Genomic DNA, 54,639 nt, shown 5'->3' on the forward strand with positions numbered 1-54,639 from the left:
AGTGTTTTTAGTTTTTAAGATTTATTAAACACAAAAAGCACCGCCGACTTTCATCCTTATTGGATTATGGCACCTATAGCCCTATATTTAAAAGCGCTTTAAATGAACAGATCAAGCACCATCCACTATTATCTAAACCCTGTAAAAAACAAAACCCACCCTTGACGAATCAAGGATGGGAAAAAATGTTGCGGAAAAGAAGATCAATATTAAATATTCAACATTAATTCTTTTCTGTATTCTTTATTCAATTATTCTATTCAGCACCTTAAGAAAACATATCCTTTACTTTCTCAAAGAAAGATTTATCGGACTTTTCCGGTCTAGGCTCAAAATTATCATTGCCTTTCATGCGCTCAAAGAAATCTTTTTGTTCTTTATTGAGCTCTTTTGGCGTCCAAACATTTACATGAACCAGTAAATCTCCTTGGCCGTACCCGTTAAGATCAGGAATACCTTTACTTCTTAAGCGTAGAATTTTTCCCGACTGGATTCCTGCTTCCAACTTAATTCTCACTTTTCCGCCTATGGCATCGATTTCCTTGGAAGTCCCTAAAACGGCATCTGAAAAACTGATATACAGATCGTAGTGCAAGTTGTTACCTTCACGTTTTAAGGTAGGGTGTTCTTCGGTTTCTATAGCGACCAATAAATCTCCTGGCACTCCGTTTCCTGGGGCATCATTTCCTTTGTTAGGAACTTTAAGCTGCATCCCTTCTTCAACTCCGGCTGGTATTTTAATACTAACGGTTTCTTCAGAAACTTTTAATCCATGGGCATCCGCATCAATAGGTTTTTTATCGATCATCTGTCCACTTCCCCCGCAACTACTACAAGTTGCTGCGGTTTGCATTCTACCTAGTATGGTATTGGTGATTTTTGCCACCTGCCCGCTACCGCCACAGGTATTACAAGTAGAATATGTTACGCCTTCTGCCTGTATTTTTCGTTTTACCTTTACCTTCTTTTCTACACCAAGGGCTATTTCGTCCAAGGTTAATCGCACCCTAATTCTTAGGTTACTTCCTTTTGCACGACGTTGTCCGCCTCCTCCGCCAAATCCGGAAAAACCGCCAAAACCGCCACCGCCAAAGGCACCGCCAAAGATGTCACCAAACTGACTGAAGATATCGTCCATGTTCATAGAACCACCACCGCCATATCCGCCGCCATTTTCAAATGCGGCATGACCGTACTGATCGTAACGAGCCTTTTTATTGGCATCGCTCAATATTTCATAGGCTTCGGCAGCCTTTTTAAACATCTCTTCTGCCTTGGAATCCCCAGGGTTCTTATCTGGGTGAAACTCAATTGCTTTTTTACGATATGCTTTTTTTATTTCAGCTGCTGTGGCATTTTTACTAATGCCCAAGATATCATAATAATCCTCCTTCATAAAACACTTTTAATTTCCAACGACCACTTTTGGATGGCGTATGATTTTATCTCCTAGTTTAAATCCTTTCTCTATGACATCGATTACCTTCCCCTTCAATTTCTTGTTCGGTGCAGGAATCTGGGTAATAGCATCGTGAATCTCGGCATCAAAATCATCGCCTTGCTTAACGACAATATCCTGAAGACCTTTGGCCTTTAAAGTATCCACCAATTTATTTTGGATAAGCGCTACTCCCTTCACCATTTCCTTGTCGTCAGATTTGGCAAGTTCTTTCATAGCCCTTTCAAAATCATCTAGTACCGGCAATAAAGAAACTAGAACCTCTTGTCCCGCCGTTTTAAACAAATCCATCCTTTCTTTGGAAGTACGCTTTTTATAGTTTTCGAACTCAGCAAAAAGACGTAGAAATTTGTCCTTTTCCTTATTCAAATCTTCTTGTAATTGCTCCTCTACACTCAACGCTGGTTCGGTTTCTACGGTTTCTTCCTCCACAGATTGATCCTCCTGATTAAGCTCTTGATTTTCAACATTGTTCAAAACCTCATCTTCCATCGCTTCTGATTTATTCTCGTTGCTCATTTAAATTTCATTTATATACTCTGTTTTTGGAACGGCAAAAGTACTGCCAATTATTCAAAAATGTCATAATGTCATAAACTTTATAACAAAACATCCGCCATTGGCGGATGTTTTGTTATAAAAATGACTGACAAAGTTCTAAGGGACATATTCCCGATTACTACAAGTATCTCCCTTATACTGCTTTGTTTTCTCCTTATAAATAGCCTCCAAGGCGCTACATATATTTTGATAATCAAAGACAAAACCCGATTCTTCAATTTTCTTACTACTCACCCTTTGACTGACAAACAACAGATAGGACATTTCTCCCAGCGCTATGCGCATAAACAGCTTCGGAATTTTGGGTAAAACCAGGGGCTTCTCCAAGACTTTGGCTATTTCCTTTGTCAGCTTTACATTGGTCACCGGATTCGGGGCAACTGCATTATAAACCCCGGTTATATTTTCTTCCAACACATGAAGAAACATTCGAGCCAAATCATGAATATGAATCCAAGACTGCCACTGCTCCCCAGAACCCATGGGTGCCCCCACAAAATACTTGATAGGTTTCGCCATTTCTGTCAAAACTCCGCCTTTACCTGACATCACCAAACCTATTCTTAATATAGCCACATTGATATTGAACTGCTTGAATCGATCTATTTCCTGCTCCCAAGCAAGGACTACTTTCCCTAAAAAACTATCATCGACCTCCGTTTCATCTTCCTCGTAATAGTTCGCTATGGAGTCCGGATAAATCCCGATCGCAGAAGCAGAAACAAACCCCTCTATAGTGTGACTTTCTAATTTTTGTAATCCATCTGCCAAGGTCATTAAGGCATTTATTCTACTGTTAAGAATACGCTTTTTCTGAAGAGGAGTCCAGCGTTTGGCAATGTTGGCACCCGCCAAGTTTATGATTGAGGTAACCCCCTTGAAACACTCTAGGTCTATTTCACCCTTATTGGGGTTCCAATAATACCCTTGGTAATTTTCGCGGGAAACTATTTTTTGTTTTGAAGTGGTCAAGTAACTCACCGCAATATTCCTTTGTTGACATAAGTCCACAATTTCGCTCCCCACCAATCCCGTTGCGCCCGCTATTAAAATTTTCATAATTACACATTCGAGTTCCTTCTAAATAAAGGTATAGAAATTAATGCTCGCAAACATTGACTTTAATGTAGGTTTAACAATAAACGGCTTCCTTATAATCTAGAAGGCACCTTTATTATTTTTTTGTCCTCGCAACATTTCTCTTTTCCCTGGAGGCCCGGGCAAACGTTCTACTATAAAACCAACTGCCTGCATAGCTCTTCTGACACTGCCTTTGGCGGCATAGGTCACTAAAATCCCCTCTGGTTTTAACGCTTGGAACATTTTTGCAAAAATTTCCTCTGTCCAAAGTTCTGGTTGAACCCGGGCACCAAAAGCATCAAAATATATAAGATCGAACGCATTGGCTTCGCCTATATCTTTAAAATCCTTTTGTTGTTTCAATAAGGTAAAATTATCCGTGATATTACAAGGCTCCTCCCAAGGAGAGTTGTGCATCAGCAACAATTCATTTTCAAAATCTTGAGCCTTTAACTGCGCTACATAGTTTAATTCCGTCACCTCTTCTGGCGATACCGGATACCCCTCTACCCCTTGGTACCTTATTTGCAAGCCTTGCTTTTGGCCTTCGAGAAGGGTTATAAAAGCATTCAGCCCAGTTCCAAAGCCTATTTCCAAGATTGCAAGCTCCCTGTTTTGATATAATGACAGCCCATTTTTTATAAACACATGATACGCCTCTTGCACGGCACCGTGTACAGAATGGTACTGCTCGTTCCAATCTTCTATCTGAATGGTTTTAGACCCATCCCCTGTAGTAATAATTTTTCTTTTCACTTTATTTTATTAGCAATACCCCATCCGCTTCAAACCCGTAGTTTTTTTTCACCTCGGTAATCGAAGCAATTTCGGCATTGGATTTACCGGCATCCTTCGCAAAATGCCGTTGATCATCAACACTCATCTCTTCTATAAAGGCCTTTCCATTAACCAATACTTCCTTTCCGATAATATCCTTAGGCATGAAAAAGCCGTAGTCTTTAAATTTCACCATGGCTTCTTCCCCTTGGTCCAAGGCAAGGGTCATCCAACATCCTTTTGTCTGGCATACATCTACAACCGTAGCGGCAAACTGAAGCGCTAAAGTATCCAAAACTTCCAATTCCCGATATTTTTCCAACATTATTGTCGGCGACAAGGCATTTACATCCGATATTTTCGCTCCAAAAACGTCATATTTTCCTTGCTCGAAAGCCGTACCAACCTTTTCGACACTGTTTTTCTGATCCTTACAAGACACAAATAAGCACAAATACACAATCATTATGTTAAAAAACTTCATATTTGTCAATATTTAAATCCTCCTTACAAAACTGGTCAATTTTAAAGAAAAAAAGAAGCCCTAATGAGGTTATTTGTTTAATTTTATTCTTTTAAATATAAATTCATGGATACTATTGCAAATGCTATAACGATTGAGAGGGCCAAAACGTCTAAAATCGATCAAGTAGATTTTAATAATTTAGCTTTTGGAAAGGTTTTAACAGACCATATGTTGGTCTGTGATTATAAAAATGGTGCTTGGGAGACTCCAAAAGTTGTCCCTTATCAGCCAATAACCCTAGATCCTTCTGCAAAAATATTTCATTACGGCCAGTCTGTCTTTGAAGGAATGAAAGCATATAAGGACAGTGAGGAAAACGTTTGGCTGTTCAGACCCTTGGACAATCACAAGCGCATTAACATTTCCTCGAAGCGCCTTGCCATTCCAGAAATTCCAGAAGACTACTTTATGGAAGGCCTAAAAGCGCTTTTAAAAGTGGACGAGCAGTGGATTCCTACCTCAGAAGGAAGCTCCTTGTATATTAGACCTTTTATATTTGCTACCGGGACGGGGTTTCACGCCTCTCCTGCCGATGAGTATAAAATGATCATTGCCTGTGCTCCTTCTGGCTCGTATTTTGCTGGCAAAGTAAAGGTATTGATAGAAGAAACCTATTCTAGATCTGCCAATGGCGGTGTAGGATTTGCCAAGGCCGGAGGAAATTATGCCGGACAATTTTACCCTACTCAATTAGCGGTAGAAAAAGGCTATAACCAAGTAATTTGGACAGATGATAACACGCATGAATATATAGAAGAGGCGGGAGCCATGAATATTTTTATTCGTATTAACGACACCCTTATTACTAGCCCTACAAGCGATAGAATATTGGATGGTATCACTAGAAAGAGTATCATAGAAATCGCCAAGGACGAGAACATCCCTGTAGAAGTCAGAAAAATTACGGTAAGTGAGGTTGTAGAAGCGTCCAAAAACGGAAGTTTAAAAGAAATGTTCGGCGCCGGAACGGCCGCCGTTATTTCACCAATTTCAGGTTTTGGATACAGAAACGAGGAGTACGATTTACCAGAATTAGAAAACAGCTATGCGGCCTTACTCAAAAAACGCATAACAGACATTCAATACAACAAAGTAGAGGATAAATTTGGTTGGAGATATAAATTGTAATCTACCAATACCCTCCGTAAAAAATATTCTGAAGACAGAAAATATAAAAAAGCAATCTGTCTAAACAACAGGTTGCTTTTTTATGCCCTTCTTCCAAGAAAATGGCTACTTTAGCGTAAAACAGACTATAAGCAGCAGCAACCCTATGGCCCTCAACACCTATAATATTGCTGTTATATAAGCAAGCGATCCCCAAAAAATCACCGTCCGGCCTTATTTATCCAAGATTTCGGAAATTTTGGGCTTAAAATAATTTGGCCCCTTTAACACCTTTCCGTCTTCCCTATAGATAGGCCGCCCATCTTTACCCAGTTTACTCATATTACTCCTTTGTATCTCCTCAAAAACCTCCTCTATTTTATATTGCATACCATGCTCTAGAATGGTTCCACACAGAATATAGAGCATATCGCCAAGGGCATCTGCTACTTCTACCAGGTCGTTATTTTCGGCAGCTTCTAAGTATTCCCTATTTTCTTCGTCCATTAAATTATACCGTAGGATGTTTTTTTCCTTTCCTAAATCGGCCTTCATCTCCTTGGACACTCCTAAGCCAAAAGACTTATGAAATAATGCTACCGCTTCTAGTTTACTTTTCATTATTACTTATATTTAAGTTAGCTTTGCGTAAAAATAGAAATATGTTCAGTACAGGTCAATTAATATTCGCCGGCCTTTTTTTTATAGCCTTCGTCATCATCACCTTTTTCGCTTATAACAAGGACAAAAGCCTTCATTTAAAGAACTATAAAGGCATCAAATGGATAGCCTTAACCTTCGTTTCTTTTATCATTATACTTTTTATAATTAAGTTTTTCCTAAAACCATAAGACCATAAATAGGAAGTACCAAACAGCGCCCATATAATTGTTTAAGATTTTTCGTACAGTTTTAGGAATAAAATTGTAAGTTTGCATTTTACACAAATAAGCAATCTTTCATGGTGACTTTTTTAATTATAGTATCGGCTTTAATAAGTATCAATACCCTTCTACTTTTAATCAGTTATAATTCCAATTCTAAATAAGACAGCACCTCAAGGAGCCATACAGCAAATTAGGCACCACTGTTTTACCAACCAAAACTCCTTGCTCCTCTTTCCTTCATCCAATACAACACCAACCACAAGCCCCCTTTTCCTAAGTGCATTTCCTTAATTGAGTGCGTTCAACTACACATCTTTATTCTTTTTAGCATTTTAATTTGGGCGTTCCCTCCTTCGTCGGACGGGCCCTTGGCTATATCCCTTGCGTTGCTACGGGGATGCCGCCGCGGTCCCTAACGCAAAATAAGTTTCCATTAAAACTATTGGAACCACCAAAAAACATTTGTCTGAATTAAAAAGCACCTCCTTTATACTTCTGCATGAGCATTGAAGGCTATTGCTAATACCATCTATTACCCCAACCTTGACCGTCCAACTATTGAATGGATCATACAAACCTAAGAGCGTTTACACAATACTTCTAACAAGATATCCAGAATTCCAAAGCAGTCTCCATACCACCCTCAACAATATCAGCGACTTGTACAGTACAGCAGCCATATTTTCTTTTGTTTTTCATAAAAAACCAAAAATAACCTTCAAAAACTATGTTAACTATATATCAAAATTCCTAATTACAATCATTTAATTTAGTTATACCCGTATTTAATATGGGTTCATATTACATTATATGTATTTTTCAACACCATACCCCTGTTTTTTTTAGGGGTCAACATTATTTATCTATATATTTACAAAAAACAATCCTCAATTATGAAAAAAATAGAAGCAATTATCAGAAAGTCCAAATTTGACGAAGTCAAGGATGCACTACATCAAATTGAAGTTAACTTTTTTAGCTATTGGGACGTCACAGGTGTTGGAAATGAAAAGCAGGGACATGTTTACCGGGGTATTTCATACAGCACCACGGACATACAACGAAGATATTTATCTATTGTAGTATCAGATGATTTCCTAGAAAAAACAATAGACACCATTTTAGAAACCGCTTATTCTGGAAACGTGGGCGACGGGAAGATTTTTGTGTCGGACATCAAAGAAGCCTACCGAATAAGAACAAAGGAAAGCGGACACGCTGGAATCAACTAACCTTTTTATGAATCAATAAACAACTGTACGATATGGACACAGGATTATTTACCGCGAACAACATTTGGATGATGATATGCACAGCACTTGTATTTTTCATGCACTTAGGATTTTCACTTTTAGAAATTGGACTTACCCGTCAAAAAAACACTATAAACATCCTTTTCAAAAATATTTTCATAATATGCCTTGGGATACTTCTTTACTATCTAGGAGGATTTAACCTTATGTATCCCGGCGCTTTCAACGGCTATTTGGGTTTTGCCGGGCTAGGTTTAGAGGCCCCCATGCTTGCCGATGGCAGTTTAGACCTTGCCTATAATGAAGGCTACACCTATTGGACCGATTTTCTTTTTCAAGCTATGTTTGCTGCCACGGCCGCTACCATTGTTTCGGGAGCTGTTGCCGAACGGATAAAATTAGGCGGATTCATGATTTTCACCCTTTTTTACATAGGGCTGGTTTATCCTATTGTAGGGTCTTGGCAATGGGGCGGTGGCTTCTTATCGTCTCTCGGGGGTGAGAATGGCGGATTCCATGATTTCGCCGGCTCTACCCTGGTGCATTCCGTAGGGGGCTGGGCTGCTTTAATCGCCATTTACCTATTAGGCCCACGTATTGGTAAATTTGGTAAGGATGGAAAAGCCAATGCTATTCCAGGACATAACCTTCCATTGGCCACCGCAGGTGTTCTTATTCTTTGGATGGGATGGTTTGGCTTTAACGGTGGGTCGGTACTATCGGCAGATCCGGCAGCTACCTCTATCGTCTTGGTGACCACCTGTCTGGCCGCTGCGGCAGGAGGAGCCGGAGCCTTTATTTTCTCTACCTTAAGACATAAAAACTACGACCTTACCATGATGTTAAACGGTATTTTGGGAGGCCTCGTTGGGATTACGGCAGGAGCCGATCTGATGTCGCCAATAGAAGCTATTGCCATCGGTTTTTTAGCCGGAATAATCATCGTATACGGAGTAGCCCTGTTAGATAAATTAAAACTCGATGATCCGGTAGGGGCCGTTGCCGTACATCTTATTTGCGGAATTTGGGGCACCTTGGCCGTAGGCCTTTTTGGAACAAAGGCAGGAGTAGGCCAATTCATTTATCAATTATCAGGAGTAGCGATTATCGGACTGTTTTGCTCTATTAGCGCTTTTATTATCCTAATGTCGATTAAAAAATTATCGGGCATAAGGGTCAGTAAAGAAGAAGAAGTTGAAGGATTGGACATTCACGAACACGGAATGGATGCCTATGCCGATTTTAGACTTAACCAATACTAGTTCATTACTAAATAAAAAGGAAACGGAGCGTTTTGCAGAACGCTCCGTTAATAATCCTTTTCACTGTTGAACTCAATTTTAAACATTCACTTCCTCAAATGAGGTCCTAAATTCTTGAATTATGAAAATGATTACAGACACAAATTTCGTGAAAATATTTCTGTTTTCCATAGCAATTTGCTCTAGCTTAACCTCCTTTTCTCAAGAAAACGAAACCGAGGATAAGAAAATAAGCTTTAGCGGAAGTATAGACGCCTATTACCAAACCAACCTAAGTGCTTCTGACAAGATTCTACAATCTCCGGGCACGTCCTTTGCCAACGAAACCGGTTTTGCCTTAGGGATGGCCAATGCCATGGTCACTTATAAAACCGAAAAAACCGGTGCCGTAGCCGATTTGGTTTTTGGCCCTAGGGGCGATGAGGCCTCTGGGGGGTATCAAATCAACCAATTGTATGCCTATTGGAATGTAACCGACGATATAAAGCTTACTGCCGGCCGATTTAATACCTTTTTAGGCTATGAAGTAATTTCTCCTACTGCCAACTTTAATTATAGTACCTCCTATTTATTCTCCTATGGTCCTTTTTCCCATGTGGGCTTAAAAGCCGATTTTTATTTAACAGAAAAACTTAGCCTGATGCTTGCATTTATGAACGTTACAGATGTAAATAATAATATTACCGGGGCTTATTCCTTTGGAGCACAACTAGGGTATTCCGGACAATATTTGAATTTTTATTATGACAACAAGGCTAGCCTAGGGGTTGAAATAGATTATACTGGGGGTATAACGGTCACCGAAGATTTTTATCTCGGAATCAATGCGGCTTATCAAGACAATGACGGCATTGGTTTTTATGGCGCTGCCCTTTACCCACAATTAGCCACTACAGAAAACCTGACCATGGGCTTACGAGGAGAATATTTTGTAGAAAACGGTGCTTATGGCGCTATAGGAACCGATGTTGCAGACTCTAGTGTTTTTGCCTTAACACTAACCGCTAGCTATACTATGGAAAACCTGACCATTAAGCCGGAAATAAGATTGGACAGCGCCTCTGACGACGCATTTTTGGATCGGGATTCAACAAGCTCCAAAAGCCTATCTTCCCTTCTAATTGCGGCGGTATACGCTTTTTAATAACTGTTGATTTTTGTTGAATGCCCGGCAATTTGTCGGGCATTTTTTTATTTATCTTTTTTAAAAGCTTTAACACCCGCCAAAATTGCAACATCCAGCCTATTTTGCTTTGGCACCAAAGGACATGAATATTTTGAATTATAAGCACAATACGGATTATAAGCTTTATTAAAATCGATTACCACCGTATCTGTTTTTGGGATCCTCATATCTAGGTACCTGCCACCGGAATAGGTTTCCTCTCCATTAGTAATGTCTGCAAAAGGAAGGAATAAATAGTCTTCAAATCCTTCTTGTCCTTTTAGTTCCTGATTTTGATACACCTCTAATTGATGTTTTCGGCCTTCCAACATAAAGGTTACCGTACCATACACCACTTCTTCAGATTTTCGGCCAGTGCTGGTAGGCATAAAAAACGGTAACGCTTCGGGCGTCCTTGCAAAGACAGCAGTTACCCTAAATAAAGTATCGGGAGCAAAAAAATCAAGACTTTCAAAATTTTTCCGGATTCTATCGGGTAAAGGAGAGGTCTCGGGGTCTTTAAACTCTTCATTCAACTTATTTTGAAACTGCAATACGTCGCTCAAGGCTTCCGTTTGTAGAACTACCGTATTTTTTACTGCTGTATCATGATATTTTTTTTCCTTACAACTCACTGTTATCAGCAAAAACAACAAAATCAAACGCCACATAATTTAGTTTTTTATTCTTGCCCACAACATAGTATTTTTTTACTTAATTTTGCCCTGTTTCTATAAAAATCACCCATTTTTTCTCTACCTGAGCACCGTCCATTAGCAGTGTTATTTCCTATGAAAAAAATTTATCAAAGCTACATTCTATCTTTTCAAGGACTCTCCCAGGAAGTGTGGTGGCTAGCCTTAATAACCCTCATTAATAGAGCGGGGACCATGGTAATCCCTTTTTTATCGCTCTACCTATCCGATAATCTAGGCCTTAGCCTTAGCGAGGTAGGCAGCATTATGACCTCTTTTGGATTAGGGTCTCTTATAGGGAATTGGGCAGGAGGCAAGCTTACCGATAAAATAGGCTATTATAAGGTCATGCTGGGCAGCCTGTTTTTAACAGGCGTATTTTTTATTGGAATACAATTTCTGACCAGTTTTTGGAGCGTATGTGGCGGGATATTTATACTGATGATAATCGCCGATGCTTTTAGGCCTGCTGTATTTGTTGCCCTGTTTGCCTATAGCAAACCAGAGAACAAAACCAGATCGGTTACCCTTATCCGTCTTGCTATTAATTTAGGATTCTCTGCCGGCCCGGCTATAGGCGGTATCATTATCACCACCATGGGCTATAGCGGCCTATTTTGGATCGATGGGTTCAGTTGTATTTTAGCGGCACTTCTTTTGCTATTGGTGTTAAATCCTAAAAAATCGAAAGCCATAGACAACGTCAAAAACGAGATGCCAAAATCGGCCTATACCGATCTACGGTATTTACTTTTTATCCTGGCCATGGTATTTTTTGGTTTTGCTTTTGTGCAATATTTTTCCACGGTTCCGGTATACTACAACAATGTTCACGGCTTAAGCGAATTCCAGATTGGACTGATTTTAGGGATGAATGGATTCATGATTTTTGCACTCGAGATGCCCTTAATAAAATACCTAGAAGGGAGACCGTGGTCCCAGAGTTCCAAAATGATCATTGGCTTGCTATTGGTAGCCCTCAGTTTTATATTCTTTAATCTCCCTCCATTTACCGGAGTGTTGGTTTTTGGGATGATATTAATGACTTGGGGAGAAATGATCGCTTTTCCTTTTTCGAATGCTTTTGCCATGGAACGGGCAAAACGTGGCAATCAAGGCGAATATATGGCCCTTTATACCATGGCCTTTTCCGTTTCCCATATTTTTGCCCATAACTTAGGAATGCGCTCCATAGCAAGTAATGGCTATGAATTCACCTGGTACGGCACCGCCTTTATTTGCACCCTTGGAGCGGTACTGCTTCTTATTTTACGTAAATTACTTAGATCCCAATCCAATTAATTCCGTCCTTAAAAAATCATTGGAACTACCTTGAAAAAGAAGGTTTCCTGTTCGCTACCCCTAGCAAAGACTGCCCTCTATTCCTGTATATTATCGTAACGGGCATCTTTTAAATATTTGGCAACTATTTCATTAAACTCAGGTGTAATACGTAGCAGCGCCGTATTTTCCAAGGCATACAAAGCCTCCTTGTCTGTATATCCTTTTTTAAGCAGTTCTTCCAAATAAAACAACGATGTACCATAGTCTTCTATTTTGGCAGAACTGGAAATAATCCTAAGGTAATACTCGTAGTTTTCGGGATCCGTAATGGTTTTTAACATCCACAATAAACTTAAGGCATCTTGGTCTATTGGTTTTGCTTCTTGTTGTGTTTGGATATTTACTTCGATGAGAAGATTAAGATAGTTTAGTAAACGTTTCCCCATTTCTTGTTCCGCACGAATTCTACTCTTTTGGTACTTCCCAAGCTCCCCCATTTGGTAATTCCACCATCCCAAATTATTGTAATTATAGGTAACAATGTCTTCCTCTAAATAATACACATAGTCTTCTTTTATAAAAGACTCTTTTAAAAAGGCATTTTTCTCATTCCGCTTCATCGCCTTAAATTGTTTGTCCTTCCTTAAAGAACGGTGTTGATCTTTTAATTGATCTACCTCTCTCAGGTTTCGATACACATCTATGAGCTCTCCCATTAAATTTTCGGCTTGTGTTAATTTATTGGAGGCTATTAAAGCTTGTACCTCTTGAATATTTCTGTCATAGGAATCATTAATAAATGTCGTAGATTTTTCAATGGCTCCTTTCTCCATTCCCGAAAGCGTTAATATATCCAAGCTTGTATTTAGGTAATCTACGCTAGGCCATTGATGTCCTCCGTTAAACACCAATAGGTTGTTTGAGTATTTATATTTATCGAACATTTTTACTCCTGCCTTCATTTCGGAATAAGAATAATCTTCCGTACCAACAATACCTATAAAATGAAATGGAATTCTACTATCTAGGAGTTCAAGATTTGGATAGGCCGCTCCTGCCGAAATGACTCCCTTAATTTCCTGTATAAAAATAGGCAACACACTTGCCAATCTGGCCCCGTTATCAAATCCGAAAGCGTAGGTTCTATATTTTTGAATCGGCAATATTTTGATCACCGTATTTAACATCCGGCCCGTAATGGCTATATTCTCGGAAGTAGACAAGGAATCGCTTAAGTTATTGGAAGCTGCTAAAATAACCCCCTGTTTTTCTGCGACCTCTCTATACTTATGAATTGCCCGCCCCCCTTTTCCGTTTAAATCAAATATATAAACTATAGGCCACGTTTTACTTCCCTCAAAAGAGGTTGGCAGATATAAGGAAAAACTTTCTGAACCCGTTGCTCCAACAGGAACTGTGTTCACAACACCACCTTTTTTTAAGGTCAATTCTTGTGCTACACCCACAAAAGCCGCACTTAAAAACAGGAAAATTAATATTTTTTTCATAGCGAAATTATCAACAAAAATCTGGCCAAATTACTTTTAAATGTAATAATTCTAACAGACTAATTTAAAGAATTAACCATAATTAATTGGCATAGGCTTTTGGGCTACCTATTTTATCCATGGGGTACTAGGGCTTTTAAACCTTCAAGATTACACACATTAAACATATATGCTCTCTGAATATTGCCCTACGAACAACAAGTCCAATAAGAATCGGCGAACATTCATCTATTCCTTTTACAAGTTTTCCTTTTTTCTTATCGGGGCATTAGAAACCACATCGGAAAGAATGATATGGGTTCGTGTCTCCCCATATTGAATCAATTTATCGATAAATTTCTCTAAATGAAACTGATCTTTCAACACTACCATCATAATGATATTTTCGTTTCCAGTAATCCGATAACAGTTTACCACTTCTTCATAGGAATTTACCGCCTCCAAAAAGGGCTTTAATTTCCCCATAAAAGCTCGGAGCGTAATGATGGCTTTTAATTGAAATCCAGTATGGGAATGCGACAATACGGCCTTATATCCGGTAATCACTCCGACATCCTCCATTTTTTTAACCCGCTCTGCTACCGCCGGAGCCGTTAGCCCCACTTTTCTGGCAATATTCGCAAAAGATTCCCGGGCATTTTGCTGTAGAAAATGCAGGATTTTCCAATTGAGGGCATCGATCTTTGTATTCAACATATTTTTACCTTAATTACTTTATTATCTAAATCTAATATACAACTTTACTAACGAAAACAAATACAATATTGTTAGATTCATCGTAATTTTAAATAACAAAAGTTGCTGTTTAGAAATGCCATATAAAAACCTTCGTTCGATTCCTATTTACCGTAAATCTCTGGACCTTTGTCTAATGAGTAGGGAAATTGCATCCTATGTATCTTACAACAAGGATTTATTGAAACTTTACCAATCAAACAGTCTTAGGGATATCATTGCAGATTCCTTATTAACTGACGCTATTTTAATACCTCAACAAATTGCTGCTGCGGAACAATCAGAATCCTATGCAGTAAGGATGAAAAGTGCCACTTTTATAGCTATTATGTTAAGAAACATTAATTCTTATTGCACTGGTCTGGAAAAAGATGGGGTAAAAGAAAAAGAATACCTCAATCTTTTAAGGAGTGAAATAAAAAGCTTCCGTAGATTATTTAAAGTATGGCGAAGATCTATTCGTCGTTAAAGACTTGATATTACTCATTTTACATCGCCTTTAAGACTGCTTCGTCCCGTGATTCCTACTGAAAGGTATGGCTTTTCGAACTATCCCTAGATCGAATCATATCGACGGTCCAGTGCGAGCTTTTCACATTTTGCGTCCTCCCGATAGAGACTCTACACCACTGGCACGTGGTCTATTCTCCTAGCTCTTAATCGGGACCTAACGTCTATATTTCTTTTTTCAACTACAGCATTTATACATTGCTACTTGAAATAATGGCGACTTGCTTTTGCGTTAGGGAGCGCGGCGGCATCCTCGCAGCGGAGCAAGGGATATAGCCAAGAGCCCGACCGACGCAAGGAGGGAACGCCCAAAAAACAAGTCTGAAAGCCAAGGAAATATGGATTTTCACCTACATATTCCTTCTGTATTGGCCGCCTACCGTAAATAAGGCTTTGGTAATTTCTCCTAGAGAACAGACTTTACTGACTTCCATTAGTTTTTCAAAAATATTATGGGATGTAACGGCAGCCTCTTGAAGTTCTTTTAGCTCTTTCTTTGCTTTAAGCTGATTTCTTTCCTTTAAATTTTCCAAGGTTTGTATTTGCGCCTGTTTTTCCGCTTCCGTGGCCCGAATAACTTCTACCGGCAAAATGGTAGGGGAGCCTTTAGAGCTCAAAAAGGTATTGACCCCAATTATAGGAAATTCACCATTGTGTTTTAGGGTTTCGTAATACAAGCTCTCTTCTTGAATTTTAGAACGCTGGTACATGGTTTCCATAGCTCCTAGTACGCCGCCCCTTTCGGTGATGCGATCAAACTCCAACAACACGGCCGCTTCTACCAAATCGGTTAATTCTTCGATAATAAAGGCACCTTGAATGGGGTTCTCATTTTTGGCCAGTCCTAGTTCTTTGTTGATAATCAATTGAATTGCCATAGCCCTCCTTACCGATTCTTCGGTAGGGGTCGTAATTGCCTCGTCATAGGCATTGGTATGCAAGGAATTACAATTGTCATAAATGGCATACAAGGCCTGCAAGGTGGTCCTGATATCGTTGAAATCTATTTCTTGTGCATGCAGGCTCCTCCCGGAAGTTTGGATGTGATATTTTAGCATTTGCGCCCTAGGGTCGGCACCGTATTTCTGCTGCATGGCCTTGGCCCATATTTTTCTGGCGACTCTTCCGATCACGGCATACTCCGGGTCGATCCCGTTTGAGAAGAAAAATGAGAGATTGGGACCAAACTTATTAATATCCATCCCCCTGCTCAGGTAGTATTCTACATAGGTAAATCCGTTGGCCAAGGTAAATGCCAATTGGGTAATGGGATTGGCCCCGGCCTCGGCAATATGATAGCCAGAGATAGATACGGAGTAAAAATTACGGACGTCGTTTGCTATAAAATATTCCTGTACATCGCCCATAAGCCGCAGGGCAAATTCTGTCGAAAAGATACAGGTATTTTGGGCTTGGTCTTCTTTTAAAATATCGGCCTGCACGGTACCTCTGACTTGCTTTAAGGTTTTCTTTTTAATGGTCTCATACACTTCTTTGGGCAACACTTCATCTCCGGTAACCCCTAGCAGAAGTAGGCCCAACCCATTATTCCCCTGGGGAAGTTCGCCCATATAAAAAGGTCTTTTATCTTCTTTCCCCTTGTAGAGCATTTTTATTTTCGCTTCAACTTCCTTTTCGAGCCCGTGTTCATGAATATATTTTTCACAGTTCTGATCGATCGCAGCGTTCATAAAAAAGCCTAACAACATAGGTGCCGGACCATTGATGGTCATACTCACCGAAGTCATAGCGTTGCTTAGATCGAAGCCAGAATAGAGTTTTTTAGCATCGTCCAAACAACATACCGACACCCCTGCATTCCCTATTTTCCCATAAATATCTGGGCGTTTGTCAGGATCATTGCCATATAAGGTGACGGAATCAAAGGCCGTAGACAGTCTTTTTGCCGGAATTCCTTGGCTTACGTAATGAAAACGCCTATTGGTACGTTCAGGACCTCCTTCCCCAGCAAACATCCTAGCAGGATCCTCTTCTGTCCTTTTAAAAGGATAGAGTCCGGCGGTATACGGAAATTCACCAGGCACATTTTCCTGTAGACTCCACCGCAACAGATCGCCCCAAGCCGTGTATTTGGGCAGGGCTATTTTAGGGATGTCCGTTTGTGATAAGGATTTTGTGCTTGTCGCTATCTTTATTTCCTTGCCGCGCACCTTAAAGCTATACACGGGTAATTTATACCGTTGTACCTTATCCTGCCAATTTTGAAGAAGTCTCCAATACTGGGGATCCAAGGTAATTTTGAGACTTTCAAATTCTTCCAACAAAAGAGACAGTAGCCCTTTGGCGTTTTCCTTCTTTACCTTTTTCAGAAGGGTTTCTTTTTGAAATTCAGGGGATAAAAAGGTCGATTCAAAATTATCCTTATTATCTATTCCTGCTACGGCTTCTATGGCTTTAAAGATTCCATATAGGCGCTGTGCCACTTCTGACTGTTGGTTCACCTTAGCATCATACAAACGGATACTTTCTGCTATTTCTGAAAGGTAGCGCGTACGGGATGGGGGGATTACAAAAATATTTTCTTCCGACTGCACGCCAACCTTGTATTGGGAATGCAGGGCTGCCTTTGTTTTTTGGACCACCTTCTCCATGACCTCCTTGTAGAGTCGGTTCATTCCCGGATCGTTAAATTGCGAAGCAATGGTGCCAAAAATGGGCAATTCGTCTTGTTTTGCCTCCCAAAGTCCATGATTGCGGACATATTGTTTTTTGACATCCCTTACGGCATCCAAGGCACCGCGTTTATCAAATTTATTGATGGCTACCAGGTCGGCAAAATCCAACATATCAATTTTTTCCAATTGGGTAGCGGCCCCAAATTCTGGTGTCATCACATATAGGGACACATCGCAATGTGCTATTATTTCAGTATCTGACTGCCCTATTCCCGAGGTTTCCAAAATAATGATATCAAATTCGGCCGCTTTTAATACCTGTAGGGCTTCACCGATGTTTTTGGACAGGGCCACATTTGCCTGACGTGTCGCAAGGGAACGCATGTACACCCGACTATTATCGATGGCATTCATTCGGATACGATCGCCCAACAATGCACCGCCTGTTTTTCTTTTTGAAGGGTCTACCGAAAGCACCCCAATGGTCTTTTGTGGAAAATCTACTAAAAACCGACGTATCAACTCATCGACCAAACTAGACTTGCCTGCTCCCCCGGTACCTGTGATGCCAAGTACCGGTATAATTTTATCAGAAGCCTTCAAGACCGAACTATAGGGTAAAAATTTTTCGGCATTATTCTCTGCTAGGGTAATAAGCCGCGCTATAATATGCTCGTTCTTATTTTTAAGCGATTGCCCCAAGGCATTTACCTCTTCTGCCTTTAAGTCTGGCATGGCAAAATCGCTTTGGCGAACCAAATCGTTGATCATTCCTTGCAAGCCCATGGTTCTGCCATCATCAGGGGCATAAATTCGGGTGATACCATACTCCATCAACTCTTTTATTTCTTGTGGAAGAATAACACCTCCCCCACCGCCAAATATTTTAATATGCCCCGCTCCTCTTTCCAACAACAAGTCGCGCATATATTTGAAATACTCATTATGCCCTCCTTGGTAAGAGGTAATGGCAATGGCATTCACATCTTCCTGAATAGCGCAATTAACCACCTCATGTACACTGCGATCGTGCCCAAGATGAATTACTTCGACACCTGTTGCCTGTATGATACGGCGCATAATATTAATTGCAGCATCGTGCCCATCGAAAAGTGAGGCGGCCGTAACGATACGCACTTTGTTCTTTGGCAAGTAAGGAGTTATTTGTTTCATATTCAATAATAGGATATATATTGGTATGCAATTTAATGAATACACAAAAAACTACCGCTTATTTTTAGAATATTATAAAAACATTCCGTTCTTAGGAGACTTCCTTCCTAAAATCCTAAATTTACGGTTATAAATAGTATTCCTTTGAAAACCACTATCCTCATTCACTGTCCCGACCAATCTGGCATTATTAGTACCGTTACTAGCTTTATCTATAGAAATGGCGGCAACATTATTTACATCGATCAACACGTAGATAAAGAAGCCGGTGTCTTTTTTATGCGCTTGGAAAGTGATTTCGAAAACAACATTCCGGACATTAGCACCCTTAAACAGAAATTTGAAGAAGAGCTGGCCCAGCCCTATCAAATGGAATGGAGCTTATACATAGGATCTAAAAGACCTAAAATGGCCTTATGGGTCTCTAAATACAATCATTGTTTATACGATTTGCTTAGCCGATACAACTCTGGGGAATTGGAAGTTGAGATTCCTTTTATTTTAAGCAACCATCCCGACTTGGAATATGTGGCCCAACAATTTGGCATTCCTTTTTTCCATGTTCCTGTTAGCAAGGACACCAAAGAAGATGCCGAGAACGAACAGCTAAGGCTAATGGATCAATACGAAATTGATTTTATAGTTTTAGCCCGTTATATGCAAATAGTAACCCAAAAGATCATAGATCGGTACCCTAACAAAATCATCAATATCCATCATTCTTTTTTACCGGCCTTTGCAGGCGCCAAGCCCTATCATGCGGCTTTTGAACGTGGGGTAAAAATTATTGGGGCTACCAGTCATTATGTGACCGAAGAATTGGATGCCGGACCCATCATAGAACAAGATGTTACCACGGTATCCCATTCCCATAACATTAAAGACTTCATTACCAAGGGGCGGGATTTGGAAAAAATTGTACTTTCTAGGGCGGTGAAGCTACATATTCGACGAAAAACAATGGTATACAACAACAAAACAGTCATATTTACATAAATGATCAATTCCCTAACAATATCATTTGAGTATCTTTAACATAAATCTCACTACATGAAAAAAATTATACTGTGTCTTGTTCTTTTTCAATGCTTCGGATGCGCTGAATTACAACAGGTAGTGAACAACCTTCCCCAAGGAGGTGTTGTTAACAATACGGATATTGCAAACGGCCTAAGACAGGCCTTGGAAATAGGCATTGATAAACAGGTAAGCAGGCTCACCGAAACCGATGGATTTTATAAGAACGACCTGGTTAAGATTGTCCTACCGCAAGAACTACAAAAAGTAGATAAAACCCTCAGAGATATTGGATTATCCAATTTGGCCGATGAAGGACTAAAGATATTGAACCGGGCTGCGGAAGATGCCGTAAAAGAGGCAACACCAATTTTCGTTAGTGCCGTAAAGGGCATTACCTTTAACGATGCCAAGAACATTTTACTAGGTGCAGACAATGCCGCCACTGTCTACCTTACCAACAATACCCAGGCAGAACTATACAACAAGTTTAGTCCCGTGATTAAAAATTCTTTTGAAAAAGTAGGTGCAGACCAAATATGGAACCAACTCATCACCCGGTACAATAACATCCCTTTTATAAGTCCGGTAAATCCGGACCTGACAGATTATGTTACTCAAGAAGCCTTGGCGGGAGTCTATACCATGATAGCTCTAGAAGAAAAAGAAATTAGAACTAAGACTACCTCTAGAACCACCGACATTTTAAGACGTGTTTTTGCGCTACAAGATTAATAATGAGATTTTTATACAAAAAACATTACAATAAATATGATTTAATCGCGTTACTCCTATTATAAGGAAAGTAAATAAGTCGTGATACAGCCTAAAATCAGCCTTATTTGTTTTAAGGATTTAAGTTAGTGTTTTTTTTAAGTTAGTTAGTTTAGAACCGGTGGCAACACCGGTTTTTTTCATCTTGGTTTTATTGTTCTTCATAAGACTTAGGTCATTCGCATAGCTAAATATGTATTTTCGACCAGTTTTCGGACATCCTTATTCCATACCATTAGTACAACATATTTATGTTCTCTACTCTAATAGAGGAAAAAGACTACCTAAAAATTACAAATTCCCTTATCAATGTTAACTAACCCCTATTTTAACACTCCTTTATGAAAAATATCACAAAACTACCCCTTTAAAATAGTATTTTCGCCCTTCCTGAAGTGCTATCCCCCATGAGATTGAAGAATTATTTATTGTATCTTTTCGTATCAATTTTACAAATGGGCTGGTCTAACGATACCGATCTACAAAATATCGATTGCGGGATCCTAGAAAATCATGAACTGCTATCCACGGATATTGAGGCCCTCAGTTCGGAAGAATGCTTTAAAATTGGCGTTTGCGCCTATAAAAACCAGAACTACAGCGAGGCATACGCCTTCTTGTTATCGGCCCATTTAAAAGGCTATGACAAGTCTGCTTCCTTTCAAAAATTTTTTGCGGCCAGCAAACTTGCGGTAGACTCTATTAACGAACTTGCGAGAAAAAACACCTATTTAAAAAATCAAATTCAAGCGACACATCACCTGCTTGGAAGTTCAGCCACTCTTATAGAGAATCAGGCACAGCCGGGAGACTATCAAAGTTCTACACAGCAAGATTTATTAAATTACTTATTTCTTGTGTTTGCTATCAGCGGTATATTCTTGGCTGCCAAACTGCTTAAAAACCATAAAAATGTAAATACGCACAATATTTTTCTCGCGATATTCCTCTTCGGTGTTTCCATAATGTTATTAGAGCTTTCAGTGTATTGGATCCAAGATTTTAATTATACTCCTAAAGAGTTTTTCTATCATATTCATTTCTTTCTTTGGGCACCTTCCCTTTATTTATATATCCGAAAAAAATTAAATATCACCTCCAATGGCAGTACCTTGAAAATCACAAAACACTATGGTGTATTTGTATTTTTTTGTTTACTGCTATTAATTCATATTAACATAACGGATGGTCTTAATTCACCATTGTCTCCGAGCAACAATGTGGCATTTATCATCCAAAACGCATACCTTAAATTCATCCACAGTACCTTATACCTAATAATGTTATTTAGGTTGTATAAAGAACACAGAAACAGCCTTAACTTCTCTAACAAGAAATGGTTTGTCCTTGCTATTTCATTTTTAGCTGCCATAATATTAATTGTACTTAGCCGTGCCCTTTTTGCAGAGATTCCGTCTTTTAACTATATTTCTAAATATATAGGCGCTATTTTACTTTCTCTTTTTATCGGTGTCTGCGCTATCATGTTGTTTATACAACCCGAAATCCTTACCAAAACTGAGGCACTAAAACCCAAACCCAAGGTAAAGTACAAAAATTCTGGATTGACAGAAGATATGATTGAAACCCTTAGGGAACAATTATTAAAACTCATTGAAAATGAAAAGGTTTACTTAGACAATACCATTACCCTAGAAAAACTGGCAAAAAGTCTAAACACCGATCGTTACAGTCTTTCCCAGGTCATCAATCAGGAATTTGGAAAGAACTTTTATGAGTTTATCAATGATTTCAGGGTTCAGGAAGCCATTAACATTATTGAGAAAAATGACTATCAAATAGACTTGATCACCGATCTAATCTACGAATCTGGTTTTAACAACAAAGTATCTTTTTACAAGGCCTTTAAGAAGAGAAAAGGAATGACTCCTTCGCAATATATTAAAGAACAAAAGAGTGAGATTATTGTAAACGGTTAATACTTTTTATTAATTTTATTAAAGGTAATTCGCTATGTACAATTCCGAAAAAATAAAAAAGCTCCCCTACCTTTATACAATCCATTTCTCTATTCAGATATGTTTAACTCCCCATTATCTTTATTAAGAAAAAGTCGCCTGCTACGACTCCTATTCTCTCCAATTTCCGACTACTATAACAATTAGTCCGTGGCTTCCATAAGCATCCAAAAAAAACAACCTGTAGCCAACCCCATAACTAGACCTTTATCCTAATTAAAGTTAATTTTATATTAATTTTTCTTAATTCCTTAAAATCACATCAAACCCTTAAATACTAGATACTTAATAACATTTTTAAAGTTAATTTAAGTCTAACCAAGGTAAATTTTGGTCGGGAATAAATCAAAATCAACACTTCTAGGTTTAATTTGATAGTTGGATGCAATGGGTAGAGGAAAGAAGCAACTTATTTGTTTTCGTTTTTTTTTATTTGGATTAGCTGCCGAAAAAAACATCTACCCCATTGTACCCAGAGAAGCGTTTAACTAACTCAAATTAATTTTTATGAAAATTAAGTATTTCTTATTCTTAAAATTATTTCTGGTGTCATTGGTGATGATGGCTCAGGAAAAAACAATTACGGGTAATGTTACCGACCAGTCTGGCTTGCCACTGCCGGGGGTAAACATTCTTGTCGTTGGTACTACTAACGGTACCCAATCGGATTTTGATGGAAACTATACCATTAAAGCGAGTGTAGGCCAGTCCTTATCTTTTAGTTATGTAGGACAAAAAACCCTTACTATTGTCGTAGGCAACAGCAACACTGTTAATGCTGTTATGGAAGAAGATGCCCAGGCACTGGAAGAGGTTATTGTAGTTGGTTACGGTACCTCTACCAAGCAATCTTTTACCGGATCGGTAAAACAGATCGATTCTGAGTTATTGGATCGAAAAAGTGTTTCTAACGTTTCTCAAGCCTTGACTGGTGAATCTGCAGGTGTTCGTGTCATCAACACTTCTGGACAGCCTGGTTCCGAAGCGACCATCCGTATTAGAGGTTTTGGTTCTGTAAACGGAAACAGAGACCCTTTATACGTGGTAGATGGTGTACCATATTCTGGTAACATCAGCGCTTTAAACCCAAGCGATATTGCTTCTACTACTATTCTTAAAGATGCCTCGGCAACTGCTATTTTTGGTGCGCGTGGAGCAAATGGTGTGGTTGTTATAAACACTAAAAAAGGAAAAAATGGGAACGACTATATAGAAGTTGAAACCAAAACTGGTCAAAACTTTAGCCTATTGCCAAGATACAGCACCATTAAATCTCCGGAACAATATATAGGTTTGAGCTGGGAAGGTCTTAAAAATAGAGCTTCTAGTGATCCAAAAATTGCAGATGATTATCCAAACCCGGTAGATTACGCGAATGCCGCCTTATTTTCTAAAAGCGGAATCTCTACTAATTACAATATGTGGAATGTTGCCAATGGTGGTGAACTTATAGACCCAGCAACCGGCATGGTAAGAGAAGGGGTTACGCGTAAATACAATCCGGAAAACTGGGAAGATTACGCTTTTCAAGCTTCAACCAGAACAGAGGCCAACCTAAAAATTAGTGGTGGTAATGCCAAAACCAACTACTTTAGCTCTATTGGATATTTAAATGACAAAGGGTATTCTATCAACTCTGACTACGAACGTTATTCTGCCCGTTTAAATGTAAACCACCAAGTGAAGGATTGGTTGCACGGTTCTATGAACCTAGGGTATACCGTTTCTGAAACCAACAATGGTGGACAATCTGAAGATTCTGGAAGTGTTTTCTGGTTTGTAGATAATATTCCTTCTATCTATCCATTGTTTTTAAGAGATGCTGATGGCAATACCATTCCTGATCCTTACTATGGCGGCAACGTATACGATTATGGGCAAGGAAGAGGTTTTGGTGGTCTGACCAATGCTATTTCTGATGCTCAGAACAGTGTTCAGAATAGAATGAACCATGAGATTAACTTCAATACTTCCTTAGATGTTAAATTTACGGATTACCTTACTTTAGAAAACCGTTTTGGATCTCAGTATTACAACAGTTCTTACGACGAGCAAAACGGCCCTTTCTATGGCCCAAGTTCGACCAGCGGAGGTTCTATCTACAAAACCAAAACAGAGGTTTTCTCTTATAATATGTTAAACTTATTGCGATTTAAGAAGCAATTTGATGACCATAGTGTAGAAGCATTGGTTGCTCACGAAAACAATTCATGGGAGCGAAAATATCTTAATGCCTACAAAACTAAGTTGGTAGATCCTTTTGGTACAGAGCTAAACAATGCGGTAGTTTCTTCACCGGCAAATTCTTATACTAGAGATTACACTTTGGAAAGTTATTTTGGACAATTAAATTACAACTACGACAACAAATATTTTCTTTCTGGTACCGTAAGAAGGGATGGATCTTCTAGGTTCTTAAAGAACAAATGGGGTACTTTTGGATCTATAGGTGCGGCTTGGGCCGTGATCAATGAAGATTTCATGTACAACCAGGACATTTTCAGCAATTTAAAGCTAAAAGCAAGTTACGGTCTTATTGGTGAGCAAGGTGGTGTTGGTTACTACCCTGGGTACGATCTTTTTGAGATTGAAAACTTAAACGATGGAATTTCATTGTCATTTGACTCTAAAGGAAATCCTGATCTTACTTGGGAAACTTCTAAAATGTTCCAGACTGGTGTCGAATTCGGTATCGGAAGCTTTTTAGATGTCGCTGTAGATTACTATGTTAAGAATACAGATGATTTAATTTTTGATCGTCGCGTAGGTCCTTCTATCGGATATGCCCTCATCAAAGTAAACGACGGTGCATTGCGCAACAAAGGATTGGAATTTGACGTAACAGCCCACCTTGTAAAATCAGACGATTTCTATGTTGATTTATCTGTTAACGGAGAGTTCTTAAACAATGAACTTACAAAAATGCCTATTGAGCCAGAAACTGGTGAACAAAAGATCATTGATATCGACGGTCGTTTTGGTAGGTCTGTAGGGCATTCTCTATATGATTTTTATACGAGGGAATATGCAGGGGTAAACACAGACACTGGGGTAAGTACTTGGAATGTTTACTATTTCGATGAAAACAATGACGGTCAATTGCAAGCTGCCGAAAGAGTTTCTTCTATGGCTGATTATGTGGCCCAGTACCCAGAAAGAGCCAACGCGCTTTCTATGGCTACTACCGAAACTTATTCCGAAGCAACGCAGAAATATGTTGGAAAATCGGCCATTCCTACGGTAAGAGGTGCCTTTAACCTAAGTACTGGCTATAAAGGATTTGACCTAAGTGCCCAGTTCCTATACAGTGTTGGTGGCTATGCTTATGATGCAGCTTACGCCGGATTAATGGATAACGATCAAGTGGGCGGAAACAACTGGCATACAGACATCTTAAACAGATGGCAACAACCAGGTGATGTTACCGATGTACCTCGCCTGTCTAGTGCCTTCGACAAAAATGTTGTTTCTTCTTCAACAAGGTTTATTACGAAGTCCGACTTCTTAAACCTAAACAATATCCGTTTGGGCTACACCATTCCAAAGATGTATGTTGAAAAAATTGGAATGTCAAACCTTAACTTTTGGGTTTCTGGGGACAACCTTTGGTTGTTATCTGAAAGAAAAGGGTTTAACCCTTCAACCGATGAGGCAGGAACTTCTGATCGATACAGATATTCTCCATTATCTACTGTAACTTTTGGAGTAAGAGCTAAATTTTAATTTTAAAAATTGAAACAACTTATGAAATCTAAATTATATATTTCAATTCTTGCTACAAGCCTATTAACTTTAGGCTGTAGTGATGATTACCTAGAAACAAAGCCAACGGAGTTTATATCCTCTGATCAAATTGCTGAGGCTTCTAAATTAAACCCGGGATTACAAGCTGCTAACGTAACAGGAATGTATGCTACTATGTATAAAACCGGTACTGGAGGTACAGACTTGGATCACGATGATTTTGGTCAAAAGGGATACGATATTTATAGCGATATGTTGTCTTCCGATATGGTATTGGGCGGGACCACCTACGGATGGTATAGAACCATTGCCGATATGACCTCTACTGTAGACTATACCAACAATAACAATTATAAGGTTTGGAGATACTACTACAGAATAATTTTTGGCGCCAATACCGTTATTGATGGTTTGGGAGGTAATGATGCTGAGCTAGAACTAGACGAGGCTCGCCAATATATGGGACAGGCCAAAGCAATGCGGGCTTATGCCTATTTCTATTTAGCCAACTATTTCTCACAAGGATACCAAGCTTCAGATGCTATTTTACCTATTTATACTGACACTAAAGCCGCTAACCAGCCGTTAAGCACTGCGCAAGAGGTTTACGACTTAATCGTAGCAGACCTTACCGACGCGATCACTCTTCTTGATGGCTTTACTAGAGCTGCCAAAAACGAAGTAGATCAAGATGTTGCCCGCGGTCTTTTGGCCTATGCTTATGCTGCTATCGGCAAGAATGCCGAAGCTGCTATAGAAGCTAAAAAAATCATTACAGATGGCAAATACACGCTTATGAGCAAAGAAGAGGTTACAGCCGGGTTTAACGATGTAATTACTTCTGGATGGATGTGGGGCGTTGACCTTACTTTGGACAATGACTTAGATCTTGTTTCTTGGTGGGGACAGATGGACCTTTTTACCTATAGTTATACATGGGCAGGAGATCCTAAAGTAATCGATCAAAACCTGTACGCTGCCATCCCTGCTACCGATGTTAGAAAGGCACAATTCGAAGACCAGGATGCAACCGAAGATACTAGCCGTCTATACCCAACTGGAAAGTTCTATGCTCCTGAGCGTAAAATTGGAGGACAAAGAAGTGTTACTACGGATTACGTTTATATGAGAATTGCAGAGATGTATTTATTACATGCAGAAACTGCTGCAAAATCTGGAGACGAAGCTGGTGCAAGAACCTCACTTAAGACTTTACTAAAAGAGCGTTTAGCTACTGAATTGGAAACAGCGTATGTAGACTCATTGAGCGGACAAGCGTTATTGGACGAGATATACCTACAAACGAGAATTGAACTTTGGGGTGAAGGAAAAAGCTATTTGGCGATGAAGAGAAACAAGGCTACCATTACTCGTGGTCCTAACCATCTTTCTTCTGCCGGAACCAGCATTCCTTACAACGACGATCGTTTAAGTTTTGACATTCCACAAAGTGAAGTCCAAAACAATCCTAACATTAGCCTATAAGTAATTAAAGGTTATTGTAGCCGTACAAACGCCCATCAAAATTTAATTTTGATGGGCGTTTTTTATTGTCTTTCCTAAAGCTCGTTCTCAAAAAAGTAACATTCCCTTCCCTAATTCTTGTGATTGGGATTCCGGACTGTCTTTCAAAAATTCATAGGCCATATAATCCAAAGCTTCCCTAGCTACTCCAACTCCATCTTAGCTGTTTAGAAGGCTTTTCACACCGTTTAAAGCAAGCTGAGATTAATCCCCCTGACCTTTAATTTTGACTGCTTAAAATGGATTAGTTGCAAAATCAAGGTACGATATGCCTTAATTGCGTAAACACCCCATCTGTAACCCCTATCGCTTAAAAGATACAGGGCCTATTTAACTAAAACAACAGGAATCTTCTTTTGTTTAAGACTGTAGGTACTGAATAACAGTATCATTAAAGAACAAGGGCTGTTCTACATTCACCACATGCCCACATTTTTGGACCACCACCAAAGACGATGCACAGTGGGATTGCACTACTTGTTTAACGGTAGGCAAAAACATATAATCCTCTTCCCCCATAACGTACAAGGTTGGGATTTTGATATCGACCGTTCTAAAGAAATGAAGCAATGGATTTATTTCCGAGGTGAGTTTAAACCATCGGATAAATTCTTTTTGATATAGTTTTTTGGCCTCGCGTACAAATAGTAAACGCGATTCTCTATGATTCTTATTGGGCATGATCATAAAAGCAAAAAACTTGTACAACCACAGGTATGGAATGACCGATTTAAAGATGATTCCCAAGCGCATTAATACCTGTGACCTGAAATTTAATTTCATGATAGCCCCTCCCATCACCATTCGGTCTACCCTATGGGGATGTTTTTCGGCCAAATTGCGAATTAAAATAGTCCCTAATGAAATCCCTATAAAATGTGACCTTGGAATATTTTCAAAATCGATGACCTCTATGATATCGTGGGTAATATTGTCAAAAGTATACTTGTCCTTAAAAGCATCTTTTAGGTGCACTTTAGAATTCCCGTGCCCCCTTAAATCTAGGAGCACCACATTAAAGTGTTTTCTAAACTCTCGCAGCTGCTTGTACCAAATAGTAGAGCTACCTCCTGCCCCGTGCACAAAGGTTACCCATTGCGTTTGGGTTTGATGCTTATGAATAGTATAACTTAACAATAGATAGGTTTCATTTTGATCGAAGAAAACTATTGGACACCCAGTCGGGATGGTAAATATTAAAAATTTTCGAGCTTTCCCGATCCCTTTATATAAGAAAGCGGAAAAGCCCGAATTTTTGGAGAATTATTACAGAAAACCTTGACTAGTTCCTGTTTTTTAATTCTTCGCTCATTTCCTTTTGCAATTCCAAGGCCTTTTTAGCTGCCGCTTTTGCGAAATCTTCTTGGTTGGAGGCATATATAATCCCTCTGGAAGAATTAACCAATAAGCCAACATTATCACTCATGCCGTATTTACATACTTCTTGCAAACTGCCTCCTTGCGCCCCAACACCAGGGACCAACAGAAAACTTTGAGGAACTATTTTTCGTATATCCGTCAAGAAACTTGCTTTGGTAGCACCAACCACATACATCAGATTTTCTGAATTCTCATAGGTCAGGGAGGTCTGCAAAACTTTTTTGTACAATTCTTGATCTTCTAACTGTTTGGTCTGAAAATCGAAAGCTCCCATATTGGAAGTCAATGCCAATAGTATGGTGTATTTATCCTTAAAGGCCAAAAATGGTTCTACCGAATCCTTCCCCATATAGGGTGCTATGGTCACCGAATCGAACCCTAGATTTTCAAAAAAGGCTTTGGCATATCTGGTAGAAGTATTGCCTATATCGCCACGTTTTGCATCGGCAATAGTAAAGATTTCCGGATACTTTTCATTTAGGTAGTTTATGGTCCTTTCCAAGGCTTTCCAACCTTTAATACCGTACGCCTCATAAAATGCAGTATTGGGCTTATAGGCCACGCATAAATGATGGGTAGCATCTATAATAGCCTTATTAAAGGCAAATATAGGATCTTCTTCTTTTAAAAGATATGCTGGTATTTTATCTAAATCGGTATCTAATCCGATACATAGAAACGATTTTTTTCTACGGATTTCTTCTGTTAAAAACTGCGCCGTCATATATAGATTAGAATAATTCTGAGGCCTCTTTTAATTTCTCGGTATTTTCTACTAAACTCAATTCGTCTATAATACGTTGAATATCGCCATTAATAATATTTTGCAAATCGTACAGGGTAAGTCCGATCCTGTGATCCGTCACCCTTCCTTGCGGATAGTTATAGGTTCTAATTTTCGCAGAACGGTCACCACTACTCACCTGGGAGTTACGTTTCGCAGCATCTTCTTCTTGTTTTTTGGCCAATTCCTGGTCGTATAAACGCGAGCGCAATACTCTAAATGCCTTTTCTTTGTTTTTATGCTGTGATTTCTGATCCTGGCACTGGGCTACCAATCCGGTCGGAACGTGTGTTAAACGCACGGCAGAATAAGTTGTGTTCACCGATTGCCCACCTGGTCCTGAGGAACAGAAAAAATCTATTCGCACATCTTTAGGCTCAATATGAACATCGAAATCTTCGGCTTCTGGCAACACCATTACCGTTGCGGCACTGGTATGTACCCTTCCTTGGGTTTCTGTTTGGGGAACCCTTTGCACACGGTGTACGCCGGCTTCAAATTTTAAGGTACCATAGACATCTTCTCCGTTGACCTCGAACTGGATCTCCTTATAGCCGCCACTGGTTCCTTCACTTAAATCTATTACGTTGGTTTTCCAACCTTTGGACTCACAATATTTGGTATACATTCTATAAAGGTCACCTGCAAAAATACTGGCCTCATCTCCTCCAGTACCCGCGCGGATCTCTACTACGACGTTTTTGGCATCCTCTGGATCCTTAGGGATCAAAAGAAATTTTATTTCCTCTTCGAGTTTTGGCAAGCCTTGCTTGGCTTCTTCCAATTGCATTTTGGCCATTTCTACCATTTCGGCATCACTACCATCGGCAATAATCTCCTCTGCCTCCGCAATATTATTGGTAAACTCTAAATAAAGATCTCTTTTGTCATTCAGTTCTTTTAGATCTTTGTATTCCTTATTAAGGGCAACATACCGCTTCTGATCAGCAATAATATCGGGCTGAATAATAAGATCTGAAATCTCATCGAAACGTTGTTTTACTATGTTTAATTTATCTATCATATGCAATCTACACTTGGTCTGCGAATTTACGATAAATTTGAACAACTCAACATATCTGATTGAGCAGATGGATTCAATTTTTTTATACGACCAAGTATATGGGGTGTTTTTTCTTGCAAACTTGGCAGGACCACTGTTTTTTATCGATCCTTATGGCAAGCAGAAGTTTAGGGAAACAGCAGCTTCCCCTGTAAAGGGAGTATTTTCAATTTTCGCTTCACACACCAAATAAGCAGCTTACATTTGACAATGATTTGGGCGTTCCCTCCTTCGTCGGGCGGGCTCTACGCTATATCCCTTGCCCTGCTGCGGGGATGCCGCTGCGATCCCTAACGCTTTTCAATTATCAATTATCAATTAGCAGTTAACAATGGGAGGTGAATTTGAAAATTTGATAATGTGTTAATTTGAAATTCGAGGGTTAGCAGAAAAAAGAGCCTTAGCATAGGAATTGCCCTGACGGCACAAGCGAGCCCCTTGCCCAAGCAGGAACGGCAGCCATTACCACAGAGAGCTCCTATTTAGGGCCCACTGGAAATTTCTTTACTATATTTTCTCGCTGCGCTTGCTTGTCATTGAGAATATTGACAGTTTGATGAATTACGACCATTTTCATATGTCGATATCTATTGTTTTTTAACAGTCATATGTAATTCACATTTCGTCATTTGTCTTTACAACCAGTTTTCGGTCATGCTCATTTCAAAGCTTGTTTTATGGGCAATCTTTCATCCAATTACTAATTCTCATTTGAAAAAGCGTTAGCTATTGCAGCGGCATCCTTTTTTAAGGGGCTATGGCCGTTTAAAAAAGATACAGCGGAAAGAGCGACCCGAAGGGGAACGCCCAAAATATTACGGCACATATAAAAAGTAGTCCCATCGGCCGTTGGGGAAAGAAATTCTTGAACCGATTCCTTGTCACTATTTTTGGAACAACCTTGCTTAGCAAAAAAATGTTTGGACAAAGGTTGCTCCAAAACACAGCGATCTTATAAAATATTTTCGTTCCATAAAAAGGGCTTCTTTCTAAGAAAACGAGGAAAAAGAAAGATTTTCGTATACCTTAATATATATAGGTACCGAATTCACTTTCGATAGTAAGTTTTTTTACTTCGCTCTCTTCTACCCTTCCAATAATTTTGGCTTCGACACCGAAACTTTCGGAAATTGCGATTAAATCTTCCGCAATAGCAGGATCTACATATAGCTCTAACCTATGGCCACAATTGAAGACTTGATACATTTCCTTCCAATCGGTAGCGGACTGCTCTTGAATTAATTTAAACAAAGGCGGCACAGGGAATAAGTTATCCTTTACGATATGAAGGTTGTCTATAAAGTGAAGGATTTTTGTTTGTGCTCCTCCGCTACAGTGTACCATTCCATGGATATCTTGAGCGCTATACTTGCTCAATATTTTCTTTACTATGGGTGCATAGGTACGGGTTGGCGACAACACTAATTTCCCAGCATCCAGTGGCGCACCTGGCACGCTATCTGTTAATTTTACATTTCCTGAGTACACCAATTCTTCTGGTACGGCAGCGTCGAAGCTCTCCGGGTATTTTTCTGCCAAGTATTTAGAGAACACATCGTGTCTGGCCGAAGTAAGTCCATTACTGCCCATTCCGCCATTGTATTCGTTCTCATAGCTGGCCTGACCTGAAGAAGAGAAGCCCACAATAACATCGCCGGCTTTAATATTGGCATTGTCTACCACATCTGTTTTTTTGATCCTTGCGGTAACGGTAGAATCTACGATAATGGTACGTACCAAATCGCCTACATCGGCAGTTTCCCCTCCGGTAGAGCGAATAGTGATTCCGTGTGCTGCCAAATCGGTAATCAATTCTTCGGTACCATTAATAATGGCCGAAAGCACCTCGCCCGGGATCAGGTTTTTATTTCTACCAATAGTAGAAGAAAGCATTATATTGTCTGTAGCCCCTACACAAATAAGATCGTCGATATTCATGATCAATGCATCTTGGGCTATTCCTTTCCACACAGAAATATCACCAGTTTCTTTCCAATACATATAGGCCAAGGACGATTTTGTCCCTGCCCCATCGGCATGCATTACCAAGCAATAGTCGTCATCATTGGTAAGGTAGTCTGGTACAATTTTACAAAAAGCTTTTGGAAACAGCCCTTTATCAATGTTTTTGATGGCGTTATGCACATCTTCCTTAGAAGCAGAAACGCCTCTTTGATTGTATCTTTTACTATTGGATGAACTCATGATTAAAACTTTGGTGCAAAAATAGTTCAATCCACAAAAAAAGCCCACTAAATGTGGGCTTTTAATCCAAGAATTTAAAAATTCTTTATTATTTGATAAACAAAAGCTCTCTGTATTTGGTCAAAGGCCATATTTCATCGTCTACCAAGCGCTCTAACTTGTCACAGTGGTATCTGATTTCATCGAAGTATGGTCTAACCTTATCACAATAAGCAAAGGCTTTTTCAGTAACATCGACCATATTGTTGGCTGTTTTCCTTTCCTCAACCATGGCATCGGTTTTGGTTTTAATAACGCCAATATGTTCGGAGATGCGGTTTACAATATCCAATTGACTGTCGGCCATTTTTTTGTAGTCGGCCCCATATATTTCTTTTAGGCCTACTATATTCTGTATCAATTTATTTTGATATTCTACGGCCGCCGGAATTATATAGCTATAGACAAGTTCATTAAAGACCCTCCCCTCTATTTGGATATGCATAATATAATCTTCCAACTCTACCTCATGGCGGACTTTTACTTCTACCTCGCTTAAAACTTTCATGGATTCGAACAGTTCTAAACTATCTTTAGAGGTAAGCACCTGAAGGGCCTGTGGCGTATTTTTATTATTGCTTAGCTTTCTTGTCTTAGCTTCTTTCTCCCAAGCTTCACTATAGCCATCGCCTTCGAACCTAATTCTTTTTGAAGTTTTTATATATTCTCTTAATACATTAAAAATAGCTTCATCTTTTTTAAAGCCTTTTTTATCGATTAAATGATCCACCTCCTTTTTAAAATCCAATAGCTGTTTGGCAACGATGGTATTTAAATAGGTCATTGGTTTGGCACAATTGGCTGTAGAACCTACCCCTCTCATCTCAAATTTATTTCCGGTAAAGGCAAATGGGGAAGTACGGTTTCTATCGGTATTATCCAATAATATTTCAGGGATTTTCCCTACCACATTCAATTTCAATTCTGTTTTTTCTTCTGGCGACAGTTTCCCTTTGGTAACCCCTTCCAATTCATTAAGAACGGCATCGAGCTGTTGTCCGATAAAAATAGACATAATCGCGGGAGGTGCTTCACTGGCTCCCAATCTGTGATCGTTGCTGGCCGAACTTATAGAAGAACGCAATAATTCTTCATAAGTATCTACCGCTTTGATGGTATTCACAAAAAAGGTCAAAAACTGTAAGTTTTTCATTGGGGTACTTCCCGGGCTCAATAAATTAACGCCGGTATCCGTTGCCAATGACCAGTTATTGTGTTTTCCCGAACCATTCACTCCAGCAAAGGGTTTTTCGTGGAAAAGAATGGTGAAGTTATGTTTATCGGCTTTTTTAGCCATGATATCCATCAGCAATAGGTTATGGTCTACTGCCAAATTGGTTTCTTCGAAAATAGGCGCTAATTCGAACTGATTCGGCGCTACTTCATTATGTCTTGTTTTTACTGGAATACCAAGCTTGGTACATTCTATTTCCAGATCCTTCATAAATTCGAGCACTCTACTAGGTATTACCCCAAAATAATGATCGTCTAACTGTTGTCCTTTTGCGGCAGATTGTCCTACCAGGGTACGTCCGGTCAAATTAATATCGGGACGAGAATCTGCCAAGGATTTATCGATCAAGAAATACTCTTGTTCCCATCCTAGGGTCGCATTTACTTTGGCAACATTTTTATCGAAATATTTGGCTACTGCGGTTGCGGCCTCGTCTATAGCCCCCAAGGCTCTTAACAAGGGCGCTTTATTATCTAAGGCCTCCCCTGTATAGGCAACAAAAACCGTTGGTATACATAAGGTAGTGCCATACAAAAAGGCCGGAGAGGTAGGATCCCATGCAGTATACCCTCTGGCTTCAAAGGTATCTCTTATACCTCCGTTAGGAAAACTAGAAGCATCGGATTCTTGCTGTACTAGTTGTCCGCCCCCAAATTTCTCCATCCCACGGCCGTCTGACCTTAGATCGAAAAAGGCATCGTGTTTTTCTGCCGTGGAACCTGTTAGTGGCTGAAACCAATGTGTATAATGGGTGGCGCCCATAGAAATTGCCCAGGCCTTCATTCCTTCTGCCACCTGATCGGCAACTTTTCTATCGATTTTTGCTCCAGAAACCATTGCCGCTTTTACACGATCGTAGGCCTCCTTTGTTAAAAACTGCAACATTCTTTCTTCATTAAAGACATTGGTCCCGAAATACTCCGAACGTCTTCCGCTTTCCTCAATAGGTAACTTTTCTCTAGTATAGCTTTTTGCTATGGCATCAAATCTTTGCTTTGACATAGGTGTTTTCAATTTTATTTAAAAAAATAACAATTCATTAAAATTGACAAATAATAATAATGATTTAATAAAATACCCCCACAAAAAAAGGGGTGTACAAAAAAATACAGGCAAATATACCATTAACCCCATTGAAAAACAGCACTTACTCAGAAAAATATTATATTTGTATCATATTAAAATCAACAAAACGTATCATGAGCAAATCAAAATTAGAATACATTTGGTTAGACGGTTATATGCCAACCGCAAACCTAAGAAGCAAAACTAAGGTGGAAAATGATTTTAGCGGAAAGTTGGAAGACTGCCCAATATGGTCTTTTGACGGTAGTTCTACCAGACAAGCTGAAGGCGGAAATTCGGACTGCCTATTAAAGCCTGTTTCTATATTTCCTGATCCAGACAGAAAGGACGGTTATTTGGTGATGGCCGAGGTTTTAAATGCTGATGGTACTCCGCACAAAACGAATTCTAGAAACTTGATTGATGATGAAGACAATGATTTCTGGTTTGGTTTTGAACAAGAATATTTTATTATGGACACTCATACCCAATTGCCATTAGGATTCCCTGTTGGTGGATACCCAGGTCCTCAAGGTATGTATTACTGTTCTGTTGGTGGGAAAAACACCCACGGAAGAGATATTGTAGAAGAGCATGCTGATTTATGTATTGCTGCCGGACTAAACTTTGAAGGCATCAACCAGGAAGTTGCTTGTGGACAATGGGAATTTCAGTTATTTGCCAAAGGAGGTAAAAAAGCTGGAGATGAAATCTGGGTTGCCCGTTACCTATTAGATCGTTTAACTGAAAAATACGGTTACTATATTGAGTACCACCCAAAACCTGTAAAAGGAGATTGGAACGGTTCTGGTATGCACGCCAACTTCTCTAACACTACCTTAAGAACTTGTGGTTCTAAAGAAATTTACGAGAAAATATGTGAGGCTTTCAGACCTGTAACCAAGGAACACATTGAAGTGTACGGAGAGTTTAATGATGAGCGTTTGACAGGTTTACACGAAACTGCTGCTATAGACGATTTTAGTTACGGTGTAGCTGATAGAGGAGCTTCTATTAGAATTCCGATTATCACTGTAAACAATGGCTGGAAAGGTTGGTTAGAAGATAGAAGGCCTGCTTCTAACGGTGATCCTTACAGAATTGCCGCTAGAATTATCAAAACGGTAAAATCTGCCAAAATATAAGGACAATAAAAATTGTCTCTCTAAAAAAAACCGCTCCTTTTATATTTAAAAGAGCGGTTTTTTTTTATGATATCTTATGAAATCTATTTAATAGTTATATATACAAAACCGGCATATAACAGCAATAATACTATTCCGTCTCGCCATCCCAATCGCAGTCCTTTTGGAATAAAAACCAAGGGCAAGATCAAAAATGAAATTCCCAGCATCCAAAACACATCACTTGACAGCAAGCCTTGATCTACCACTTGTATAGGCGTTATGATAGCCGTAATTCCCAATACGGCCAATAGATTAAAAATATTGGACCCTATAAGATTCCCTAGTGAAATCGCCTTTTCCTTTTTAATAACCGCAATTACAGAAGCCGCAAGTTCTGGAATACTTGTTCCTACCGATACTATGGTCACCGCAATAATCCGCTCGCTAACTCCGTAAAAGGTAGCCAAACCAACAGCACCATTTATCAATAGCTCAGAACCTCCCCAAAGGGCAGTTCCCCCCAACCCTAGAAACAACACTAACTTATATAACGGAAGTGGAACATCGTCTTCTGGCATTTCATCTACCACGGCAGTTTTCTGAAAACGCAACAGGTATACCAAAAAAAGAAAAAGACAAACGACCATTACAATCCCTTCCCATCTTTGTATCTCCCCATCGAAATATACAAACCCAAAAAACAATAGCGAGGCCAACATCATTACGGGCCAGTCCGTGGTGTAAAAACTTTTACGCACATCTATACTCCCTAAAATAATTGTAATAGCCAGCACCAGCCCTAGGTTAGCTATATTAGAACCTACTACATTCCCCAAGGCTAAATCTGGAAATCCTTCCAAGGCTGCATTGATACTAACAATAAGTTCCGGTGCCGAGGTAGCAAAAGACACCACGGTCATCCCGATAACTATTTTCGGTATATTTAATTTTAAAGACAAGGCCACCGCCGCCTTTAACAACCAATCGCCTCCTAACACCAGAAGGGTCAATCCTAAAACAATATATACAATATCTTGCATTATTTAATTTTTTTTGAGCAAATATAACGAAGTCTATATAGTATTGCCCATAGAAAAGCCATTGGAACAAAATAAATTAAAGCAGTGGCCCCAGGACAAAGACCCCTCTCCCCGATTTCATATAATTTTGGTGACACCCCCAGATAGTTCCCGTATCCGAGCATTTTTTACTATACTCCCAAATCTATCATCATTAGCAATCTTAAAGTGCCCTAAACTATCGTAGCCAGCCAATTAATTAAGTAGCCCACTTTCTTTATATATTTGGAACAATATCTAGAAGAACCCAATAGAGCATCGTTAGTGCAGAATATCAATTTTAAGTATTCAACACCTAAAAAAAATAAATAGGCATCTTATGAAAAAAACTCTTTTTAAAGTTTTAGCGAGAATTAACAAGCGGTTACTGCCATCTTACAGCAAACAGCAATTAAACCTTGCCAAAGCCACAAAACTACAATTGGCCATTATTGGGTGGCGTTATTATATCACTACCAACGCATTGGATTAGTACTGCATCAGGGAAGCTACTTCATAGCCAATTAATTTATCCCTACCGCTTAAAAACTGTAGTTCCAACAAAAAGTTGCACTGAACAACTTCTCCCCCTAGTCGTTCAATCAGTCTACATACAGCACTTGCCGTACCCCCCGTTGCCAGGACATCATCATGGACTAATACCCTATCGCCTTTTTGAATTCCATCGGCATGTATTTCTAGTACGTCCTGTCCATATTCAAGATCGTAATTTTCACTTATAGTACTATAAGGCAGCTTTCCTTTTTTTCTAACAGGCACAAATCCGGCATTTAATTGTTCCGCCAACATAGGACCAAAGAAAAAACCTCTACTCTCCATACCCACGACCTTATCGATCTGTTTATCTTTCAACAATTCTAAAAGCGCTTTTTTAGCTCCTTGAAGTGCTTTTGGGTTTTGCAACAGGGGAGTAATATCTTTAAAGGAAATTCCTTTCCTCGGGAAATCAGGCACTTCCCGAATAAAATCAAAATAATTCATTTTTTTTTGCATTCTTATTTGGTAGCAAAGGTAAAAAGAAATATATTTGCAGCCCGTTAAGGAACAAAAAATAAAAACGGCCTCGTGGCGCAACTGAATAGCGCATCTGATTACGGCTCAGAAGGTTACAGGTTTGAATCCTGTCGAGGTCACAACACTCAAGAAACCACGCTATTTTTGGCGTGGTTTTTTTGTTTTTAGCAACGTCAAAAGCACCATCGCTTTTGAAAGTGAATAAATTCAAAAAAAACGGTTGGCGCTAGCCAAAGGGGGTTTCTTATTTGCAGAAGGAACTTTATTCTGGAAAGACCAGGTCAATCCTGTCGAGGTCACAACACTCAAGAAACCACGCTATTTTTGGCGTGGTTTTTTTGTTTTGGGCAACGTCAAAAGCACCATTGCTTTTGAAAGTGAATAAAGGATCATGACCAATTGTTGTGTTTATGCAAAAATTGTGGATTTTAACTAAATCCATCTAACGCCCTAGTCCCCTACAACCTATATATACCTCAATGATCAAGGCATCCCCGTCTTTATTGATAGATCTCTACGCTAACTCTAACCGTTTGTAGGCAGCATTACTAGATAGCTTCAAACCAAACCTTGCAAAACGGATTAAAATATCAGCAGCTGTTTAACGCTTTATTTTAAACCAACTTAACATATTCAATTACTTTTTTGATCGTTTTATTTGGTTCATTCTTTCGCCAGTTGATATATAAATCTATTTCCTCATCTAATTCAATAAATCGCACATCCGGAACCTTGGCTGATTTAAACGACAACGGAAGAATAGAAATTCCAATTTCTTTAGAAACCAAATTTAAAATCATGCCTCCAAAATCTGATTCAATTATTGTTTTTGGCTCAAACCCATGTTTGTTAAAAAAGTTTCTTAACAGTGAAGCAAAGAAAGTTTTTTGATGCAGCCCAGAAATAATGAATTTTTCGTCCTGCAATTCATTAAAGTCCTTTAAGGATTTTTTGTTCAGCCAATGATTATTAGGAACAACCAAACAAATTGGTTCTGAAAACAATTTTAAGGAATCAATACTAGCATTACTTATTTCATCTCTACTAAATGCTATATCTGTTCGATAATCGGATAATAACTTTTCGTGATTTTCATCTGTTGGTTCAGTTAACTCTACTTTTAAGTCTGGCAGATTTGAATTTAAAGTTTCCAAAAACTTTGGCAAAAACCTAAACGTGATGGAACCCGGATAGCTTATTGAAACAAAACCAGACATTCCTTCATCAATTTTTTTTGCCTGCCTATGAATTTGATCAAGCTCCTTAATGGTAGTCGACCAATGTTCTTTAAGAAACTTCCCGGCATCGGTGAGTTTTACATTTCTTTTATCTCTTTCAAAGAGTTGGATCCCCATCTCGTCTTCAAGAGATCGAATTTGCCTGCTTAAGGTAGATTGAGAAACAAAAACCTTCTCGGCAGTTTTCCAAAAATGCAATTCATTCGCAAGCTCTAAAAAGTACTTTATTTGTTGAACAGTCATGATTAATGCGTTTTATGCATTAGTTGATCAAAAATATGTATTTTTCTATGGGTATCAAAACAGTTCCTTTGACCCAAAGTTTAATTTTAAAAACAAGGAACAGATGGGGATTGAAAATTTCATCACTTTTATACTAACCGCGTTGATTTTTATTATGACGCCGGGAATTGATACGGTATTTGTATTGAACAAGGCGATTGGACAGGGCAGGAAGTCTGGGATCCACGCTACATTAGGCGTCAATACAGGCGTACTGACCCATACCTTATTCGGAGCATTAGGCCTGTCTGTTTTACTTTCTCAATCTGAGGTTGCTTTTTTAGTCATTAAATATGTCGGGGCTATTTATTTAATTTATACGGGAATTCTGAAACTAAAAAACAGAAAAAATACTATAACCATAACGGAGCCCCCACAGGGAGATAAGAGCATAAGAAGTGATTTTTGGTCTGGATTTTTAACCAATACTTTAAATCCGAAGGTTGCATTATTCTTTTTAGCTTTTTTCCCTCAATTCATTAATCCTACTCAAATAGAAAACCCTGTGCCATTTCTTTTGTTAGGCTTCACATTCGCTGTAATGGGCATAGCTTGGTATTTAAGTCTCACTTTATTTGCTAGTTATTTTTCTCAAAAAATTAACCACAATCCCAGTGTCAGCTTATGGTTAAATAATGGTAGTGGTTTCGCTTTTATATTAATGGGAATTAAAATTGTGTTAACTTAAACACCCCATCAGACTTTGGTTCTTTTTGAACAAAATGTCTATGAAAAAGGCCAAAATCAGCATCTTACAACAACAAAAGCATTGTAAGACACTAATTTTGGCCTTCGTTATTTAATATCGATTAAAAGAATTAACCGTCCAACAAGTCCATTATATCCTTAAGTTTTTCTTTCAATTGACAAGCTATATCATTATTGCCATCTTGATTTCCATCGGCTGCCTGAGAAAGACCTATCTCTCCTACCACATTCCTAAGCCCTCCCTATTCTTTTCAAATTAGGTATTGCTAAAAAAAACTCCCCATACAACTTGAATTATGAGATTTTAACCATTGAAAGCCCCGATTATGTCTTTGCACCAACTCCAAAAGACATGATTTTGAAAAAAAAACACGTATGAAGTAAAATTTCATGAATTAAGTTGTGGTGTATTTCAGGATAATTATATATTTGCAGTCCGAAAAAATAGCAACTGCTTCATTAGAACAATCGCTACTAATTTCTTCGGGGTGTAGCGTAGCCCGGTTATCGCGCCGCGTTTGGGACGCGGAGGTCGCAGGTTCGAATCCTGCCACCCCGACCACAGATCGAAAGAGATTTCGATAAACCAGTATAAAAGTAGGCAACTATTTTTTAATGGTGGCATAGCTCAGCTGGATAGAGCACCTGCCTTCTAAGCAGGCGGTCGAAGGTTCGAATCCTTCTGCCATCACGACACTCTCAAAACCACGCCATTTGGCGTGGTTTTTTGTTTTATAAAAAAGCCAAACTTGTTTGAGCTTTAGAATAAAACAAAAAACCGGCAGCGATAGCTGGTGGGTTTTGAATTTGCAACATTGATAAAGAAGGATCACCGAAGGTAATCCTGATGTACGGAGAAAAGCCAAACTTGTTTGAGCTTTAGAATAAAACAAAAAACGGATCATGACCAATTGTTGTGTTTATGCAAAAATTGTGGTTAATCTATAAAGGAAGAATTCTACATTTTTCACTCCTCTGAACTGTGCCCTGAACGCTTTAATTTTTGCATTGAATGATTCTGCAGAGGCATTCGTACTTTTATTTATAAAATAGTTCAGGATAGTTCTGTAATTAACGCTGATACTGTTAGCCACTGTTTGGAAGCTCTTAAAGCCCGAAGCCTCTACGTCCTTGTGCCAAGGTGCCAGCTTGACGCAACATATAAAGTGGTGGATTAATTAAAGAGAGGATGCGTTAGGGATCGCAGGGATCATGACCAATTGTTGTGTTTATGCAAAAATTGTGGTTAATCTATAAAGGAAGAATTCTACATTTTTCACCCCTCTGAACTGTGCCCTGAACGCTTTAATTTTTGCATTGAATGATTCTGCCGAGGCATTCGTACTTTTATTTATAAAATAGTTCAGGATAGTTCTGTAATTAACGCTGATACTGTTAGCCACTGTTTGGAAGCTCTTAAAGCCCGAAGCCTCTACGTCCTTGTGCCAATGTGCCAGTTTGACGCAACATATAAAGTGGTGGATTAATTAAAGAGAGGATGCGTTAGGGATCGCAGCGGCATCCCCGCAGCAGCGCAAGGGATATAGCGAAGAGCCCGACCGACGAAGGAGGGAACGCCCAAATTAAGAGTCCAATGCAACCCTTCAAGCTTAGGCATAAAAAAAGAAAAAGAAGTGGTTTACCCTCCTATAAATGATGTTTGCATCTATTAGCCTTGGATCTTAAAATCTATAAAACAAAAAAGGTTGACTCTTTCGAGCCAACCTTTTTATATAATGAAAAGGAAATTCTTTTCTTAGTTCTTAGGACCTTCCCCATATTGTGGGTTTTGAAGATCGAACCAAATTCTTTCTGTATTTAATACAGAAGGATTATTATCACCTGTAGAAAACCCTTGTGCTTCCAAGGCCTTCACATAGTTCTCGTAGTTTTTGTTATCCTCAGAAGGAGCATTGATCAACAACCTACGTGGTATTGTCAACTCAGCACCAGACGCTAACATAGCCTCTCTTGGCAATACATCGCTATTTACCGCTGGAACACCTGAACGACGTGTAGTAGTCCAAAGATCTCCTGGTGTAGCGGCAAAGTTAATCACTTGCTGAATGTACACTTTTTCCAAACCATTGACACTTAAATCATAAGCAGGTTGCGTTAAAAGCGCAGCCAATTCTCCGGCCTGTAATTTTGTAGCACCGGCAGCAGCTTCATCCTCTTCTGTATAAACAGGGTCCTTATCATAATAAGGGAATCTATGGTTTTGAGCCATTTTATCCATTCTCAAAACAGAAAGCTCTACTCCCCTATTAAAGTAATCCTGGGCAGAACCTGAAATATTAGCGCCCAACAATTTGAACTCAGCCAAATATAGGTTTGTCTCTGCAGAAGAACCTAAAATTACATCTACTGGAGGGTAGTTATCTTTAAGCTCTATCAATCTTCCACCTGGTTTAGTAGGATAGGTATGATTGTATCCGGTACGCACAACACGCTCGGCAAAATTAGAAGTTGAGCTATACGTTTTCTCAACACCATCGATAGTGATTTTGTTGCGTATATCTTGCTTAAAGTAAATATCATTACTAGCTTCGAAAGTTGCATCTGGCGATAAAGGAACCCCGTGGTAACGTACCCATGGCTCTCCTGGTCCAGACCAACCTGCAAAATTCCCTAAAAGGTCTTTTTCTACATACTGCTCTACATATGGAGGCAGGTCCTTACCAGCATCGATAAAGGCTTGTACTACTTCGGCATTAAACTCGTTTTTATTAAATAAAACCTTTACCCTTGGATCTTTATTAGCAACCATAAAATCGATTAGGTTTTTTGACCCAATCCCTGGCTGTGTTCCGTTTCCAGTTCCATAGTACTTAATACCTCTGTGGTAAATGAAATCATCCGACAAGTCGTTCATATAACCGGCTGGCGAATTCACGACTTCTTCAACAATTTTAAAGGCTTTAGCTTGATTTTGGTTTACCAACCTAGCTGCAATCTTTAATTTTAACAAGTTACAGAATTTGGCCCATTTTCCATAATCACCATTATAAATGATGTCTTGCCCACCGATTTTAAATTGGTTAGCAGCGGATAAATCTTCAATAGCCCCGTCCAATTCTTCTAACCAAGTATCGAACAACTGTTCTTGAAGGTCATATTCTGGCGTAATTAACGGAGGAGATGTGTAAGCCCCCATTGCACCTTGCGTATACACCATAGCACCATAATTATCGGTAATGGTCAAGGCTGGTTGAATTTGGATCGCAAAGGTCATGGCACTGATAGCCCTTCTCGCTTGTTTCTCATCCTCTTCCATGGCCTCTACCCTAGCACGAACATCTCTCGTGTTAGCATATAATCTTGGATAAAGAGATTGACCACCTGCATTTTCCATCTCTACCATGGTCTCACTGTTACCTCCACCGCTGCTGGCAGTGGTCAACTGACTCCAAGGGTAGGCATACCTAAAATTATTGTAAAACCAGACGGTATAATCGTCCCTATACATTTCATGGATGGCTTCGGCAACAGAAAAACGAATATCTGGTTGCGCCACCTCAGATGGGTTGGTGTTTAATTCCGCAAACTCATCTTTGCTGCAGGAAACAACAAGAACAGCCATCAGAATCAATGGTAATTTATATATATATTTCATGTTATAATTCTTGTTTTTTATCATTAAAAGTCAATTGCAATAGTCATAGTATAACTTGCCATATACGGTGCAAAAGCACGCTCTGCATACGAATCAGAACTACTAGTTCCTCTAAAGCTTTCTGGGTTAATATTGTTAGGCATAGAATTGTACAAATACCCTAAATTTCTAGCATTTAACCCAACATACAAACTTTTCGCCTTAATTTTATCACTAACCCCTTTAGGTAGGTTATATCCTAGAGACACATTTCTCAAAGCTATATATTTAACTTCAGAAAACCAGTCGTCATTAACAACCCCTTGTCCCCAAGAGTTTGAAAAGTAGTGGTGGTAACTAGCATGTGTAGGCTCTACCAATCCTTGATCATAGGCTTCTTGGTAAGTCATTCCACCTACATCTGCAGAAGATCCGTTAGGAGTTGTAACCATTTGCCCTTTTTCAAAAACACCATCGGGAATAATACCATCTTGGAATGTAGCTCCATTAGTATCTCCATATTGAGATTCCCAAGTAATCCCACCATGTTCTAGACTTCTACCTTCTAATGATCTCTCTAAATACCCATATGCTGTACCGTAACGACTAGAATAAGACGCCATATGACCACCAAAACGAGCGTCTAATAAGACAGATAAAGAAACTCCTTTATAGGTAAAATCGTTGCTCAAAGACCCTTCAAAATCTGGTTGAATTTTACCGACTTTCTCAACAACACCGCTTCTTTGATAAAAAGCCCCTCTTCTAGAATCAACATATCTAAGAACATTCATTCCATTTCTAGGATCATCTACAGGCTCTCCTTGCGCATTAGTTGCTTGATATTTCTTAGGCGCACTATCAGACATTAACACACCATACTCTCCCCCTTCAAAGGCTACAGACCCAACACGGAAGTTTCCATAGTTGAGAGCTCCTCCCAACAATTTATAATCTCCAAAATCCTCATGAAGCTCCTTTACTTTTGTTCTATTTCTCCAGTAGTTAAAAGTGGTATTCCACTCAAAATCTTTGGTAACAACAGGTGTTCCTGTTAAGCTAAGTTCTATACCAGCATTAGACAACGTACCGATATTGGTAAACAATGCTTCATAACCAGACTCTATTGGCAATGGAATAGAACCAATTTGCTCGGTTATAGTTTCGTTATAATACGCCAAGTCAACTCCTAAACGGTTTCCGAAGAATCTAAAATCGGCTCCCACTTCAAAAGAATTTTTACGCTCTGGTTTAATAGACTTATCTACCAAAGTGGTGTTAACACCATTTCTATAAGCAAATCCGCCTTCTAATTCATAAGTACTTAAACCATACCCCTTGTTAATAGTATAAGGATTTGTATCACTACCTACCTGTGCCCAAGAAGCTCTTAGTTTCCCAAAAGTCAATACATCTGAAGTACCAAAAGTTTCACTTAAAATCCAAGAAGTAGATACTGAAGGATAGAAGTAAGAGAAATTACCGGTTCCATCTGTGTATACTAAAGCAGAAGACCAGTCATTTCTACCTGTAACATCTAGATACAATTGTCCTTTATACCCAAAACTAGACATAAAATACAAGGAGTTAATTTGTTTGGTATCGTATACTCCTCCTTCAGACAAAAGGGTCTTTTTAGAATTCCCCAAGAAAAATTTCCCTGGAACCACCAATCCACCATCGGTTCTAACACGGGTATTGGATTTCTCTTGATTCCATATTTCACCTCCCACCAACAGCTGAGCAGAAAGATCCTCGTTAATTTGTCTGTTGAAATTAACAGAAAGTTTTCCTGTTTTACTCAGGTCTTCAAAATGTTGCAATTCATAATAACCACCGTCATTAGCAAAGCCAGTACCCAAATCTTTTTGTTCGTACTTGGAAGTGTACTGGTTCATGTTTCCTTCAGCAGTAACAGTCATCCAATCGGTAACTTCAGCAGTAAGACGAACGATAGGTCTAACTACTTGCTCTTCTCTTACTCTATCGTTTTTTTCATAAGAAAACCACAACGAACGGTTTGGAGCATAGGCATATTCATCGCCATAATTAGAATTTGTAACCCCACCATGTGGTGCCAACCAATATTTTTCTTGTCTGTATTTTCTTGAATCATAAGTTCTTTCAAATCCACCTTGAAAGAAATTTTGAGAAATATCATTTCTAGGGTTTCTAGAAGTAGAAGTGGTATAAGAAACAGAAGCATTTGCTTTTAACCAATCGGAAAGTTCGTAAGAACCAGACAATTGCATCGCATTTCTATTAAAGGTATTGTTTGGTAAAATTCCACTTCTTTTGCTGTAAGAATCAGACAAATAAAAACTTCCTTTTTCATTTCCACCGCTAAGGGCTACGGAAGTATTCGTATTATATCCGGTATCATAAGCATCTTTCATGTTGTTTTTAACGGCACTGTACGGAACCATAGTTCCATCATAGTCCATAATAGGTTGTCCATCAAATTTTGGACCGTAGCTTAAGCCTCCACCTGGATGGTTGATAAGGGTTCTTTGCCCCTGATCGTTGTAGTAAAATTGGTTTGTATCGTATTTATAATACTCTCCATTGCCATCTTTTTCACCATAACCGATATAACCCGCTAAAGTACCTGGCCCGTATTCGTTTTGCAAACCTGGTTGTGCATACACATGGTCTACCCCAACAGTTTGCTTAATAGAAACCCCTAAACCTTTGGCTCCTTCACCATTTTTGGTTTCGATTAAAACTACACCGTTAATACCTCTAGACCCATAAAGAGCTGTGGCTGCTGCCCCTTTAAGCACCGAAACACTTTTGTAATCGTCCGGGTTTAAGTTTTTAAGAATGTTTCCATAGTCGTTAGAATCCGAACTCCAATCCGCACTTTCATTGGAAATACTGTTTTCTAAAATAACCCCATCAATCACGAAGATCGGTTGGTTATTCCCAGAATTTAAGGTTGATACCCCACGGATTTGAATTTTAGAGTTTCCGAAAAGTCCCCCGTCTGAAGAACCAATACTTACTCCGGAAGACTTTCCTTGCAAGCCCAAAACAGGGTTTACTGTATTGGTTTTTGCCAATTCTTCCCCTTTCAATTCGGTCATAGAGTACCCAAGTGCTTTTGTTTCTCTTTTAATACCTAAGGCAGTCACTACAACTTCTCCAAGTTGCTGGGCATCCTCAGCCATAGATAAATTAATGGTGGTTTGCCCTGCTACCGGAACTTCCTGGGCAGAAAATCCGATATAGGTAAAAACTAAAGTTGCATTGCTACTAGAAACTGTAATAGCATAATTTCCATCAAAATCGGTTGATGTTCCGTTGGTGGTTCCCTTTTCTACCACGTTTACTCCTGGCAAAAGGGAGCCCAAATCATCAGTCACTGTACCAGAAACTGTTATGCTTTGTGCCATCATTCCCTGAACACAGAGAAAAGCCGTCAGCAGTAAATAGTAATGAATTTTTTTAATCATACTAGTAAATTGAAGTTAGTTAATTGATTTATTAATTAGGCGTTAACCTAATGTTAGTTTGGTACTAAGTTTTTCGATTCCTAAATCAGAAATGAAATAAATTCGACTAACAACAATGCAGCAAAGACTAAAAGCCTTATAATACAATATAAACCCACAATAGTGGTATCAGTTAAGCAGTTGTATATTTTGTTGAAATAACAACCCTTTTAACGAAAAAATAAGCCCGATGAAACACATCGGGCTTATTTACAACCATTTAAAGATTCGGCCAGCTTTTATTCATTAACATCCCAAAAAATCTTGTTGGTCAATTTATCATCAGCACTAACCGTATTGTAATTTTCAGTATTGTGAACGCGCTCACTATTTGGATAAATCCATCTATTTGGAGGCAAGGATTGCGCATTGGCATTGTCTACTAAATAAGAATACTGCAATGAATTCAACAATTTTATTGCTGCTCAGATATTTATACAATATAATTGCCAGGAGTGCGGATGTTATGGTGAGATGATAAAGTTAGTTTATACTGAGTTAACTTTACAAAATAAGAATTAACAATTTGGCCATTCAAGAATCTACAGAAGACAGTAGTTTTTGTGAGTTTATCTAAAAAGCATGAGACAAAAAAAAAAAAAAAAAAAAAAAAAAAAAAAAAAAAAAAAAAAAAAAAAAAGCCATCCTTTCGGACGGCCTTTTACTATTTACATTAAAATTTTAGTTTTGTTTTGCCCACCACAGCGGTGTTAAAACTTCATCAGGACCCCCTAGCTGACTTACTGCCTGCTGATAACCATCTGGTACATTATTGGAAAAGTTTGAAGGGAATTTCAATCTTTGACCATAAAACTTCACACTATTTGTCATGAAATTACTAGCATTCAAAGCTGGTAAATCTGGCAATGGGTTTTCAACAGCTGGATTTTCAAAGAAAGGCAACCCTAATCTCCTGTGATCACTCCAAGTTTCCAAGGGCAACCAAGGCGTCTGAGCTATAAATTTTTGAGTAATAATCTTAGTTAAAAGATCATTCTTTACAGCTCCTCCTTTATAAATGGTATTATCTGGATATTTGAATTCAACAGTACCAGGAAGACCTGTATATCCATTTATATAATTCATGGTTACAGTAGCTGGTGGTTCTGCTGTATGCGTCCAGCTTACAGAAGTACCCGCTCTATTATAATCTTGGGAGCTTAAATAAGCACTTAAATGTTGTGACACTCCAGAATACTCAAAACTTTCCGTTATCCCCATCTCATAAGCTTCTTTACCCCCAATTGGCACATCCCATCCTCTAACAGATGCTTCTGCCAATAAGAAATAAGACTCCCATGACCCAAAGAATATACGTTGCGCCTCACTATTTCTATATTTATGAGATAATCGAGGTAAAGTTCCTGGATAAGCAAGTCGATTATTACTTCCTTTTGCACCCCAATCGCCACCTACCATAGCGTTCCAACTATTCGTTGCTTCTACCTGAATATCATTGGTCTCTCCATTTTCTTCATTGTCCTGTTCCCCGACAATCAAAGGACGCTGGGTAGTAGTTGCCGCCGAGGACCAAGATGGATATTTATTAAAATTAGGATCGTTAAAATCACCTGGAATTTTATAAAGATCGTACGCCCTTGGATCCATAGTATTATGTAATCCATCAAACCAAAATCCGGCTGAAGGATCATTTGTCTTAGAAGTAAAATGATCCTCATACTTAAGCCCTATATAGTTTGCAGGCTTAATTGAAGAGTGTTTATCTGCCGCCAACTGATCATGAGATGGCACTCCACCCAAACCGATCATAAGATTATTAAGAGTAGTAGAAAGGTATTGATTATTCCATTCTCTAGTCATTACCCCTGTATACGAATTCCACCCTGGAACTTCTTGAACTTTAAAATTATCAGCTAATGAGGAAATATATTCCCCCTTCGCTGCATCTTCAAATTCTTCCTGAGCCTTAGATGCATCTACTTCTGACAAACGCATTGCCAATCTCATTCTTAATGAGTTACCATACTTTTTCCATTTTCCGTAGTCATAACCATAAGCGGGATCAAGATCACTCAACCCACCAGGATTCACAATGGTCAAATCGAGTTCAGCTGTGGCCTCCTTCAGTTCGGACAACATATAATAGTAAACATCTTTCACATTGTTATATTCAGGATTTTCTCCTTGAAATCCATTAATTGGAATAGGACCAAAATTATCTGTCATTTCACTCATTATGTAAACTCTCCAAATTCTAGCAACCTGTTTTAGATTATTAGTATACTCCTTTACGTTACCAGCGGCAATTTGGTCATCAGCAATCTTTATCCCAGTGGTAATATTTCGTAACCAAGCAGACACATACCCATTATAATAGTCGCTAGTCCAACTATCACTTTGAAAACCTTCGGACAATGTTCCAATTCGATCCATTCTCCCTGCATCTTTCCAATACAATACAAATACCCTCTCTGCAATATGCGGGTCTTGCTGCGCACCACCTATAGAATTATTTATAAAATATTCTACCTGCACTTGTTCTGCTGTTGCTGCCGTGGGATCTACATTGATTTCCTCAAAATCTGAACAAGAAAAAGCCAACATAGAAGCCCCTAAGAGCAACCCAGATCTTTTTAATATATTTTTCATAATTATTTTTTTATTGTTAAAAGTTTAACGCTACATTAAAAAATACACTTCTCGAAGTAGGAGATGAAAGATATTCAAAGCCAGTAGCATTGGTTGATGTTGCAAATACCGATTCTGGATCTACACCGTTAAGATTACTATCAATCATCCAAACATTATTGGCCGAAATTCCAATCTTAGCCTTTTGAAGCCGGGAATTTTTCAACCAATTAGTCGGCAAGACATAATTAATACTTACATTCCTTAATCGAATATTTGTAGCATCGTATATATTTGCTTCGTTAATCCCCAGATTCCCAGATGTAACAGACAAATTAGTCCAGTAGTTCTCTGGAGTTACGGCGACTGTATTTTGGGTATAAACTCCATTCCCATCATCCACCACACCATCTACAACAATATCATTCCTTTCACCGTTCACAACCGTAGCTGCAGCACTTCCTGAACGCTGCAAAGCAAGATTTGTTCCGGAGTAAATTTCACCACCTAAACGCGCATCGATTAAAAAGCTCAAAGAAATCCCTTTATAGCTTAATGTATTTGAAAAACCGATCATAGCATCTGGTTGCTGATCTCCTAATTTAAACTTATCGCTACTTGCTAAAGGGAAACCATTTCCATCGACAATTATCTTACCGAAGTTAGGATCTGCTTCGTCTTCAACTCTGTTATACTTGGTACCCCAAATTTCTCCATAGCCACCTCCTTCAACAGCTAAAACAGCCAAGTTATCGAAACCACCCAATCTGAATTGAGAAACATCGTCGGTAAGCTTAACGATAGTATTATCATTGGTAGAAAAATTAACATTTGTATCCCATGAAAAACCTTCAGGATTATCAAATATTCTAGCGTTAAGCGCTATTTCAAATCCTTCATTCTGTATATCACCAGCATTCACGATTTTACTATTAAATCCACTTAAAGGATCCAATGGAATAGCTAACAACTGGTTCGTTGCGTTGGTTTTGTACCAAGCAAAGTCAAATCCAAGACGATTATTAAAGAAGCGTCCTTCAAAACCTAATTCAAGGGATTTTATCAACTCGCTCTTCACATCTGGATTAAACAAGGTGTTCCCGCTTCCAGCAGTTGTATTTCCATTAGGATCATTACCTATAGAATAAAAATTATTTAATTTAAAAGGATCCAAATCATTTCCTACGGTTGCATATGAAGCTCTAATTTTACCGAAATCTAACCAATTTGGCAATTCATTGTCATCACCTGCCAATAATTCGGTAAAGACAAAAGAAGTACTCACAGACGGATAGAAAAATGAACGATTTTCTTCACTAAGCGTAGAAGACCAATCATTACGACCTGTAAAATCTACAAACAAAAATCCGTCATAATTTACTTGTAATGTACCGTATAAGGAATTGATCTTTTTATTGCTGAAGCTTTGACCAACATTTGGGTTATTGATCCCATTGTTTAGGGAAAATAAATTAGGAACCACAAAATCCCCAGAGTTAGCACTTATTCCGCTTGCACCTCTTGACATTAAGTTTCCTCCAAGAGTTAAAGCTCCACCAAATTTTCCAAAAATATCATCTTTAGAAGCAACGATCAACATATTATAGTTTTTCTCTAGAAATGTATTTTTCCCTAAACTATATCTACCAGTGTTAGACAATGGACTTCCTGCATACAATTTAGATTCCGTATTTGTAGTATACAAATCAGCCCCAGCGTTAATCTCTGCACTCAACCAATTTGTAATCTCGTGTTTTAAGGAAGCATTCAACAAAAACCGGTCTCTTGAATCCTCACTTAAATTATTGTTCGCAGCCCAATAAGGGTTAACAGAATTACTAGGAACATACCACACCATATTACCGAATTCATCTGTATCGTTCGAAAACTCCGTAATATCCAATGATCTAGGCAAACCAGCAACTGTTCCAAAGGCATTACTTATATTCGATCCATTGATAGGACGGTTATTTGCCTTCGAATTTATATACTGAACCTTCACATCCGTTGTCCACTTATTGTCGTTACCAAATTTAGAAACCGCTCTGGTCGTTAAATTTAGCCTCTCCAATGTTGCTCCTTTGATATTACTATCATCGTTTAAGTAGTTCGCAGAAGTATACAAAGAAGTTCCATCACTAACTTGTTGCTGAAAAGATAAGCTGTAGTTTTGGCTAAAGCCAGAATTAAAGAAGTTACCTAAATTATCATAAGCTCGCATAGGTACTTGGGCCCCTTTCCAATCTTCAACAGATTGCCCAGCAATTTTCGGGCCCCAACTATCGCCTGCAAGATTATCATAAATCCCATTGTTTCCTTGACCAAAAGAACTTTGTAATTTTGGATCCATAAAAATATTTTGAAACCCTGTAGTTGTAGAAAATGTAATTCCCAACCCTTTTATGGCCTTACCAGTTTTAGTGGTAATCAAAATAACACCATTTCCTGCACGAGAACCGTATAAGGCCGCTGCAGAAGCTCCTTTAAGCACAGACATACTTTCAATATCTTCCGGATTAAGATCCCCTAGACCATTCCCTAAATCCTGAGAAGGATTGAAGAAGTCATTATTACCAGCCCCAGTAAAGTTATCCATAGGGATTCCATCTACCACAATTAAAGGCTGATTATCTCCTGTTAATGAATTGTTACCCCTTAATACTATCTTAGAAGAACTTGCAGGACCATTACTTCCTTTTATAACTTGGACACCTGAAACTTTTCCAGAAAGAGCATTAACAACGTTATTCTCCCTTGCCTCTGTTAGGGTAGCTCCTTTAACTTCTTGTACGGCATAGCCTAATGACTTCCGTTCCCTTTTAATACCCAAAGCGGTTACGACAACCTCCCCAAGCATTTCCGCATCCTCCGACAAGGAAACATTTATAACCGATTGTCCGGAAACTAAGACCTCCATTGTTGAAAAACCTAGAGAAGAGAAAACTAAAGTTGCCGAATTAGGAACATTTAAGGAAAAGTTACCATCAAAATCTGTGGAAACACCATTGGCAGTACCTTTTTCCACCACATTCACTCCTGGTAAGGGATTACCCAAATCATCGGTTACCGTCCCGGTAACCGTTTTGCTTTGCGCCACCATTCCCTGTATACAGAGAAGAGCCGTAAGCAATAAATAGTAATGAATCTTTTTAGTCATACTAATAATTTTTAGTTAGTTATTTAATTGTAGCTCGAGGATTACCTCGCGGTTAATTTATCAATAAATTTTTGATTTTATTAACATTCAACAAAACTATTTCGACCAACAACTATCCTAAGAGCATTAACAACTAATCTTATAATTTATGTTACCTCAAAAAATTCATACTAATGTACCAAAAAAGAGACTTTACTATTTATATGAATCAATTTAATATCTAAATAGGTATAAAATAGATGCTAAAACACCAATTTCAGCCCTCTCATAAGCTTTTATAATTTATTACAAAAATTTTTTAGTTTAAATACATGTTAATTTAGACGAACGATTTTATCATAACAAATATATTTTTTTAATAATCATCCCATAAATTCACTGATTAATAAAAAATAAACAGTTAATATTCCACATTTTCTTAATTAGTCACTCCTTATAAACTCAGTTTCTTTTTCAAAAAAAGGCGAGTCAAAACGGGATTAAAAATATAAAACAATAATAATTCGACTTCGTTTTTTAATTGCTTCATCATTTTCTTAAGATTCCACCCCGTTGCAGCTAAAAAAGCATTGATTTGCGGTGAAGTTGCCCCACTAAGATAGTTTTGTGCCTTTCTAAAGTCCGTTTTTAGATGCCCTATAACTGGCTCGATGGCCGCTCTTCTCCTAAACTTTTTGCGTTTACTCCGCTTTTGATATTCTGTAACTCGTTTTAAAGGTTTGTAGTCCGGTGTGGATATTTTAGTTGAACCTATTTGTTGCTGCCCTTTTCCTCCGCGGTCATATACGACCTCATTGGGAGTGAAGTCAATGTTTGATTTCATTTGATCCAGTAGAGGCTCTATGGTCTTACTATCGTGTGGATTTCCTTGAAATGACATGATTGAAGTTATGATCAAACTTTTATAAGTGGTGACCAAACCGATTTTAT

The 54,639-nt window shown here is 38.8% G+C and carries 41 protein-coding genes and 3 tRNA genes; 18 read left to right on the forward strand and 26 right to left on the reverse strand.

The genetic code is table 11. From position 1 onward, the window contains the following. Positions 1 to 268 precede the first annotated feature (268 nt). The 5 genes from dnaJ to BUA16_RS02375 form a co-directional block, all read right to left on the reverse strand. Complete coding sequence (gene dnaJ / locus BUA16_RS02355) at positions 269 to 1,396, reverse strand: molecular chaperone DnaJ (RefSeq protein WP_072763023.1); 1,128 nt, start codon at positions 1,394 to 1,396, stop codon at positions 269 to 271. A 9-nt stretch (positions 1,397 to 1,405) separates the two neighbouring features. Beyond that, entirely contained in the window at positions 1,406 to 1,978 is a 573-nt protein-coding gene (locus BUA16_RS02360) for a nucleotide exchange factor GrpE (RefSeq protein ID WP_072763024.1), read from the reverse strand. 138 nt (positions 1,979 to 2,116) lie between these two features. After that, a complete protein-coding gene (locus tag BUA16_RS02365) occupies positions 2,117 to 3,079 on the reverse strand; it encodes a TIGR01777 family oxidoreductase (protein WP_072763025.1) in 963 nt (320 codons plus the stop codon). 99 nt (positions 3,080 to 3,178) lie between these two features. After that, a complete protein-coding gene (gene mnmD / locus BUA16_RS02370) occupies positions 3,179 to 3,856 on the reverse strand; it encodes a tRNA (5-methylaminomethyl-2-thiouridine)(34)-methyltransferase MnmC2 (RefSeq protein ID WP_072763026.1) in 678 nt (225 codons plus the stop codon). Between the two features lies 1 nt (position 3,857). After that, positions 3,858 to 4,361 (reverse strand): DUF4920 domain-containing protein, encoded by a 504-nt coding sequence (locus BUA16_RS02375; RefSeq protein ID WP_072763027.1) that lies wholly within the window; start codon positions 4,359 to 4,361, stop codon positions 3,858 to 3,860. 105 nt (positions 4,362 to 4,466) lie between these two features. On the opposite strand from BUA16_RS02375, the gene BUA16_RS02380 reads away from it, so the two are divergent. Then, entirely contained in the window at positions 4,467 to 5,531 is a 1,065-nt protein-coding gene (locus BUA16_RS02380; protein WP_178338832.1) for a branched-chain amino acid aminotransferase, read from the forward strand. A 213-nt stretch (positions 5,532 to 5,744) separates the two neighbouring features. Here the strand turns inward: BUA16_RS02380 and BUA16_RS02385 are convergent, their stop codons facing one another. Continuing rightward, on the reverse strand, positions 5,745 to 6,131 hold the full coding sequence (locus tag BUA16_RS02385) for a pyrophosphohydrolase domain-containing protein (protein ID WP_072763028.1): 387 nt from the start codon (positions 6,129 to 6,131) through the stop codon (positions 5,745 to 5,747). Positions 6,132 to 7,290: 1,159 nt separating this feature from the next. Between BUA16_RS02385 and BUA16_RS02395 the strand changes: the two genes are divergently transcribed. The 3 genes from BUA16_RS02395 to BUA16_RS02405 all read left to right on the forward strand — a co-directional run bounded on the left by BUA16_RS02395 (position 7,291) and on the right by BUA16_RS02405 (position 10,056). After that, entirely contained in the window at positions 7,291 to 7,629 is a 339-nt protein-coding gene (locus tag BUA16_RS02395) for a P-II family nitrogen regulator (RefSeq protein WP_072763030.1), read from the forward strand. A gap of 32 nt (positions 7,630 to 7,661) precedes the next feature. Beyond that, the gene (locus BUA16_RS02400; protein ID WP_072763031.1) at positions 7,662 to 8,912 is read left to right on the forward strand and encodes an ammonium transporter; all 1,251 of its coding nucleotides are present in this window, start codon (positions 7,662 to 7,664) and stop codon (positions 8,910 to 8,912) included. Between the two features lie 121 nt (positions 8,913 to 9,033). Then, positions 9,034 to 10,056 (forward strand): outer membrane beta-barrel protein, encoded by a 1,023-nt coding sequence (locus BUA16_RS02405; RefSeq protein ID WP_072763032.1) that lies wholly within the window; start codon positions 9,034 to 9,036, stop codon positions 10,054 to 10,056. A 47-nt stretch (positions 10,057 to 10,103) separates the two neighbouring features. Here BUA16_RS02405 and BUA16_RS02410 read toward each other — a convergent pair whose 3' ends face one another. Next, positions 10,104 to 10,748, reverse strand: a complete 645-nt coding sequence (locus BUA16_RS02410; RefSeq protein ID WP_072763033.1) for a DUF1684 domain-containing protein — start codon at positions 10,746 to 10,748, stop codon at positions 10,104 to 10,106. Between the two features lie 120 nt (positions 10,749 to 10,868). Between BUA16_RS02410 and BUA16_RS02415 the strand changes: the two genes are divergently transcribed. Further along, entirely contained in the window at positions 10,869 to 12,074 is a 1,206-nt protein-coding gene (locus BUA16_RS02415; protein WP_072763034.1) for an MDR family MFS transporter, read from the forward strand. 77 nt (positions 12,075 to 12,151) lie between these two features. Here BUA16_RS02415 and BUA16_RS02420 read toward each other — a convergent pair whose 3' ends face one another. Both BUA16_RS02420 and BUA16_RS02425 read right to left on the reverse strand, forming a co-directional pair. Then, on the reverse strand, positions 12,152 to 13,564 hold the full coding sequence (locus tag BUA16_RS02420) for an alpha/beta hydrolase (RefSeq protein WP_072763035.1): 1,413 nt from the start codon (positions 13,562 to 13,564) through the stop codon (positions 12,152 to 12,154). Between the two features lie 237 nt (positions 13,565 to 13,801). Beyond that, on the reverse strand, positions 13,802 to 14,260 hold the full coding sequence (locus BUA16_RS02425; RefSeq protein ID WP_072763036.1) for an Lrp/AsnC family transcriptional regulator: 459 nt from the start codon (positions 14,258 to 14,260) through the stop codon (positions 13,802 to 13,804). 115 nt (positions 14,261 to 14,375) lie between these two features. Here BUA16_RS02425 and BUA16_RS02430 point away from each other — a divergent pair, with 115 nt between their 5' ends. Further along, the gene (locus BUA16_RS02430) at positions 14,376 to 14,768 is read left to right on the forward strand and encodes a hypothetical protein (protein ID WP_072763037.1); all 393 of its coding nucleotides are present in this window, start codon (positions 14,376 to 14,378) and stop codon (positions 14,766 to 14,768) included. Positions 14,769 to 15,159: 391 nt separating this feature from the next. On the opposite strand, the gene BUA16_RS02435 is transcribed toward BUA16_RS02430, so the two are convergent. Further along, on the reverse strand, positions 15,160 to 18,618 hold the full coding sequence (locus tag BUA16_RS02435; protein WP_072763038.1) for a methylmalonyl-CoA mutase family protein: 3,459 nt from the start codon (positions 18,616 to 18,618) through the stop codon (positions 15,160 to 15,162). A gap of 144 nt (positions 18,619 to 18,762) precedes the next feature. On the opposite strand from BUA16_RS02435, the gene purU reads away from it, so the two are divergent. The 5 genes from purU to BUA16_RS02460 all read left to right on the forward strand — a co-directional run bounded on the left by purU (position 18,763) and on the right by BUA16_RS02460 (position 27,617). Continuing rightward, positions 18,763 to 19,614: a formyltetrahydrofolate deformylase gene (gene purU, locus BUA16_RS02440; RefSeq protein WP_072763039.1), complete on the forward strand. Its 852-nt coding sequence runs from the start codon at positions 18,763 to 18,765 to the stop codon at positions 19,612 to 19,614. 54 nt (positions 19,615 to 19,668) lie between these two features. Beyond that, on the forward strand, positions 19,669 to 20,370 hold the full coding sequence (locus BUA16_RS02445; protein ID WP_072763040.1) for a DUF4197 domain-containing protein: 702 nt from the start codon (positions 19,669 to 19,671) through the stop codon (positions 20,368 to 20,370). A gap of 446 nt (positions 20,371 to 20,816) precedes the next feature. After that, positions 20,817 to 22,349, forward strand: a complete 1,533-nt coding sequence (locus BUA16_RS02450; RefSeq protein ID WP_084668391.1) for a helix-turn-helix domain-containing protein — start codon at positions 20,817 to 20,819, stop codon at positions 22,347 to 22,349. 546 nt (positions 22,350 to 22,895) lie between these two features. After that, positions 22,896 to 26,111 carry a SusC/RagA family TonB-linked outer membrane protein gene (locus BUA16_RS02455; RefSeq protein ID WP_072763042.1) on the forward strand — a complete coding sequence of 1,072 codons (3,216 nt, stop codon included), beginning with the start codon at positions 22,896 to 22,898 and terminating at the stop codon, positions 26,109 to 26,111. Positions 26,112 to 26,132: 21 nt separating this feature from the next. After that, a complete protein-coding gene (locus BUA16_RS02460) occupies positions 26,133 to 27,617 on the forward strand; it encodes a RagB/SusD family nutrient uptake outer membrane protein (protein WP_072763043.1) in 1,485 nt (494 codons plus the stop codon). A gap of 399 nt (positions 27,618 to 28,016) precedes the next feature. On the opposite strand, the gene BUA16_RS02465 is transcribed toward BUA16_RS02460, so the two are convergent. From BUA16_RS02465 to prfA, 3 genes are all read right to left on the reverse strand, one after another. Beyond that, entirely contained in the window at positions 28,017 to 28,793 is a 777-nt protein-coding gene (locus BUA16_RS02465; protein ID WP_072763044.1) for an alpha/beta fold hydrolase, read from the reverse strand. Positions 28,794 to 28,938: 145 nt separating this feature from the next. Next, complete coding sequence (pyrF, locus tag BUA16_RS02470; protein WP_072763045.1) at positions 28,939 to 29,760, reverse strand: orotidine-5'-phosphate decarboxylase; 822 nt, start codon at positions 29,758 to 29,760, stop codon at positions 28,939 to 28,941. Between the two features lie 7 nt (positions 29,761 to 29,767). Continuing rightward, a complete protein-coding gene (prfA, locus tag BUA16_RS02475; protein ID WP_072763046.1) occupies positions 29,768 to 30,844 on the reverse strand; it encodes a peptide chain release factor 1 in 1,077 nt (358 codons plus the stop codon). A 67-nt stretch (positions 30,845 to 30,911) separates the two neighbouring features. Between prfA and BUA16_RS18560 the strand changes: the two genes are divergently transcribed. Continuing rightward, positions 30,912 to 31,076, forward strand: coding sequence for a hypothetical protein (locus tag BUA16_RS18560; RefSeq protein ID WP_178338833.1), 165 nt, complete (start codon positions 30,912 to 30,914; stop codon positions 31,074 to 31,076). Between the two features lie 833 nt (positions 31,077 to 31,909). Here the strand turns inward: BUA16_RS18560 and BUA16_RS02485 are convergent. Both BUA16_RS02485 and BUA16_RS02490 read right to left on the reverse strand, forming a co-directional pair. Beyond that, a complete protein-coding gene (locus tag BUA16_RS02485) occupies positions 31,910 to 33,088 on the reverse strand; it encodes an AIR synthase related protein (protein WP_072763048.1) in 1,179 nt (392 codons plus the stop codon). Positions 33,089 to 33,176: 88 nt separating this feature from the next. Next, positions 33,177 to 35,363, reverse strand: a complete 2,187-nt coding sequence (locus tag BUA16_RS02490; RefSeq protein WP_072763049.1) for a glutamine synthetase III family protein — start codon at positions 35,361 to 35,363, stop codon at positions 33,177 to 33,179. Positions 35,364 to 35,560: 197 nt separating this feature from the next. On the opposite strand from BUA16_RS02490, the gene BUA16_RS02495 reads away from it, so the two are divergent. Then, positions 35,561 to 36,571 (forward strand): glutamine synthetase beta-grasp domain-containing protein, encoded by a 1,011-nt coding sequence (locus BUA16_RS02495; RefSeq protein WP_072763050.1) that lies wholly within the window; start codon positions 35,561 to 35,563, stop codon positions 36,569 to 36,571. Between the two features lie 83 nt (positions 36,572 to 36,654). Here the strand turns inward: BUA16_RS02495 and BUA16_RS02500 are convergent, their stop codons facing one another. Further along, on the reverse strand, positions 36,655 to 37,593 hold the full coding sequence (locus tag BUA16_RS02500; protein ID WP_072763051.1) for a calcium/sodium antiporter: 939 nt from the start codon (positions 37,591 to 37,593) through the stop codon (positions 36,655 to 36,657). Between the two features lie 358 nt (positions 37,594 to 37,951). Here BUA16_RS02500 and BUA16_RS02505 point away from each other — a divergent pair, with 358 nt between their 5' ends. Next, the gene (locus BUA16_RS02505) at positions 37,952 to 38,104 is read left to right on the forward strand and encodes an SsrA-binding protein (protein ID WP_072763052.1); all 153 of its coding nucleotides are present in this window, start codon (positions 37,952 to 37,954) and stop codon (positions 38,102 to 38,104) included. Here BUA16_RS02505 and BUA16_RS02510 read toward each other — a convergent pair. Beyond that, positions 38,101 to 38,613, reverse strand: coding sequence for an adenine phosphoribosyltransferase (locus BUA16_RS02510; RefSeq protein ID WP_072763087.1), 513 nt, complete (start codon positions 38,611 to 38,613; stop codon positions 38,101 to 38,103). The two genes, BUA16_RS02505 and BUA16_RS02510, sit on opposite strands and share 4 nt — an antisense overlap. A 78-nt stretch (positions 38,614 to 38,691) precedes the next feature. Here BUA16_RS02510 and BUA16_RS02515 point away from each other — a divergent pair. Then, positions 38,692 to 38,765, forward strand: a tRNA-Arg gene (locus BUA16_RS02515). A 495-nt stretch (positions 38,766 to 39,260) separates the two neighbouring features. Here BUA16_RS02515 and BUA16_RS02520 read toward each other — a convergent pair. Beyond that, positions 39,261 to 40,127 (reverse strand): LysR substrate-binding domain-containing protein, encoded by an 867-nt coding sequence (locus BUA16_RS02520; protein WP_072763053.1) that lies wholly within the window; start codon positions 40,125 to 40,127, stop codon positions 39,261 to 39,263. Between BUA16_RS02520 and BUA16_RS02525 the strand changes: the two genes are divergently transcribed. The 3 genes from BUA16_RS02525 to BUA16_RS02535 all read left to right on the forward strand — a co-directional run bounded on the left by BUA16_RS02525 (position 40,126) and on the right by BUA16_RS02535 (position 41,565). Next, positions 40,126 to 40,854 carry a LysE family translocator gene (locus tag BUA16_RS02525; RefSeq protein WP_245795505.1) on the forward strand — a complete coding sequence of 243 codons (729 nt, stop codon included), beginning with the start codon at positions 40,126 to 40,128 and terminating at the stop codon, positions 40,852 to 40,854. The two genes, BUA16_RS02520 and BUA16_RS02525, sit on opposite strands and share 2 nt — an antisense overlap. A 504-nt stretch (positions 40,855 to 41,358) precedes the next feature. Then, a tRNA-Pro gene (locus BUA16_RS02530) sits at positions 41,359 to 41,436 on the forward strand. Between the two features lie 55 nt (positions 41,437 to 41,491). After that, positions 41,492 to 41,565: transfer RNA gene (locus BUA16_RS02535), tRNA-Arg, on the forward strand. Positions 41,566 to 41,794: 229 nt separating this feature from the next. On the opposite strand, the gene BUA16_RS02540 is transcribed toward BUA16_RS02535, so the two are convergent. From BUA16_RS02540 to BUA16_RS02570, 8 genes are all read right to left on the reverse strand, one after another. Next, positions 41,795 to 42,049 (reverse strand): transposase, encoded by a 255-nt coding sequence (locus tag BUA16_RS02540; RefSeq protein ID WP_072763054.1) that lies wholly within the window; start codon positions 42,047 to 42,049, stop codon positions 41,795 to 41,797. A 54-nt stretch (positions 42,050 to 42,103) separates the two neighbouring features. Then, the gene (locus tag BUA16_RS02545; RefSeq protein WP_072763055.1) at positions 42,104 to 42,358 is read right to left on the reverse strand and encodes a transposase; all 255 of its coding nucleotides are present in this window, start codon (positions 42,356 to 42,358) and stop codon (positions 42,104 to 42,106) included. Positions 42,359 to 42,630: 272 nt separating this feature from the next. Beyond that, entirely contained in the window at positions 42,631 to 44,490 is a 1,860-nt protein-coding gene (locus tag BUA16_RS02550) for a SusD/RagB family nutrient-binding outer membrane lipoprotein (RefSeq protein WP_072763089.1), read from the reverse strand. Positions 44,491 to 44,513: 23 nt separating this feature from the next. Beyond that, a complete protein-coding gene (locus tag BUA16_RS02555; RefSeq protein ID WP_072763056.1) occupies positions 44,514 to 47,924 on the reverse strand; it encodes a SusC/RagA family TonB-linked outer membrane protein in 3,411 nt (1,136 codons plus the stop codon). A gap of 278 nt (positions 47,925 to 48,202) precedes the next feature. Then, positions 48,203 to 48,364, reverse strand: a complete 162-nt coding sequence (locus BUA16_RS18565) for a hypothetical protein (protein ID WP_178338834.1) — start codon at positions 48,362 to 48,364, stop codon at positions 48,203 to 48,205. A gap of 280 nt (positions 48,365 to 48,644) precedes the next feature. Next, positions 48,645 to 50,573 (reverse strand): SusD/RagB family nutrient-binding outer membrane lipoprotein, encoded by a 1,929-nt coding sequence (locus tag BUA16_RS02560; RefSeq protein ID WP_084668392.1) that lies wholly within the window; start codon positions 50,571 to 50,573, stop codon positions 48,645 to 48,647. Between the two features lie 16 nt (positions 50,574 to 50,589). Continuing rightward, positions 50,590 to 53,709, reverse strand: coding sequence for a SusC/RagA family TonB-linked outer membrane protein (locus BUA16_RS02565; protein ID WP_072763058.1), 3,120 nt, complete (start codon positions 53,707 to 53,709; stop codon positions 50,590 to 50,592). 433 nt (positions 53,710 to 54,142) lie between these two features. Then, positions 54,143 to 54,639 (reverse strand): transposase (locus BUA16_RS02570; RefSeq protein WP_143150433.1); only part of this gene is annotated, 497 nt, incomplete at its 5' end.

This window comes from Arenibacter nanhaiticus (assembly GCF_900141935.1).
In the GTDB taxonomy this organism is placed as follows: Bacteria; Bacteroidota; Bacteroidia; order Flavobacteriales; family Flavobacteriaceae; genus Arenibacter; species Arenibacter nanhaiticus.

What these genes read in the sequence shown, in the direction of transcription:
- dnaJ (WP_072763023.1), bottom strand. Translation starts at nt 1,396, where the DNA reads ATGAAGGAGGATTATTATGATATCTTGGGCATTAGTAAAAATGCCACA.
- BUA16_RS02360 (WP_072763024.1), bottom strand. Translation starts at nt 1,978, where the DNA reads ATGAGCAACGAGAATAAATCAGAAGCGATGGAAGATGAGGTTTTGAAC.
- BUA16_RS02365 (WP_072763025.1), bottom strand. Translation starts at nt 3,079, where the DNA reads ATGAAAATTTTAATAGCGGGCGCAACGGGATTGGTGGGGAGCGAAATT.
- BUA16_RS02375 (WP_072763027.1), bottom strand. Translation starts at nt 4,361, where the DNA reads ATGAAGTTTTTTAACATAATGATTGTGTATTTGTGCTTATTTGTGTCT.
- BUA16_RS02380 (WP_178338832.1), top strand. Translation starts at nt 4,467, where the DNA reads ATGGATACTATTGCAAATGCTATAACGATTGAGAGGGCCAAAACGTCT.
- BUA16_RS02385 (WP_072763028.1), bottom strand. Translation starts at nt 6,131, where the DNA reads ATGAAAAGTAAACTAGAAGCGGTAGCATTATTTCATAAGTCTTTTGGC.
- BUA16_RS02395 (WP_072763030.1), top strand. Translation starts at nt 7,291, where the DNA reads ATGAAAAAAATAGAAGCAATTATCAGAAAGTCCAAATTTGACGAAGTC.
- BUA16_RS02400 (WP_072763031.1), top strand. Translation starts at nt 7,662, where the DNA reads ATGGACACAGGATTATTTACCGCGAACAACATTTGGATGATGATATGC.
- BUA16_RS02405 (WP_072763032.1), top strand. Translation starts at nt 9,034, where the DNA reads ATGAAAATGATTACAGACACAAATTTCGTGAAAATATTTCTGTTTTCC.
- BUA16_RS02410 (WP_072763033.1), bottom strand. Translation starts at nt 10,748, where the DNA reads ATGTGGCGTTTGATTTTGTTGTTTTTGCTGATAACAGTGAGTTGTAAG.
- BUA16_RS02415 (WP_072763034.1), top strand. Translation starts at nt 10,869, where the DNA reads ATGAAAAAAATTTATCAAAGCTACATTCTATCTTTTCAAGGACTCTCC.
- BUA16_RS02420 (WP_072763035.1), bottom strand. Translation starts at nt 13,564, where the DNA reads ATGAAAAAAATATTAATTTTCCTGTTTTTAAGTGCGGCTTTTGTGGGT.
- BUA16_RS02425 (WP_072763036.1), bottom strand. Translation starts at nt 14,260, where the DNA reads ATGTTGAATACAAAGATCGATGCCCTCAATTGGAAAATCCTGCATTTT.
- BUA16_RS02430 (WP_072763037.1), top strand. Translation starts at nt 14,376, where the DNA reads ATGCCATATAAAAACCTTCGTTCGATTCCTATTTACCGTAAATCTCTG.
- BUA16_RS02435 (WP_072763038.1), bottom strand. Translation starts at nt 18,618, where the DNA reads ATGAAACAAATAACTCCTTACTTGCCAAAGAACAAAGTGCGTATCGTT.
- BUA16_RS02445 (WP_072763040.1), top strand. Translation starts at nt 19,669, where the DNA reads ATGAAAAAAATTATACTGTGTCTTGTTCTTTTTCAATGCTTCGGATGC.
- BUA16_RS02450 (WP_084668391.1), top strand. Translation starts at nt 20,817, where the DNA reads ATGAGATTGAAGAATTATTTATTGTATCTTTTCGTATCAATTTTACAA.
- BUA16_RS02455 (WP_072763042.1), top strand. Translation starts at nt 22,896, where the DNA reads ATGAAAATTAAGTATTTCTTATTCTTAAAATTATTTCTGGTGTCATTG.
- BUA16_RS02460 (WP_072763043.1), top strand. Translation starts at nt 26,133, where the DNA reads ATGAAATCTAAATTATATATTTCAATTCTTGCTACAAGCCTATTAACT.
- pyrF (WP_072763045.1), bottom strand. Translation starts at nt 29,760, where the DNA reads ATGACGGCGCAGTTTTTAACAGAAGAAATCCGTAGAAAAAAATCGTTT.
- prfA (WP_072763046.1), bottom strand. Translation starts at nt 30,844, where the DNA reads ATGATAGATAAATTAAACATAGTAAAACAACGTTTCGATGAGATTTCA.
- BUA16_RS18560 (WP_178338833.1), top strand. Translation starts at nt 30,912, where the DNA reads ATGGATTCAATTTTTTTATACGACCAAGTATATGGGGTGTTTTTTCTT.
- BUA16_RS02485 (WP_072763048.1), bottom strand. Translation starts at nt 33,088, where the DNA reads ATGAGTTCATCCAATAGTAAAAGATACAATCAAAGAGGCGTTTCTGCT.
- BUA16_RS02490 (WP_072763049.1), bottom strand. Translation starts at nt 35,363, where the DNA reads ATGTCAAAGCAAAGATTTGATGCCATAGCAAAAAGCTATACTAGAGAA.
- BUA16_RS02495 (WP_072763050.1), top strand. Translation starts at nt 35,561, where the DNA reads ATGAGCAAATCAAAATTAGAATACATTTGGTTAGACGGTTATATGCCA.
- BUA16_RS02500 (WP_072763051.1), bottom strand. Translation starts at nt 37,593, where the DNA reads ATGCAAGATATTGTATATATTGTTTTAGGATTGACCCTTCTGGTGTTA.
- BUA16_RS02505 (WP_072763052.1), top strand. Translation starts at nt 37,952, where the DNA reads ATGAAAAAAACTCTTTTTAAAGTTTTAGCGAGAATTAACAAGCGGTTA.
- BUA16_RS02510 (WP_072763087.1), bottom strand. Translation starts at nt 38,613, where the DNA reads ATGAATTATTTTGATTTTATTCGGGAAGTGCCTGATTTCCCGAGGAAA.
- BUA16_RS02525 (WP_245795505.1), top strand. Translation starts at nt 40,126, where the DNA reads ATGATTAATGCGTTTTATGCATTAGTTGATCAAAAATATGTATTTTTC.
- BUA16_RS02520 (WP_072763053.1), bottom strand. Translation starts at nt 40,127, where the DNA reads ATGACTGTTCAACAAATAAAGTACTTTTTAGAGCTTGCGAATGAATTG.
- BUA16_RS02550 (WP_072763089.1), bottom strand. Translation starts at nt 44,490, where the DNA reads ATGAAATATATATATAAATTACCATTGATTCTGATGGCTGTTCTTGTT.
- BUA16_RS02555 (WP_072763056.1), bottom strand. Translation starts at nt 47,924, where the DNA reads ATGATTAAAAAAATTCATTACTATTTACTGCTGACGGCTTTTCTCTGT.
- BUA16_RS02560 (WP_084668392.1), bottom strand. Translation starts at nt 50,573, where the DNA reads ATGAAAAATATATTAAAAAGATCTGGGTTGCTCTTAGGGGCTTCTATG.
- BUA16_RS02565 (WP_072763058.1), bottom strand. Translation starts at nt 53,709, where the DNA reads ATGACTAAAAAGATTCATTACTATTTATTGCTTACGGCTCTTCTCTGT.